The 56681-nt window shown below is 72.6% G+C and carries 51 protein-coding genes and 1 pseudogene (1 of these 52 only partly in view); 31 read left to right on the plus strand and 21 right to left on the minus strand.

All coding sequences use genetic code 11. The features are described 5' to 3' along the window. Positions 1-104 precede the first annotated feature (104 nt). From ACZ4XX_RS18790 to ACZ4XX_RS18810, 5 genes are all read right to left on the minus strand, one after another. The gene (locus ACZ4XX_RS18790; protein ID WP_468508968.1) at positions 105-1079 is read right to left on the minus strand and encodes a zinc metalloprotease; all 975 of its coding nucleotides are present in this window, start codon (positions 1077-1079) and stop codon (positions 105-107) included. 336 nt (positions 1080-1415) lie between these two features. Further along, positions 1416-3065 carry an alkaline phosphatase D family protein gene (locus tag ACZ4XX_RS18795; protein ID WP_468508969.1) on the minus strand — a complete coding sequence of 550 codons (1650 nt, stop codon included), beginning with the start codon at positions 3063-3065 and terminating at the stop codon, positions 1416-1418. A gap of 411 nt (positions 3066-3476) precedes the next feature. Further along, the gene (locus ACZ4XX_RS18800; protein ID WP_468508970.1) at positions 3477-4292 is read right to left on the minus strand and encodes a DsbA family protein; all 816 of its coding nucleotides are present in this window, start codon (positions 4290-4292) and stop codon (positions 3477-3479) included. A 65-nt stretch (positions 4293-4357) separates the two neighbouring features. Next, positions 4358-5044: a hypothetical protein gene (locus ACZ4XX_RS18805; RefSeq protein ID WP_468509035.1), complete on the minus strand. Its 687-nt coding sequence runs from the start codon at positions 5042-5044 to the stop codon at positions 4358-4360. Positions 5045-5180: 136 nt separating this feature from the next. Beyond that, positions 5181-6506, minus strand: coding sequence for a DUF2252 domain-containing protein (locus ACZ4XX_RS18810; protein ID WP_468508971.1), 1326 nt, complete (start codon positions 6504-6506; stop codon positions 5181-5183). Between the two features lie 236 nt (positions 6507-6742). On the opposite strand from ACZ4XX_RS18810, the gene dnaE reads away from it, so the two are divergent. Then, positions 6743-10282: a DNA polymerase III subunit alpha gene (gene dnaE, locus ACZ4XX_RS18815; protein WP_468508972.1), complete on the plus strand. Its 3540-nt coding sequence runs from the start codon at positions 6743-6745 to the stop codon at positions 10280-10282. Positions 10283-10384: 102 nt separating this feature from the next. Here the strand turns inward: dnaE and ACZ4XX_RS18820 are convergent, their stop codons facing one another. Beyond that, the gene (locus ACZ4XX_RS18820; RefSeq protein ID WP_173861668.1) at positions 10385-10558 is read right to left on the minus strand and encodes a hypothetical protein; all 174 of its coding nucleotides are present in this window, start codon (positions 10556-10558) and stop codon (positions 10385-10387) included. A 225-nt stretch (positions 10559-10783) separates the two neighbouring features. Between ACZ4XX_RS18820 and ACZ4XX_RS18825 the strand changes: the two genes are divergently transcribed. From ACZ4XX_RS18825 to ACZ4XX_RS18840, 4 genes are all read left to right on the plus strand, one after another. Beyond that, positions 10784-12136, plus strand: a complete 1353-nt coding sequence (locus tag ACZ4XX_RS18825) for an NYN domain-containing protein (protein WP_468508973.1) — start codon at positions 10784-10786, stop codon at positions 12134-12136. Between the two features lie 11 nt (positions 12137-12147). Next, positions 12148-13128, plus strand: coding sequence for an ABC transporter ATP-binding protein (locus ACZ4XX_RS18830; RefSeq protein ID WP_468508974.1), 981 nt, complete (start codon positions 12148-12150; stop codon positions 13126-13128). Between the two features lie 94 nt (positions 13129-13222). Further along, complete coding sequence (locus ACZ4XX_RS18835) at positions 13223-14056, plus strand: ABC transporter permease (protein ID WP_468508975.1); 834 nt, start codon at positions 13223-13225, stop codon at positions 14054-14056. 34 nt (positions 14057-14090) lie between these two features. Next, positions 14091-14732 (plus strand): DUF2567 domain-containing protein, encoded by a 642-nt coding sequence (locus ACZ4XX_RS18840; RefSeq protein WP_468508976.1) that lies wholly within the window; start codon positions 14091-14093, stop codon positions 14730-14732. A 120-nt stretch (positions 14733-14852) separates the two neighbouring features. Here ACZ4XX_RS18840 and ybaK read toward each other — a convergent pair whose 3' ends face one another. The 4 genes from ybaK to ACZ4XX_RS18860 all read right to left on the minus strand — a co-directional run bounded on the left by ybaK (position 14853) and on the right by ACZ4XX_RS18860 (position 19072). After that, positions 14853-15350, minus strand: a complete 498-nt coding sequence (gene ybaK, locus ACZ4XX_RS18845) for a Cys-tRNA(Pro) deacylase (protein ID WP_468508977.1) — start codon at positions 15348-15350, stop codon at positions 14853-14855. 14 nt (positions 15351-15364) lie between these two features. After that, positions 15365-16102 carry an LON peptidase substrate-binding domain-containing protein gene (locus ACZ4XX_RS18850; protein ID WP_468508978.1) on the minus strand — a complete coding sequence of 246 codons (738 nt, stop codon included), beginning with the start codon at positions 16100-16102 and terminating at the stop codon, positions 15365-15367. Between the two features lie 10 nt (positions 16103-16112). Continuing rightward, a complete protein-coding gene (locus ACZ4XX_RS18855) occupies positions 16113-17153 on the minus strand; it encodes a hypothetical protein (RefSeq protein WP_468508979.1) in 1041 nt (346 codons plus the stop codon). A gap of 305 nt (positions 17154-17458) precedes the next feature. Then, positions 17459-19072, minus strand: a complete 1614-nt coding sequence (locus ACZ4XX_RS18860; protein WP_468508980.1) for an oxidoreductase — start codon at positions 19070-19072, stop codon at positions 17459-17461. 215 nt (positions 19073-19287) lie between these two features. On the opposite strand from ACZ4XX_RS18860, the gene hisD reads away from it, so the two are divergent. From hisD to ACZ4XX_RS18910, 10 genes are all read left to right on the plus strand, one after another. After that, on the plus strand, positions 19288-20643 hold the full coding sequence (gene hisD, locus ACZ4XX_RS18865; RefSeq protein WP_468508981.1) for a histidinol dehydrogenase: 1356 nt from the start codon (positions 19288-19290) through the stop codon (positions 20641-20643). Positions 20644-20648: 5 nt separating this feature from the next. Continuing rightward, entirely contained in the window at positions 20649-21764 is a 1116-nt protein-coding gene (locus tag ACZ4XX_RS18870; protein ID WP_468509036.1) for a histidinol-phosphate transaminase, read from the plus strand. Further along, positions 21761-22354, plus strand: coding sequence for an imidazoleglycerol-phosphate dehydratase HisB (gene hisB / locus ACZ4XX_RS18875; RefSeq protein ID WP_015032911.1), 594 nt, complete (start codon positions 21761-21763; stop codon positions 22352-22354). The genes ACZ4XX_RS18870 and hisB overlap by 4 nt, the downstream gene beginning before the upstream one ends. A 2-nt stretch (positions 22355-22356) precedes the next feature. Continuing rightward, entirely contained in the window at positions 22357-22521 is a 165-nt protein-coding gene (locus tag ACZ4XX_RS18880) for a hypothetical protein (protein WP_187623890.1), read from the plus strand. Continuing rightward, a complete protein-coding gene (gene hisH / locus ACZ4XX_RS18885; RefSeq protein ID WP_468508982.1) occupies positions 22518-23165 on the plus strand; it encodes an imidazole glycerol phosphate synthase subunit HisH in 648 nt (215 codons plus the stop codon). Before ACZ4XX_RS18880 ends, hisH begins: the two co-directional genes overlap by 4 nt. A gap of 2 nt (positions 23166-23167) precedes the next feature. Next, the gene (gene priA / locus ACZ4XX_RS18890) at positions 23168-23899 is read left to right on the plus strand and encodes a bifunctional 1-(5-phosphoribosyl)-5-((5-phosphoribosylamino)methylideneamino)imidazole-4-carboxamide isomerase/phosphoribosylanthranilate isomerase PriA (protein WP_468508983.1); all 732 of its coding nucleotides are present in this window, start codon (positions 23168-23170) and stop codon (positions 23897-23899) included. Continuing rightward, on the plus strand, positions 23896-24309 hold the full coding sequence (locus ACZ4XX_RS18895; protein ID WP_468508984.1) for a RidA family protein: 414 nt from the start codon (positions 23896-23898) through the stop codon (positions 24307-24309). The genes priA and ACZ4XX_RS18895 overlap by 4 nt, the downstream gene beginning before the upstream one ends. Next, positions 24306-25061 carry an imidazole glycerol phosphate synthase subunit HisF gene (gene hisF, locus ACZ4XX_RS18900; RefSeq protein WP_468508985.1) on the plus strand — a complete coding sequence of 252 codons (756 nt, stop codon included), beginning with the start codon at positions 24306-24308 and terminating at the stop codon, positions 25059-25061. The genes ACZ4XX_RS18895 and hisF overlap by 4 nt, the downstream gene beginning before the upstream one ends. A 118-nt stretch (positions 25062-25179) precedes the next feature. Then, a complete protein-coding gene (locus tag ACZ4XX_RS18905; protein ID WP_468508986.1) occupies positions 25180-25767 on the plus strand; it encodes an ArsR/SmtB family transcription factor in 588 nt (195 codons plus the stop codon). Between the two features lie 4 nt (positions 25768-25771). Further along, positions 25772-26197, plus strand: a complete 426-nt coding sequence (locus ACZ4XX_RS18910) for a hypothetical protein (protein WP_468508987.1) — start codon at positions 25772-25774, stop codon at positions 26195-26197. Positions 26198-26201: 4 nt separating this feature from the next. Here ACZ4XX_RS18910 and ACZ4XX_RS18915 read toward each other — a convergent pair whose 3' ends face one another. Next, positions 26202-26837 carry a TIGR03085 family metal-binding protein gene (locus ACZ4XX_RS18915; RefSeq protein ID WP_468508988.1) on the minus strand — a complete coding sequence of 212 codons (636 nt, stop codon included), beginning with the start codon at positions 26835-26837 and terminating at the stop codon, positions 26202-26204. Positions 26838-26921: 84 nt separating this feature from the next. Between ACZ4XX_RS18915 and hisI the strand changes: the two genes are divergently transcribed. The 11 genes from hisI (at position 26922) to lgt (ending at position 36324) form a co-directional block, all read left to right on the plus strand. After that, entirely contained in the window at positions 26922-27314 is a 393-nt protein-coding gene (gene hisI / locus ACZ4XX_RS18920) for a phosphoribosyl-AMP cyclohydrolase (protein WP_468508989.1), read from the plus strand. 11 nt (positions 27315-27325) lie between these two features. Next, the gene (locus ACZ4XX_RS18925; protein ID WP_468508990.1) at positions 27326-28816 is read left to right on the plus strand and encodes an anthranilate synthase component I; all 1491 of its coding nucleotides are present in this window, start codon (positions 27326-27328) and stop codon (positions 28814-28816) included. Positions 28817-28830: 14 nt separating this feature from the next. Beyond that, complete coding sequence (locus tag ACZ4XX_RS18930) at positions 28831-29481, plus strand: TIGR02234 family membrane protein (RefSeq protein WP_468508991.1); 651 nt, start codon at positions 28831-28833, stop codon at positions 29479-29481. Positions 29482-29639: 158 nt separating this feature from the next. Next, positions 29640-29888 carry an HGxxPAAW family protein gene (locus tag ACZ4XX_RS18935; protein WP_468509037.1) on the plus strand — a complete coding sequence of 83 codons (249 nt, stop codon included), beginning with the start codon at positions 29640-29642 and terminating at the stop codon, positions 29886-29888. A 386-nt stretch (positions 29889-30274) separates the two neighbouring features. After that, a complete protein-coding gene (locus ACZ4XX_RS18940; RefSeq protein ID WP_468508992.1) occupies positions 30275-30694 on the plus strand; it encodes a DUF2752 domain-containing protein in 420 nt (139 codons plus the stop codon). A gap of 155 nt (positions 30695-30849) precedes the next feature. Further along, positions 30850-31659, plus strand: a complete 810-nt coding sequence (trpC, locus tag ACZ4XX_RS18945; protein ID WP_383584462.1) for an indole-3-glycerol phosphate synthase TrpC — start codon at positions 30850-30852, stop codon at positions 31657-31659. A gap of 7 nt (positions 31660-31666) precedes the next feature. Beyond that, positions 31667-31927 (plus strand): tryptophan biosynthesis modulator TrpM, encoded by a 261-nt coding sequence (gene trpM, locus ACZ4XX_RS18950; RefSeq protein WP_468508993.1) that lies wholly within the window; start codon positions 31667-31669, stop codon positions 31925-31927. Between the two features lie 314 nt (positions 31928-32241). Further along, a complete protein-coding gene (trpB, locus tag ACZ4XX_RS18955; RefSeq protein ID WP_468508994.1) occupies positions 32242-33480 on the plus strand; it encodes a tryptophan synthase subunit beta in 1239 nt (412 codons plus the stop codon). Continuing rightward, complete coding sequence (gene trpA, locus ACZ4XX_RS18960; RefSeq protein WP_468508995.1) at positions 33477-34310, plus strand: tryptophan synthase subunit alpha; 834 nt, start codon at positions 33477-33479, stop codon at positions 34308-34310. Before trpB ends, trpA begins: the two co-directional genes overlap by 4 nt. Positions 34311-34373: 63 nt before the next feature. Next, entirely contained in the window at positions 34374-35231 is an 858-nt protein-coding gene (locus ACZ4XX_RS18965; protein WP_468508996.1) for a DsbA family protein, read from the plus strand. Between the two features lie 88 nt (positions 35232-35319). Beyond that, on the plus strand, positions 35320-36324 hold the full coding sequence (lgt, locus tag ACZ4XX_RS18970; protein ID WP_468508997.1) for a prolipoprotein diacylglyceryl transferase: 1005 nt from the start codon (positions 35320-35322) through the stop codon (positions 36322-36324). A 147-nt stretch (positions 36325-36471) separates the two neighbouring features. Here lgt and ACZ4XX_RS18975 read toward each other — a convergent pair whose 3' ends face one another. The 7 genes from ACZ4XX_RS18975 to ACZ4XX_RS19005 form a co-directional block, all read right to left on the minus strand. Beyond that, positions 36472-37326 (minus strand): HpcH/HpaI aldolase/citrate lyase family protein, encoded by an 855-nt coding sequence (locus ACZ4XX_RS18975; RefSeq protein ID WP_468508998.1) that lies wholly within the window; start codon positions 37324-37326, stop codon positions 36472-36474. Next, a complete protein-coding gene (locus ACZ4XX_RS18980; protein WP_468508999.1) occupies positions 37323-38627 on the minus strand; it encodes a CaiB/BaiF CoA transferase family protein in 1305 nt (434 codons plus the stop codon). Before ACZ4XX_RS18980 ends, ACZ4XX_RS18975 begins: the two co-directional genes overlap by 4 nt. After that, positions 38624-39562: a ribokinase gene (gene rbsK / locus ACZ4XX_RS18985; protein ID WP_468509000.1), complete on the minus strand. Its 939-nt coding sequence runs from the start codon at positions 39560-39562 to the stop codon at positions 38624-38626. Before rbsK ends, ACZ4XX_RS18980 begins: the two co-directional genes overlap by 4 nt. Next, on the minus strand, positions 39559-41055 hold the full coding sequence (locus ACZ4XX_RS18990; protein WP_468509001.1) for an ADP-ribosylglycohydrolase family protein: 1497 nt from the start codon (positions 41053-41055) through the stop codon (positions 39559-39561). The genes rbsK and ACZ4XX_RS18990 overlap by 4 nt, the downstream gene beginning before the upstream one ends. Then, positions 41052-42230, minus strand: coding sequence for an ADP-ribosylglycohydrolase family protein (locus ACZ4XX_RS18995; protein WP_468509002.1), 1179 nt, complete (start codon positions 42228-42230; stop codon positions 41052-41054). Before ACZ4XX_RS18995 ends, ACZ4XX_RS18990 begins: the two co-directional genes overlap by 4 nt. Then, entirely contained in the window at positions 42187-43506 is a 1320-nt protein-coding gene (locus ACZ4XX_RS19000; protein WP_468509038.1) for an ADP-ribosylglycohydrolase family protein, read from the minus strand. The genes ACZ4XX_RS18995 and ACZ4XX_RS19000 overlap by 44 nt, the downstream gene beginning before the upstream one ends. A gap of 368 nt (positions 43507-43874) precedes the next feature. Further along, complete coding sequence (locus tag ACZ4XX_RS19005) at positions 43875-44870, minus strand: ADP-ribosylglycohydrolase family protein (RefSeq protein ID WP_383584480.1); 996 nt, start codon at positions 44868-44870, stop codon at positions 43875-43877. A 253-nt stretch (positions 44871-45123) separates the two neighbouring features. Between ACZ4XX_RS19005 and ACZ4XX_RS19010 the strand changes: the two genes are divergently transcribed. The 3 genes from ACZ4XX_RS19010 to ACZ4XX_RS19020 all read left to right on the plus strand — a co-directional run bounded on the left by ACZ4XX_RS19010 (position 45124) and on the right by ACZ4XX_RS19020 (position 52467). Beyond that, on the plus strand, positions 45124-45852 hold the full coding sequence (locus ACZ4XX_RS19010; RefSeq protein ID WP_468509003.1) for a VIT1/CCC1 transporter family protein: 729 nt from the start codon (positions 45124-45126) through the stop codon (positions 45850-45852). Between the two features lie 596 nt (positions 45853-46448). Next, complete coding sequence (gltB, locus tag ACZ4XX_RS19015) at positions 46449-51014, plus strand: glutamate synthase large subunit (protein WP_468509004.1); 4566 nt, start codon at positions 46449-46451, stop codon at positions 51012-51014. Further along, positions 51007-52467 (plus strand): glutamate synthase subunit beta, encoded by a 1461-nt coding sequence (locus ACZ4XX_RS19020; RefSeq protein WP_468509005.1) that lies wholly within the window; start codon positions 51007-51009, stop codon positions 52465-52467. Before gltB ends, ACZ4XX_RS19020 begins: the two co-directional genes overlap by 8 nt. 171 nt (positions 52468-52638) lie before the next feature. Here the strand turns inward: ACZ4XX_RS19020 and ACZ4XX_RS19025 are convergent, their stop codons facing one another. Genes ACZ4XX_RS19025 through ACZ4XX_RS19035 form a run of 3 tightly spaced genes read right to left on the minus strand, consistent with a single transcriptional unit; the run spans position 52639 to position 55381 of the window. Continuing rightward, positions 52639-53538 carry an alpha/beta hydrolase gene (locus ACZ4XX_RS19025; protein ID WP_468509006.1) on the minus strand — a complete coding sequence of 300 codons (900 nt, stop codon included), beginning with the start codon at positions 53536-53538 and terminating at the stop codon, positions 52639-52641. Continuing rightward, complete coding sequence (locus tag ACZ4XX_RS19030) at positions 53535-54257, minus strand: SDR family NAD(P)-dependent oxidoreductase (RefSeq protein WP_468509007.1); 723 nt, start codon at positions 54255-54257, stop codon at positions 53535-53537. The genes ACZ4XX_RS19025 and ACZ4XX_RS19030 overlap by 4 nt, the downstream gene beginning before the upstream one ends. Continuing rightward, the gene (locus ACZ4XX_RS19035; protein WP_468509008.1) at positions 54254-55381 is read right to left on the minus strand and encodes an LLM class flavin-dependent oxidoreductase; all 1128 of its coding nucleotides are present in this window, start codon (positions 55379-55381) and stop codon (positions 54254-54256) included. The genes ACZ4XX_RS19030 and ACZ4XX_RS19035 overlap by 4 nt, the downstream gene beginning before the upstream one ends. Before the next feature lie 96 nt (positions 55382-55477). On the opposite strand from ACZ4XX_RS19035, the pseudogene ACZ4XX_RS19040 reads away from it, so the two are divergent. Beyond that, positions 55478-56053: pseudogene (locus ACZ4XX_RS19040) on the plus strand (helix-turn-helix transcriptional regulator); the annotation flags it as partial. 122 nt (positions 56054-56175) lie between these two features. After that, positions 56176-56681, plus strand: partial view of a vWA domain-containing protein gene (locus ACZ4XX_RS19045; RefSeq protein ID WP_468509009.1) — the 5' portion only. The gene runs 214 nt beyond the window's last position; 506 of the gene's 720 nt are visible here — the first part of the coding sequence; the start codon lies at positions 56176-56178; the stop codon falls past the right edge of the window.

Below are 56681 nucleotides of genomic sequence, written 5' to 3' on the forward strand. Positions count from 1 at the left end.
TTTTTTGTTGGCCCCCCCCCCCTCCCTCCCGCCTCCGCTCCCCTCGCCACGTTTCCCCCCCCCCCCCCCCCCCCCCCCCCCCCCCACACCCGTGTTCGGCCGGATCAGGCGCGGTACGCCGTCCAGTAGTCGTTCATCCGGGTCACCTGGCCCGAGGTGAACTGGTACATGCAGGCGTCGTACGTGTAGTCCATGAAGTTGTGGATCGGGTCCACGCCGGCCTTGTTGGTGCAGGTGTCACGGCCGGTCGGGCACTCGTAGGCGGGGCTCTTCTCGGCCGGGGTGTCGGCGACGCCGTCGCCGCTGCCGCTGCAGCCGCCCTGGAACGTGTGGTAGAGGCCCATCCAGTGGCCGACCTCGTGGGTGGCGGTGTCGCCCTGGTTGTAGTTGGCCGCGGAGCCGCCCGGGAGCGAGGCGTCGAGGACGACGACACCGTCCATGGACGGCTGCGAGGCGTACGAGGACGGGAAGGTCGCCCAGCCGAGGAGGCCGCCGCCGAGCTTGGCGGTGTAGAAGTTCAGCGCGCCGGCGCCGCCCTTGCGGAGGGTCTGCTTCATCTGCTTCTCGGCGGTGGAGCCGGAGGACAGGTTGTACCAGGTGGCGTTGTCCGTGTAGTCGGTACCGGCCAGGGTGAACTGGAAGTTGGAGTTCACGTTGCCGGTGCCCTGGCCGGCGTAGGCCGCGTTCAGGACGTTCATCTGGTTGTTGATCGCGGTCGCGGAGAGCTTGCCCGTCGTTCCGGAGTGGATGACGTGGAAGTAGACGGGGATGTTCACCACCGCGGCGGCTCTGCCGGCGGAGCCGCTGAGGCGGGCCTCGGAGCGGGCGGCGGACAGCTTCTTCTTGAAATCGGCGTCCATGGACGCGGCCTTGGCGGCCGTGACCTCGTTCGGCTCGGCGGCGTGGCCGTCGGCGCCGCGCGCCTTGCGGGCGCCGGAGAGGGCGCCGGCGTCGTCGGCGCATTCCTCGGCGGACGCGCCGGCCAGGGTGGTGGGGGTGCTGCTCGCGACCGGGGCGGAGAGCGGGGCAAGGGCCAGGGTTCCGGCCATGACGGCCGTACCGAGCATCCGACGTGACATACGCGGGGATATACGGGCAAGAGCACGCATGGTGACTCCTCGTGGGGGGTGGGGGGAGGAACTTCCTCCGCCACGCCGGGGAGATTACGCGTCCATGTCAGCCATCGTTGAGGAGTGATCAAGCCCAATCATTCAGGGGGCAATTCGGGTCATCGGGAAGAAAATCTTGTGCCGTTTCCGGAGTTTGAGACCTCGACGTAACGACTGAGGTGACGGAGGCGGGTGGTGTGTCCGGATTCGATCTCCAAAACCAGCCACCCGCCGTAGCGATGTGATCTCCCGTTAACAGAAGGGATCATGGCCGAAAAGCATCGCTAATGAGCCGTCAGGCGCGCATCAGCGAACCGGCTGGTACACCCGCTCGACACGCTGCGTTCCGCTCAGCGTCCGGTAGGAGCGCGCCCAGGACGTCGTCGCGGCCGGGTCCGCCTTGTCGGAGACCGTGTAGTAGTCCATCTGCGAGCGCTCGGCGGTCACGTCCAGCACGCCGTAGCCGTGGTGGTCCATGTCCACCCACTTCACGTGCCGGTTGGACGCCTTGACGGCGCCCGCCGCCACCACCGAGAGCGTCCCCGGGGCCACGTGCAGCAGGTCGTCCAGGTTGTCCGAGGTCACCGAGGTGACCACGAACTCGGTCGCGGCGGACGCCGAGAACGGGTACGTCGCCGCCTTCACCGGCACGTCGTTGGCCCAGGCCATGTGGATGTCCCCGGTCAGGAAGACCGTGTTGCGGATCGCCCGCGAGGTGAGGTGCCCGATCAGCTCCTTGCGGTCGTCCGTGTAGCCGTCCCACTGGTCGACGTTGACCGCGAGCCCCTCCTTCGGCAGGCCCATCAGCTCCGCGATCGGCTCCAGGAGATGGGCGGGCAGGGAGCCGAAGGCGACCGGCGAGATCATCACCGAGGTGCCGACCAGCTGCCAGGCCGCGTCCGAGCCCGCGAGCCCGGACTTCAGCCAGTCCAGCTGCGCGCGGCCGGTGATGCTGCGCGCCGGGTCGTCGACCGAACCGCTGCCGGTCTTCGCCGGAGCGGAGCGGAACGAGCGCAGGTCGAGGAGGTGCAGATCGGCCAGCCTGCCGAAGCGCAGCCGCCGGAAGACCGTGCCCTCGGTGGACGCGCGGACCGGCATCCACTCGAAGTAGGCCTGCTTGGCCGCGGCCACCCGGGCCGCCCAGTCGCCCTCGGCGCCGGGCGTGTGGTTCTCCGCCCCGCCCTCCCAGGCGTCGTTGGCGAACTCGTGGTCGTCCCAGATGGCGATGACCGGGTGGGCCGCGTGCAGCGCCTGGAGGTCGGCGTCCGTCTTGTAGTGGCCGTGCCGGGTGCGGTAGTCGGCCAGCGAGACGATCTCGTGGCGCGGCTCGTGCTGCCGGACGGTGTACTTCGCCTCCGGGTACGCACCGCTGGCGTACTCGTACACGTAGTCGCCGAGGTGGAGGATCGCGTCCAGGTCGGCGCGGGCGGCGAGGTGGCGGTACGCGGAGAAGTGGCCGGCCTCCCAGTTGGCGCAGGAGACCACGCCGAACCGGACACCGGGCGCCGCGGCGTCGACGGCCGGTGCGGTGCGGGTGCGGGCGGCGGGGGAGACGGCGGATCCCGCGGTGAAGCGGAACCAGTAGGAGGTGGCCGGGCGCAGACCCCGGACGTCCGCCTTCACCGTGTGGTCGGAGCCGGCGCTCGCCGTGCTCGTGCCGGAGGCCACGACCCGCGCGAAGCCGCGGTCCTCGGCGAGCTCCCAGCCGACCTGGACGTCGGGGCCGAGACCGGAGCCGGGCACGGCTTCGGGGGTGGGGGTGACGCGCGTCCAGAGCAGGACGCCGTCGGGCAGGGGGTCGCCGGAGGCGACGCCATGGAGGAACGCGGGTGCCCCGGTGGCCGCGTGGGCCGTGGTGGCCGCGCCGATGAGGGCGGGCGCCGTGACGGCGGTGACGGCGGCGGCCTTGACGACCGCGCGCCGCGTGGGGGCTGAGGATATGAAACGACTGGTCACGGGCAGTCAGATTACTGGCGGGTACGGTGGGTGGGGAGGGGCTTGCGGGAAAGTTCGCCGGATCGTCGCCCCCGGGCCGCATCCGACCCCGCGGCGGCGACGCCCCCCGGGGCGCTCACCTGACGCACCATCAGAACGGTTGCCCGCGGGGCGGTTCCCGGCGAGGCCGCTCCGCTCACCCCGGGAAGGGCTGGACGGCCGTCGCCCTCGTGCCCGGCGGCAAGGTCCGCAGGGCCGTCGGCCCCGGGGCAGCGGATTCACCCCGCACGCGGCTTCGCCCCCTGACGGAGCGGATTCACCCCGCACCCCCGGCTTCGCCCCCTGACGGAGCGATTCACCCCGCACGCGGCTTCGCCCCCTGACCCGTCGGGCGGGTCAGGGGGCGAAGGAGGCCGTTCCGTACGGTCCGGGTCAGCCCTTGAGGGCCGTGGCGATCGCCGTCTCGAACTCCGGCGCGGTCATCGGCGGGTTGTCGGAGCCCGCCACCGTCACCGGCTTGCCGTCCATCTTCAGCGTGGGTGTGCCCGTCACCCCGCTGTCGTCGAAGGCCTTCGACATCTTCATCGCCCAGGCGTCGAACGTGCCGTTCTCGACGTTCTTCTTGAACGCGGCGTTGCCCTTCAGGGCCGGCACCGAGTCCGCCACCTCCAGGAGGTAGGAGTCCTCGGCGAACTTGTCGTCGTTCTCCTCCGGGTGGAACTTCGCCGAGTAGAGCGCCGACTTGTACGTCAGGAAGGCATCGGGGCTCACGTCGAGCGCCGCGCCGAGCGCCGAGAGGGCGTTCTTCGAGCCCTCGCCCGTGGCGGCGTCGTCGATGAACGTGGCACCGACGTACCTGATCTTGTACTTGCCGGCCTCGACGTCCTTCTCGACCGTGGGGCCCACGGACTGCTCGAAGGTCGCGCAGACCGGGCAGCGCGAGTCCTCGTACAGCTCCAGGGTCTTCTTCGCGGACGGCTTGCCGACGACGACGGTCGTGCCGTTCGTGCCCGAGGTGTTCTTCGGGGCGGTCACCTTGGTCGCCTTCGCGGCCGACTCCCACGCGGAGGGCTGGTTCGACTGGACGACCGCGTAGCCGATGCCGCCGGCGGCGGCGAGGACGGCCACGGCCGAGACGCCCACGACGAGCTGCCGGCGGGCCCGGTCCTTCTTCGCCTGGCGCTCGCGCTCGACGCGCAGACGCTCGCGGGCGGCTGCCTTGTTGGCCTGGTTGTTGCGTGCACTCATGATCGTGATCTCCGTGACGGTGAGGAAGGGAAATGAGGGGTACCGCGTGCCTGGGGGCGCGTCGCTCAGGCGAGAGCGAGGCGCGGGCACGGCGGTCCCCGCCGTCCGACGGAGTGGGTGAGGAGCCGGGTACGGGAGGGCCGGGGCCGCCCCGCGGGCCGCCCGGAGCGCCGCGGCGCCGGACCACCGGCACGGAAGAAGGCGGCCACCAGGAGCAGCGGCCGGAACGCGACGGCGGCCACCGCGCCGAGCAGCCGGGCGAGCGCCCGTTCCCCGCCGCGCAGCCAGGCGGCGGCGAAGAGCCCGACGCCCACGTGGGCCAGGAGCAGCAGCCAGGGCAGCGCAGGGTCCGGGGAGTCGAGGAGCGCGGCGGCCGTGCCGCTCTCGGGGGCGGCCACGCCGGGCAGCGGGGCGCCGACGGCGCCACCGCAGAAGACCTCCACGCCGACCGCGCGCAGCGATCCGGCGACCGGGCCGCCGGCGGCGCCGTAACAGACCGCCTGGCCGCTGGTGAAGAGCGTGTCGGCGGCCAGTTCCAGCGGGACGAGGAGCCCGGCGATCGGGCCGAGGCCCCGCTCGCGGCCCGCCAGGGCGTACGCCACGGCGAAGACGCCGACCGCGACGGGGACGACCGTCCCGAGCGGCAGCGGCACGCGTGAGAGCAGCACGTGGGACGCCACGGACAGCGTCACGACCAGTGCCGTGAAGAACGCCGCCCGCAGCACCCTCAGCTGCGTCCCTGCCATGTCCATCGTCGTGGAGTGTGCCATGCCGGTCCGTAAAACGCCCTTAAAGGCAGTCTGTGAACGGCCCCGGCGACCCCGGGAATCCGCTGCGGCCCCGGCGACCCCGGGAATCCGCTGCGGCCCCGGCGGCCCCGGGAATCCGCTACAGCCCCGGGATGCGGCCGTTGCGGAAGAGGTCCACGAAGATCTGGTGGTCCGCCCGCGCGCGTGCCCCGTACGTGTGGGCGAAGTCCACCAGGAGCTCCGCGAAGCCCTCCTCGTCGGCGGCGATCGCCGCGTCGATGGCCCGCTCCGTCGAGAACGGCACCAGCGAGTGCCCGCTGGAGTCGTCCGCCGCCGCGTGCATGGTCGCCGTCGCCCGGCCCAGGTCGGCGACCGTGGCCGCGATGTCCTGGGGGTCGTCGATGTCCGACCAGTCGAGGTCCACCGCGTACGGCGAGACCTCCGCGACCAGCTGCCCGGCGCCGTCCAGCTCCGTCCAGCCGAGCCACGGGTCGGCGTGCGCCTGGAGCGCCCGCTGCGAGATCACGGTGCGGTGGCCCTCGTGCCGGAAGTACTCCCGTACCGCCGCGTCCGTCACATGGCGGGAGACCGCCGGGGTCTGCGCCTGCTTGAGGTAGATCACGACGTCGTTCTCCAGGGCGTCGCTGATGCCCTCCAGGAGGATGTTGTACGAGGGGAGGCCGGCCGAGCCGATGCCGATCCCGCGCCGCCCGACCACGTCCTTGACCCGGTACGAGTCGGGGCGGGTCAGGCTGGACTCCGGCAGGGTCTCCAGGTAGCCGTCGAAGGCCGCCAGGACCTTGTACCGCGCGGCGGCGTCCAGCTCCATCGCGCCGCCGCCCGCGGCGAAGCGGCGCTCGTAGTCCCGGATCTCCGTCATCGAATCGAGGAGTCCGAAGCGGGTCATCGAGCGGGCGTCGCGCAGCGCGTCGAGCAGCGCGCCCTCGGCCGTGTCCAGCGTGAACGGGGGCAGCTCGTCGTTCTTCGCGCCGGTCGCGAGGGCGTGGATCCGCTCCCGGTAGGCCACGGCGCAGATCCGGACCAGGTGGCTGATCTGCTCGTCGCTCAGCGCCTTCGCGTAGCCGATGAGGGCGAGCGAGGCCGCGAGCCGCCTGAGGTCCCAGGTGAAGGGGCCGACGTACGCCTCGTCGAAGTCGTTGACGTTGAAGATCAGCCGTCCGTTGGCGTCCATGTACGTGCCGAAGTTCTCGGCGTGCAGATCGCCGTGGATCCAGACCCGGCCGGTGCGCTCGTCGAGGTAGGGGCCGCCGTGGGCCTCCTTCTCCAGGTCGGCGTAGAACAGACAGGCCGTGCCCCGGTAGAAGGCGAACGCCGAGCCGGCCATCTTCCGGAACTTGACGCGGAAGGCCGCGGGGTCGGCGGCGAGGAGCTCGCCGAAGGCGGTGTCGAAGACGGCGAGAATGTGCTCACCGCGCTGCGCGGCGGTGGGCTGGGGGACCGACATCGAGGTGCCTCCTGGTACCGGATGTGCTGCAAGACTGTTCATGACAATTGGGACAGGTGTTCCACGCTTCCCAACGCGCGACCCTAGCGCCGAGTGCCCGTCGTCTGTCAGTCGGCCGACGTAGACTTCCAGGCTGTCCCCCCAGACTGACCGCAGCCTGTCTCCCCCCCCGTCGTCCGACCGCCACCCCTGCACGAGGCGCTTCGCGCCGCAGACACATCCGGAGGCCTCCCGCCGTGACCAAGCCGCCCTTCACGCACCTCCACGTCCACACCCAGTACTCGCTGCTGGACGGTGCCGCGCGGCTGAAGGACATGTTCAACGCGTGCAACGAGATGGGCATGACCCACATCGCGATGTCCGACCACGGCAACCTGCACGGGGCGTACGACTTCTTCCACACGGCGAAGAAGGCCGGGGTGACGCCGATCATCGGCATCGAGGCGTACGTCGCCCCCGAGTCCCGGCGGAACAAGCGGAAGATCCAGTGGGGCCAGCCGCACCAGAAGCGGGACGACGTCTCCGGTTCCGGTGGCTACACGCACAAGACGATCTGGGCGGCGAACGCCACCGGACTCCACAACCTCTTCCGGCTCTCCTCCGACGCCTACGCCGAGGGCTGGCTGCAGAAGTGGCCCCGGATGGACAAGGAGACCATCGCGCAGTGGTCGGAGGGGCTCATCGCCTCCACCGGCTGCCCTTCCGGCGAGCTGCAGACCAGGCTCCGCCTCGGCCAGTTCGACGAGGCCCTCAAGTCGGCCTCCGAGTACCAGGACATCTTCGGCAAGGAGCGGTACTTCCTGGAGCTGATGGACCACGGCATCGAGATCGAGCGCCGGGTCCGCGACGGGCTCCTGGAGATCGGCAAGAAGCTCGGCATCCCGCCGCTGGTCACCAACGACTCGCACTACACGTACGCGCACGAGGCCGGCGCGCACGACGCCCTGCTCTGCATCCAGACCGGCAAGAACCTCTCCGACCCGGACCGCTTCCGGTTCGACGGCACCGGCTACTACCTGAAGTCCACGGACGAGATGTACGCCGTCGACTCCTCGGACGCCTGGCAGGAGGGCTGCCGCAACACCCTCCTGGTCGCCGAGCAGGTCACCACCGACGGCATGTTCGTCGAGAAGAACCTCATGCCGAAGTTCGACATCCCGGAGGGGTTCACCGAGGTCACCTGGTTCCGCGAGGAGACCATGCGGGGCATGGCCCGCCGCTTCCCCGGGGGCATCCCCGACGACCGCATGAAGCAGGTCGAGTACGAGATGGACACCATCATCTCGATGGGCTTCCCCGGCTACTTCCTCGTCGTCGCCGACTTCATCATGTGGGCGAAGAAGCAGGGCATCGCCGTGGGCCCCGGCCGAGGCTCCGCGGCCGGCTCGATCGTCGCGTACGCCATGGGCATCACCGACCTCGACCCGATCCCGCACGGCCTGATCTTCGAGCGCTTCCTCAACCCCGAGCGCATCTCGATGCCCGATGTCGACATCGACTTCGACGAGCGCCGGCGCGTCGAGGTGATCCGGTACGTGACGGAGAAGTACGGCTCCGACAAGGTCGCCATGATCGGCACCTACGGCAAGATCAAGGCGAAGAACGCCATCAAGGACTCCGCGCGCGTCCTCGGCTACCCGTACGCCATGGGCGACCGGCTCACCAAGGCCATGCCCGCCGACGTCCTCGGCAAGGGCATCGACCTCAACGGCATCACCGACCCCTCGCACCCGCGCTACAGCGAGGCCGGCGAGATCCGCGCGATGTACGAGAACGAGCCGGACGTCAAGAAGGTCATCGACACCGCCCGGGGCGTCGAGGGCCTGGTCCGCCAGATGGGCGTGCACGCGGCCGGCGTGATCATGTCCAGCGAGCCGATCGTCGACCACGCGCCGATCTGGGTGCGGCACACCGACGGCGTCACCATCACGCAGTGGGACTACCCGCAGTGCGAGTCGCTCGGCCTGCTCAAGATGGACTTCCTGGGCCTGCGCAACCTCACGATCATGGACGACGCCGTCAAGATGGTGAAGGCCAACAAGGGGATCGACCTCGACCTCCTGGCCCTGCCGCTCGACGACCCCAAGACCTTCGAACTGCTCCAGCGCGGTGACACCCTCGGCGTCTTCCAGTTCGACGGCGGCCCCATGCGTTCGCTGCTGCGCCTGATGAAGCCCGACAACTTCGAAGACATCTCCGCCGTGTCCGCCCTGTACCGGCCGGGCCCGATGGGCATGAACTCGCACACGAACTACGCCCTGCGCAAGAACGCGCAGCAGGAGATCACCCCGATCCACCCCGAGCTGGAGAAGCCGCTCGAAGAGGTGCTCGCGGTCACCTACGGCCTCATCGTGTACCAGGAGCAGGTGCAGAAGGCCGCCCAGATCATCGCCGGGTACTCGCTCGGCGAGGCCGACATCCTCCGCCGCGTGATGGGCAAGAAGAAGCCCGACGAGCTGGCGAAGAACTTCGTCATCTTCGAGGCCGGAGCCAAGGGCAAGGGCTTCAGCGACGAGGCCATCAAGGCCCTCTGGGACGTCCTGGTCCCCTTCGCCGGCTACGCCTTCAACAAGGCCCACTCGGCCGCGTACGGCCTGGTCTCCTACTGGACCGCCTACCTCAAGGCCAACTTCCCGGCCGAGTACATGGCGGGACTGCTCACCTCGGTCAAGGACGACAAGGACAAGTCCGCGATCTACCTCAACGAGTGCCGCCGCATGGGCATCAAGGTGCTCCCGCCGAACGTGAACGAGTCCGAGTCGAACTTCGCCGCCCAGGGCGACGACGTGATCCTCTTCGGCCTCTCCGCCGTCCGGAACGTCGGCACCAACGTCGTCGAGTCGATCATCAAGTCGCGCAAGGCGAAGGGGAAGTACTCCTCCTTCCCGGACTTCCTCGACAAGGTCGAGGCCGTCGTCTGCAACAAGCGGACCGTCGAGTCGCTGATCAAGGCCGGCGCGTTCGACGAGATGGGCCACACCCGCAAGGGCCTGGTCGCCCACCACGAACCGATGATCGACAACGTGGTGGCGGTCAAGCGCAAGGAGGCCGAGGGACAGTTCGACCTCTTCGGCGGCATGGGCGACGAGGCCACCGACGAGCCCGGCTTCGGCCTCGACGTCGAGTTCTCCGACGTCGAGTGGGAGAAGTCGTACCTGCTCGCCCAGGAGCGCGAGATGCTCGGCCTGTACGTCTCCGACCACCCGCTCTTCGGCATCGAGCACGTCCTCTCCGACAAGACGGACGCGGCGATCTCCCAGCTCACCGGAGGCGAGCACTCCGACGGCGCGGTCGTCACCATCGGCGGCATCATCTCCGGCCTCCAGCGGAAGATGACCAAGCAGGGCAACGCCTGGGCCATCGCCACCGTCGAGGACCTCGCCGGCTCCATCGAGTGCATGTTCTTCCCGGCCACCTACCAGCTGGTCTCCACCCAGCTCGTCGAGGACACGGTCGTCTTCGTCAAGGGCCGGCTCGACAAGCGCGAGGACGTGCCCCGGCTCGTCGCCATGGAGCTGATGGTCCCCGACCTGTCGAACGCCGGGACCAACGCACCGGTGATCCTCACCATCCCCACCGTCAAGGTGACCCCGCCGATGGTCACCCGCCTCGGCGAGATCCTGGGCCACCACAAGGGCAACACCGAGGTACGGATCAAGCTCCAGGGCCCCCGGACCACGACCGTGCTGCGCCTCGACCGGCACCGGGTGACGGCCGACCCGGCACTCTTCGGAGACCTGAAGGTGCTGCTCGGGCCGTCCTGTCTGGCCGGCTGACCCGTCGTCCCGCGCGGCCTGCCGGCCGGGCGGGCCTCCCGAACACGCGCAAGGGGCGCGCCCGTCGTCACGGGCGCGCCCCTTTGCCGTACGCGAAGGCCGTCAGTTGTGGCCGAAGCGCTTCTGGCGGCCCTTGCGGGCGACATCGCTCGGCAGCACCTGAGACGCGCGCTGCGAGGCCTCGGACTCCATCGCCGACTGCTGCGCCTGCTGGGCGCCGCGCTCGGCGGGGGACTGCTGCTTCTGACCACGGTTCTGGTTGCGGTTCTTGGCCATGGGGATGCCTCCTCAAAGGGACCTAGGGGCCAGGGCCGCTGTCAGACTCACATACCGTACGAACCGCCGCATGTTGGATCATTACGGAGCGTGAGGCCCTCGGGAACGTGATATCCGCCACGCCGATGATCCAGTTCCGACCGTCGAGCCCCCGCCCTTCGGGCAGACTCGAAGGAAATCCGAAGCAACTTCCGATCCCGAGGTTCCCGAAAGAGGGTGGAACACGTGGACCGCTGCGTCGTCCTGGTGGATGCCGGCTACCTGCTGGGAGCTGCCGCCAGTCTTCTCGCCGGGGAACCGGCCCGCTCCAGGATCACCGTCGATCACGCCGGGCTCATCCAGCAGCTGCGCCAGCGCGCCGAGGCCGAGACCGCGCTGCCCCTCCTGCGGATCTACTGGTTCGACGGAGCACCCGACCGGGTGCCCCAGCCCGAGCACCGGAGACTGCGCGTGATGCCCCGGGTCACCGTCCGGCTGGGCGCGTTGACGCGGAGCGACGGACGGTGGGCCCAGAAGGGCGTCGACGCGGCGATGCACACCGAGCTGACCGAGCTCGCCAGGAACCGGGCCTGCTCCGACATCGTGCTCGTCACCGGCGACGGCGACCTGCTGCCCGGACTGATGTCCGCCAAGGAGCACGGCGTCGCCGTCCACCTCTGGGCCGTCCAGGCCGCCGACGGCGACTACAACCAGTCCGAGGACCTGGTCGCAGAGGCCGACGAGCGGCGGGTCCTCGACCGGACCTGGATCACCCGGGCCGTCCGCGCCAAGGACCTCACCGGGATCTGCTCGCCCCCGCCCGCCCCGCGCCCCGAGATCGCCGCCATCCTCTCCGCGCCGCTGCCCGAGGCGGCCCTCGCCGCATCCGCCGAACGGGCCGCCGAGGCGGCCGCCGCCCGGGACTCCGGCGAGGTCCCCCACGCCAACGGCAACGGCGGCAACGGCCACGTCCACCACGGCAACGGACACGCGGGAGCCAACGGTCACCTCCGCGAGGACGACCACGACCGCGGCCACGAGACGGGCGTCCCCTCCCCGGCCTCCGGCAAGGGCGTCCCCACCCCCAAGGACCTGGCGGGACTGCGCGCCCCCGGCACCACCCCCGCATCCCCGGCCGCTGCCGTGCCCCAGGGCACCAGCGCGCTCCGCTGGTCCTCCGACCGGGGCTGGGTCGAGCGCCCCGCCGCCCCCCTCGGCGAACCGGCCGAGACCGCCTCCCTGCCCACCCTCGCCGCCCTCACCAGCGCCGAGCAGCGCTGGGCGGACCGCGAGGAGGACATCACCACCGTCGGCGGAGACCCCTTCGAGGTCGGACAGGTGTTCGCCCGACGGTGGATGGAACGACTTCCCGAACAGAGCCACGTCCAGAAACTGTCGACCCTCTACCCGCGCATCCCGCACCGCATCGACGGCGAACTCCTCCGGTACGCCGCCCGATTCGGCCTGCTCGCCCACAAGGACGACCAGATCGACGAGCACGACCGTTATGCGATCCGGGCGGGATTCTGGCGCGAGATCGACGTACGGGCCGCCGCCGAACACGCCCCCGCGCCCGGAGCGGGCCCGGCGACCCCGTAGGCTCTTCCCCCGTGAGTACGGTGTGCGTGGTGCGGGATCTGGTCAAGACGTACCCCGCCACGCGCGGCGGGCGCGGTGCGCCGGCGACACCCGAGGTGCGGGCCACCGACGGGATCAGCCTCGACGTGCGCGGCGGAGAGATCTTCGGGCTGCTCGGCCCCAACGGCGCGGGCAAGTCGACCCTCGTCCGCCAGCTCACCGGACTCATGCGCCCCGACTCCGGCAGCGTCCGGCTCCTCGGCCACGACCTGGTGCGCCACCCCGAGCGGGCGTCCCGCCTCCTCGCGTACCTCGGCCAGGAGTCCACCGCCCTGGACGAGCTGACCGTCGCCCTCGCCGCCGAGACCACCGGACGGCTGCGCGGCCTCACCGCCCGCGACGCGCGTGCCGAGCGCGACGCCGTCCTCGACGAGCTCGGCCTCGGCGGGCTCGCCTCCCGGCCCCTCAAGAAGCTCTCCGGCGGCCAGCGCAGACTCGCCTGCTTCGCCACCGCGCTCGTCGGCGAACGCCCCGTCCTCGTCCTCGACGAGCCCACCACGGGCATGGACCCCGTCGCCCGCCGCGCCGTCTGGGCGGCCGTCGACCGGCGGCGCGCCGAGCACGGCGTCACCGTGCTGCTCGTCACCCACAACGTCATCGAGGCCGAGACCGTCCTCGACCGGGTCGCCGTCCTCGAACACGGCCGGGTCATCGCCTGCGACACGCCCGCCGGACTCAAGGAACGCGTCGCGGGCGAGGTCCGGGTCGAGCTGGTCTGGCGCGAGTCCGCCCCGCTCCACCTGCCCGAGGTCGCCGCGCTGCGCGAACTGGCCCAGCAGACGGGCCGGCGCTGGATCCTCCGGCTCGCCCCCGACGCGGCCCGCACCGCCGTCGCCACCGTCACCGGCGGGGCCGCGTTCGCCGCGCTCGACGACTTCACCCTGGCCACGCCCAGCCTGGAGGACGTGTACCTGGCGCTGGGCGGCGCGACCGAGGGACTGGTGAAGGCATGACCCGCCCGGTACCGCACGCCCGCCCCGCGCGGCGCCGAAGCCGACTCCCGCACGTACTGCCCGTACCGCACGTCACCCCCAGGAGCTGTACGCAGTGAGCACCGTGCCCGCAGAGGTCCTGCCGACCGGCGCGCCTGCCGTCCGCACCGGCGCCACCGCCGACGACGAGGGCGCCGCACCCCTCGCCCCGCGCGCCCGGCTGCTGCCGGCCCTGGCCGCCGTCTACCGCGCGCAGCTCTCCCGCGCCCGGGTCGCCCGCATCCCGCTGCTCTTCGTCGCCACCTTCCAGTCCATCGGGATCATGGTCCTGATGCGCGGGGTCGTCGACGGGGGCTCCGAGGCACGCGCCGTCGTGGCCGGCTCCACCGTCCTCGTCGTCGCCTTCGTCGCGCTCAACCTGCTCGCCCAGTACTTCGGCCAGCTGCGGGCCACCGGCGGCCTCGACCACTACGCCACCCTGCCCGTGCCGCCCGCCGCCGTCGTGCTCGGCGCCGCTGGCGCGTACGCCTCCTTCACCGTGCCCGGGACCGCCGTCACCGCGGTCGCCGGCTCCGTGCTCTTCGGACTGCCCCTCGGCAACCTCTGGATCCTCGCCGCCGTCGTCCCGCTCGCCGGCGCCGCGCTCGCCGGCCTCGGCGCGGCGCTCGGGCTCCTCGCGCCCCGGCAGGAGCTGGCCACCCTCCTCGGCCAGCTCGGCATGTCCGCGGCACTGCTCCTCGGCGTGCTCCCGGCGGAGCGGCTGCCCGGGCCCATCGGCTGGGCCCGCGACCTGCTGCCGTCGACGTACGGAGTGGAGGCCCTGGCCCGCACCTTCGACAGCCGTCCCGACTGGGCGGCCGTCGGCTTCGACCTCGCCGTGTGCGGGGTGGTCGGCGTCGTCTCCCTGGCCCTCGCCACCTGGGCGTACCGGCGGGCCGCCGTCCGCTGAGGCGGGCCACGGACACACCTGGCACGATGGCGGGGTGACCGCACCTCTGACTCCGCCTCACCAGCCATCGCCGCACGACCCCGACTGGCCCCCGCCGCCCCCGCCGATGCTCGGCCCGGCCGGGGACCCGATCACGGCGCGCGAGGTCCTTCAGGGCGTTCTGGTGACCCTCGTCTCGGCGCTCGCCGGAGCGGTGCTCGGAGTGCTGTGGCTGAACCTGGCCCCGCGCATCCTGCTCATCTCGGACGGCAAGGGCGTGTACCTCCGCAACTCGGAGGGGGAGGCGGCCATCGGCTCGGACGGAACGTTTGTCCTGCTCGCGCTGGCCTTCGGCGCGGTCGCCGCGCTCGTCGTCTTCCTCGCGCGCCGCAAGGGCGGGGTTCCGCTGGTGCTCGGTCTCGCGCTCGGCGGCGGCCTGGGCTCGCTGCTCGCCTGGGGCCTCGGGACGTACTTCGGCCCGACGAGCGATGTCGTCGCCCACGCCAAGGCGGTCGGCCCCAACGTCGCCTTCGAGGCGCCGCTCGAACTGAACCTGGGGGCCGCCGCGATGCTGGCCTGGCCGCTCGCCGCGATGATCGTGCACCTGGCGCTCACGGCCCTCTTCGGCCCGCGCGACCCGGAACCCGAACCGTGGGACCAGCCGAAGGCGTACAGCCAGGGGCCGGGCCGCAGCTGAACGCCCCGCTCCCCTAGCGGTCCGGGGCAGCTCACGGCCCCGGTTCCCACGGCGGTCGCGCCGCCTCCACGACACGGCCGGATCGTCAGGCGACGCCGACGCTCAGACGCGTCCGGATCGTCAGGCGCGGCCGATCGGGGCCACGACCGCCGCCGTGAGGGCGGCCAGATCCGTGGGGGAGAGCTCCACCTCCAGGCCGCGCCGGCCCGCCGAGATGCAGATGGACGCGTGCTCCGAGGCCGAGGCGTCGAGCACCGTACGGAGCCTCTTGCGCTGGCCCAGCGGAGAGATGCCGCCCCGTACGTAGCCCGTGGTGCGCTCGGCCGCCGCCGGGTCCGCCATCGCCGCGCGCTTGCCGCCGACCGCCGAGGCCAGGGCCTTGAGGTCGAGCTGCCCCGCGACCGGGACCACCGCGACCGTCAGCTCGCCGTCGACGTCCGCCACCAGTGTCTTGAAGACCCGGTCCGGGGAGACCCCGAGGGCTTCGGCCGCCTCCTCGCCGTACGAGGGGGAGGCCGGGTCGTGCTCGTACGCGTGCAGGGTGAACGGGGTGCCGGCCGCCGTCAGGGCCACTGTCGCCGGGGTGCCGCCGCTGTTCTTCTTCTGCTTCTTCGCCACGCGTGCGCTCTTCCTCAGTTCGGATACGTCGGGGCCTGTGTCAGGTCCACCACCGGCAGCGACGGCAGATGCCGGAGGACCGCCGTCTCCGCACGCAGCAGCGTCAGCTCCTCGCGCAGCCGGGTCGCCGTGTCCGGGGCCTGGAGCAGCCGCTGCTTCGACGGCGTGTCGAGCACCGCCGCCGCCGCGACCAGGTACGACACCACCGAGGGGTCGTCCGGCAGCTCGCTCGTGGTCAGCGAACGCTCGCGCGCCCCGGCCAGCCGCTTCTGGTAGCTGCGGAAGGCCCGCAGCACCCCCTCGGCGAGGCTGCCTGCCTCCTCGCCCTGCTCCTCCGGGATCTCCTCGACCTCGGCGACCAGGAACGGCCCGCTCGCGTCGACGGACAGCAGCTTCACCCGGGTCGTGCCGGTGGCCGTCACCTCGAAGCTTCCGTCGGCGCGCTCCCGGATCTGCACCGCGTCGGCGACGCAGCCGACCCGGTGGAAGGACTGGATGGGGTCGGAGCCGAAGCCCGCGGCCGGGCCCTTCTCCGGCAGCGCCGTCTGGTCCGGCATGCCCGGGGCCGTCGGGGCGACCTCGCGGCCGTCGCGGATGGCGACGACGGCGAAGCGGCGCGGCTCCGAGTCGTCGATCGTGAGCAGCTCGCGCATCATGGCGCGATAACGCTCCTCGAAGACGTTCAGCGGCAGCACGAGGCCCGGGAACAGCACCGCGTTGAGCGGGAAGAGAGGCAGGCGAGCGGTGGTCACAGCGGTCAGCCTAATGGCCGCCGGGCCCGCCCCGTCCGGCCCGTCCCCCTCCGGCGTCCCAGAGAGGGGTACGGCGGGCCGGGTCGGTCCTGACCGTGTCCCGCGCGGCGAGGAACCGGCGCAGCGGATCCTCCGGTACGGCACCCCGCGCGGCTCCCCACGGGAACGAGGTCGCGTGGACCCCGATCCGGCCGAACTCCGCCCGCGCCTCCTCCCACCGCGCCCGCTCCACCAGCACGTACGCCAGCAGGTTGCGGACCTCGGCGGGCCACGGGTCGCCCGCCGGGAAGACCGCCGACAGGGTCAGGGCCCGGTCCGCCGCCCGGTCGATCCGCGCCTCCGGCACGGACGGGTCCCGGTCCTGCGCCACCCGGAGCCGGTCGTAGGCGGCGCGGACCGGCAGCGCCCGTACGAGCGAGTCCGGGGCTGCGTCGTCGGCCGCCTGCTCGGCGAAGTCGAAGGCGGCCCGGTGCGAGCCGTACCACTGCGCCGACAGGTACTTGAGCGCCGCGACATGGCAGCCGTAGTGGTGCGGGGAGCGGCGCACCGCCTGCTCCCAGAGCGACTCGAAGACGGCGGGCCCGGCGTGCGCCCCGCGCGCGTGGTCCAGGGCGAGCCGCCACGGCACCGGGTCGTGCGGCGCCTCCTCGGCCATCGCCTTGATCAGCGGTGTGAGCTCGCGCAGCCGCTCGGCCCGCGCGGGCGACTCCCAGGCCCGGCGGACGGCGAGCTGCGCGGTGACGAGCAGGGCGTCGGGATCGCGGGGCGCGGTGGAGAGCCAGTGGGTCAGCCAGTCGTCCCTGCGGTACGCGAACGTGGCGAGCCGGGTGACGTAGCGGTCGCGGTCCTCCCACTCGCCGGCGTCCCTGGTGGTGGCGAGCAGCTTCGCCGCGGGCTCGGGGTCGGCCAGGGCGGCGGCGACCAGGGCCGGGGCGAGCCGCTCGTCCGGGGCGTCGAGCAGCACGTCGTCGTCCGGCACGAACCCGGCGGCGAGCCGCGGGGTGTGCCGAGCCGAACGGACGGCGCCCATCAGGGCACGAAGCAAGGACATGGTGGGACGTATTCTCTCCCGACCCCCGCCTCCGGGGCAGCCGGTCTCACGGCCCGCTCACCAAACCTTCGCCACCGCGCGCCGCGTACACCGATCCTCCGCCACCGCTCCGCCTCACGGGCGCACGGAGGTCACGCCGTCTCCGCATGTCCGGCGCGGCGGAGAGGCCGCCGCGCCGCCTCACCCCCTGCCGAGCAGCCGACCCACCCCCCTGCCGAGCAGCCGACCCACCCTCCTGCCGAGCAGCCGCCTCACCTGCTGCTCTGTCCGGCCGGCCAGGCGCTGCTCCACCGTGCCGAGCGCCCTCACCCCCTGCTGAGCAGCCGGGTCGCCCCGGCCGCCACCGTCGTCGCCAGGATCCAGCCCAGCAGGATCAGCACCGCCGCCGCCCACTGCCATATCCCCTCGAGGCGCCAGTAGCCGTCCTGGCCGAGATTGATCACCGGGATCAGCAGGTCGAGGGCGTACAGAGGGCCGTTCCACTCGGGGGCCTCCTCCGCCTTCAGCGGTATCGGACGGTAGTGGGAGAAGGCCACCGTGCCCGCCGCCCACAGGACCGCCATCCACAGCGCCGCCCGGCCGGGCCGGTAGCCGTAGGCCACGGTCCAGTCCTGGAGATGGCCCCAGAGCTTCCCCGCCACCGGCAGCGTCTCGCGTCTGCGCCGCTGCTTGGCCAGCAGCACCTCGCGGGCGTCGGCGTCCTCCCCGCTGCTGCGCAGGACCGTCGCCAGGCGTTCGTACGGCTCGGGGGCGTACTCCGGGGTCGCCGCAGCCACCCACTCCAGCCGGCGGGCCAGCGGGAAGTGTCCGTACGGCACGAGGTTCTCGTAGGCGAAGCCGCCCATCGCGAGCCCGCCGGGCCCCGGCCAGCTGGTCGACAGGTCGATCAGGGTGACGACCTTCGCGCCGTTGAGGACGACGCGGCCCTCCTCCGGTCGCTCGCCGTTGAACCGGAGCTCCGGGGTGACGATCCGGCGCAGCGAGACCTCCTCCCGGCGCGCCCCGCTCAGCAGGAACCGGGCGTGGTGCAGGTCCACCGCGTCACCGAAGCGGCCGTCGTCGAGCCGCACCCCGCCGTGGAACTCGACCGGCTTGCGGCGGGCGCCCTGGGCGGGCGTCACCCCGTACGGCGGGGTGGCCGTGCTCTGCCCCGCCCGTCCCGCGGTGCCCGACTCCTCGTACACCCAGGCCGCGTTCAGATAGAGCGAGCGCTCCACCGTCAGCTGAGGTGCGTTGAGCGCGCGGCGGCCCTGCGCGCCGCGCAGCACGCTGCCCCGCAGACTGAGCGACACGCCGATCTTCGCCCCGCGCAGGCTCAGCTCCCCGTGCGTCTCGATCAGCTCGGCCTGGAGGTCCTGGGCGACCACCATCCCGTCCGCGGTGATGGCCCGGCCGCGCCGGTCGGGCCACACCTGGATCTGGTTGACGAGCAGGTCCGTGCCGATCTGCGCGTCGGTGAGCCGGATGCCCCACCGCACCCGGCAGCGCGGCAGATGCAGGTCCCCCTCGGTGTGCAGCCGGGCCGCCTCCAGGCGCGGCAGCGCGCACTCGACCATCCGCAGCGTGCCGAACCGGGCCTCCGGCAGCACCACCTCACCGTCGAACCGGCAACCGTGCAGTTCCACGTACGGTCCTATCGTCCCGCCCGCCAGGTTCAGCACGCCGGTGATCCGCACGCCCCGCAGCTTCAGCGCGGCCACCCGCCCGGACCGGGCCGGCGGCCCGGCGAGCAGCAGCAGCGCCACCACATCGGCGCGGACGCTCCGCTCCTCCCCCCAGTCCCGTCCCCCGAAGGGGTCGTCCCGCTCCGCGATCCCCTCCGTCAGATCGCACGTCCTGCCGATGACGAACGCCCGCCACACGGCCCGCTCCGGGCCTGTGAGACCGTCCGGCATCCCGTCCTCGTGCGGCTCGGTCACCGCCGCCCCCCTCGCTTTCCACGATCCGCTCGCACGATTCCGCGATCCCGGGTTTCGATCGGTCTCCGGGGCCCCGTGGATTCGTACAGCCGTTCTTCCCGCTGAGTGACGGGCTGAACGCTAACGGTCAGGAGTGGCGACTAGACGCCAGTGTGGCCCGTATCAGCCATTGATACGGGCGACCGGCGCTGTGGGCCGTCTGCGAGAATTGACCCGTGATCTCTCGAATCGATCTGCGCGGCGAGGCCCTCCCCGAGGGTTCCGCCCTGCGCGACCTGCTGCCCCGTGCCGAGTTCGACGTGGAAGCCGCCCTGGAGACGGTGCGGCCGATCTGCGAGGACGTCAGGCATCATGGCGCGGCCGCGGTGATCGACTACGGGGAGAAATTCGACGGCGTCCGCGTCCCGAGCCTGCGCGTCCCCGCCGAGGCGATCGACCGCGCCCTCGACGAGCTTGATCCGGCCGTCCGCGCCGCCCTCGAGGAGTCCATCCGGCGCGCCCGCATGGTCCACCGCGAGCAGCGGCGCACCACCCACACCACCCAGGTCGTCCCCGGCGGCACGGTCACCGAGAAGTGGATCCCGGTCGAGCGCGTCGGTCTGTACGTGCCGGGCGGCCGCGCCGTCTACCCGTCCTCCGTCGTGATGAACGTCGTCCCGGCCCAGGAGGCCGGCGTCGAGGGCCTGGCCGTCGCCTCGCCCCCGCAGAAGGACTTCGGCGGGCTTCCGCACCCGACGATCCTCGCCGCCTGCGCCCTGCTCGGCGTCGACGAGGTGTACGCCGCCGGCGGCGCCCAGGCCATCGCCATGTTCGCGTACGGAACCCTCCGCGGCGCCGACAGCGCCGAGGGCGAGTCCGGCTGCGCCCCCGTCAACCTGGTCACCGGCCCCGGCAACATCTACGTGGCGGCCGCCAAGCGCCTCCTCAAGGGCCGGATCGGCATCGACGCCGAGGCCGGGCCCACGGAGATCGCGATCCTCGCGGACTCCACCGCCGACCCCGTACACGTCGCCGCCGACCTCGTCAGCCAGGCCGAGCACGACCCGATGGCCGCCTCCGTCCTCGTCACCGACTCGGAAGAGCTGGCCGCCGCCACCGAGGCCGAGCTGAAGACCCAGGTCGCCGCCTCCAAGCACGTCGACGACCGGATCGTCCCGGCCCTGGCGGGTCGCCAGTCCGCGATCGTCCTCGTCCGGGACCTGGCCGACGGCCTCAAGGTCGTCGACGCGTACGGCGCCGAGCACCTGGAGATCCAGACCCGCGACGCCGCGGCGGTCGCCGACCGCGTCCGCAACGCCGGCGCGATCTTCGTCGGCCCCTGGGCGCCGGTCTCCCTCGGCGACTACTGCGCGGGCTCCAACCACGTCCTGCCCACCGGCGGCTGCGCCTGCCACTCCTCGGGCCTCTCCGTGCAGTCCTTCCTGCGCGGGGTGCACATCGTGGACTACACGCGCGACGCGCTCGCCGACGTCGCCCACCACGTGGTGACCCTCGCCGAGGCGGAGGACCTCCCCGCCCACGGCGCGGCGATCAAGGCACGGTTCGGATGGAAGGTGCCGGAGACCAAGTGACCGGAATCAGCGACCGATCCCCCTGGGACGAGCTCCCCGTCCGCGACGAGCTGAAGGGCAAGTCCCCCTACGGCGCGCCGCAGCTCGACGTCCCCGTCCAGCTGAACACCAACGAGAACCCGTACCCGCTGCCCGAACCGCTCGTCGCCCGCATCGCGGAGCGCGTCGCCGAGGCCGCCCGTCACCTCAACCGCTACCCCGACCGGGACGCGGTCGAGCTCCGCACCGAGCTCGCCCGCTACCTCACCCGGACCGGCGGGCACCCCGTCGCCGCAGAGAACGTCTGGGCGGCCAACGGGTCCAACGAGGTCCTCCAGCAGCTGCTGCAGACCTTCGGCGGTCCGGGCCGCACCGCGATCGGCTTCGAGCCCTCGTACTCGATGCACGCCCTGATCGCCCGCGGCACCGGCACCGGCTGGATCTCCGGCCCGCGCAACGAGGACTTCACCATCGACGTGGCGGCGGCCGTCGCGGCGATCTCGGAGAACCGGCCCGACGTCGTGTTCATCACCTCGCCCAACAACCCCACCGGCACCGCCGTCGCGGCCGACACCGTCGTCGCGCTGTACGAGGCGGCCCAGGCGGCCAAGCCCTCGATGGTCGTCGTGGACGAGGCGTACGTGGAGTTCAGCCACCGCGAGTCGCTGCTGCCCCTCATCGAGGGCCGCCCGAACCTGGTGGTCTCCCGGACCATGTCGAAGGCCTTCGGCGCCGCCGGACTACGGCTCGGCTACCTCGCCGCCCACCCGGCCGTGGTCGACGCCGTCCAGCTGGTCCGGCTGCCGTACCACCTCTCCGCCGTCACCCAGGCGACCGCGCTGGCCGCCCTGGAGCACACCGACACCCTCCTCGGGTACGTCGAGCAGCTCAAGGCCGAGCGCGACCGGCTCGTCACCGAGCTGCGCGGGATCGGCTACGAGGTCACCGAGTCGGACGCCAACTTCGTGCAGTTCGGGAAGTTCCCCGACACGCACGCGGCCTGGCAGCGGATCCTCGACCGGGGCGTCCTGGTCCGGGACAACGGCGTACCGGGTTGGCTGCGGGTCACCGCCGGCACCCCCGAAGAGAACGACGCGTTCCTCGACGCGGTTCGTGAATTGATGAAGGAGCAGGAGCGATGAGCCGCGTAGGCCGCGTAGAGCGCACCACCAAGGAGACCTCCGTCGTCGTCGAGATCGACCTCGACGGCACCGGAAAGGTCGACGTGTCGACCGGGGTCGGGTTCTACGACCACATGCTCGACCAGCTCGGCCGGCACGGTCTGTTCGACCTCACCGTCAAGACCGACGGCGACCTGCACATCGACTCGCACCACACCATCGAGGACACCGCCCTCGCCCTCGGCGCGGCCTTCAAGCAGGCCCTTGGCGACAAGGTCGGCATCTACCGCTTCGGCAACTGCACCGTCCCGCTGGACGAGTCGCTCGCCCAGGTGACCGTCGACCTCTCCGGCCGCCCGTACCTCGTGCACACCGAGCCCGAGAACATGGCGCCGATGATCGGCTCGTACGACACGACGATGACCCGGCACATCTTCGAGTCCTTCGTCGCCCAGGCCCAGATCGCGCTGCACATCCACGTGCCGTACGGGCGCAACGCCCACCACATCGTGGAGTGCCAGTTCAAGGCGTTCGCCCGCGCCCTCCGCTACGCCTCCGAGCGCGACCCGCGCGCCGCCGGAATCCTCCCCTCCACGAAGGGCGCGCTCTGACCGTGAACGGCCTCTCCACCATCCTCATCGTCGTCGGGCTCTTCCTGCTCGGCGGCATCTACTCCTTCGTCAAGCAGCAGATGCCCAAGGGCCTCATCGCGCTCGTCGCCTTCGGCGCCGCGATGTGTCTCGTCGCCGGTGTGCTGCGGCTGGACGTGTGGGCATGACCGCGAGCACCCCCAGGAAGGTCGTCGTCTTCGACTACGGCTTCGGCAACGTGCGCTCCGCCGAGCGCGCCCTCGCCCGGGTCGGCGCCGACGTCGAGATCACCCGCGACTACGACACCGCGATGAACGCCGACGGACTCCTCGTCCCCGGCGTCGGCGCCTTCTCCGCCTGCATGCAGGGGCTGAAGGACGCGCGCGGCGACTGGATCATCGGCCGCCGGCTCTCCGGCGGCCGCCCGGTCATGGGCATCTGCGTCGGCATGCAGATCCTCTTCGCCCACGGCTCCGAGCACGGCGTGGAGAGCGAGGGCCTCGACGAGTGGCCCGGTACGGTCGAGGCGTTGAACGCCCCCGTCGTCCCCCACATGGGCTGGAACACGGTCGATGCGCCGCAGGACACCGAGATGTTCGCGGGCCTCGACGCCGACGCCCGGTTCTACTTCGTGCACTCCTACGCGGTGCGCGAGTGGACCCTCGAGGTCGGCAACAAGAACATCCGCGCCCCCAAGGTCACCTGGGCCACCCACGGCGAGCCCTTCGTCGCGGCCGTCGAGAACGGCGCCCTGTGGGCCACCCAGTTCCACCCCGAGAAGTCCGGCGACGCCGGAGCCCAGCTCCTCACCAACTGGATCGAGACCCTCTGATCATGGCTCAGAAGCTTGAACTCCTCCCCGCCGTCGACGTCCGCGACGGCCAGGCCGTCCGCCTCGTGCACGGCGAGTCCGGCACCGAGACCGGCTACGGCTCCCCGCTCGAAGCGGCCCTCGCCTGGCAGAGCTCCGGTGCCGAGTGGCTGCACCTCGTCGACCTCGACGCCGCCTTCGGCACCGGTGACAACCGGCAGCTGATCGCCGAGGTCGCCCAGGCCATGGACATCAAGGTCGAGCTCTCCGGCGGCATCCGCGACGACGCCTCGCTCGCCGCCGCCCTCGCCACCGGCTGCACCCGCGTCAACCTCGGCACCGCCGCCCTGGAGACCCCCGAGTGGGTCGCCAAGGTCATCGCCGAGCACGGCGACAAGATCGCCGTCGGCCTCGACGTCCGCGGCACGACCCTGCGCGGCCGCGGCTGGACCCGCGACGGCGGCGACCTCTACGAGACGCTCGCCCGCCTCGACTCCGAGGGCTGCTCCCGCTACGTCGTCACCGACATCGCCAAGGACGGCACCCTCCAGGGCCCCAACCTGGAGCTCCTGAAGAACGTCTGCGCGGCCACCGACAAGCCCGTCGTCGCCTCCGGCGGCGTGTCGTCCCTGGACGACCTGCGGGCCCTGTCCGGCCTGGTGCCGCTCGGCGTCGAGGGCGCGATCGTCGGCAAGGCGCTGTACGCCAAGGCGTTCACCCTCGAAGAGGCGCTGGAGGCGGTGGCTTCCGTATGACCGACGGCGTGAAGAAGGTCGTCACCGGAGCCCCCTGGGAGGAGCAGTTCGGCTACTCCCGCGCGGTGGAGCTGCCGAACGGCCTGGTCCTCGTCGCCGGCTGTACGTCGGTGGTCGGCGGCCAGATCGCCGGCGGAGGCCCGTACGACCAGACGGTGAACTCCTTCAACGTGGCCTTCGCCGCTCTGGAGAAGCTCGGTCTGGGCCCGGAGGACGTCGTCCGCACCCGGATGTACATCACCCACGCCCGGGACGTGGACGAGGTCGGCCGCGCCCACAAGAAGCTGTTCGACGCCGTCCGCCCGGCGGCTTCGATGATCATCGTCTCCGGCTTCGTCGACCCCAGCCTGGTCGTCGAGGTCGAGGTCGAGGCGTTCCGTCCGGAGACGCAGCGGGGCGGTGCGGCATGAGCCTCGCCGTACGCGTGATCCCCTGCCTGGACGTGGACAACGGCCGGGTCGTCAAGGGCGTGAACTTCCAGAACCTGCGGGACGCGGGCGACCCCGTCGAGATGGCCAAGCTGTACGACGCCGAGGGCGCCGACGAGCTGACCTTCCTCGACATCACCGCCTCCTCGGGCAACCGGGAGACCACCTACGACGTGGTGCGCCGCACCGCCGAGCAGGTCTTCATCCCGCTCACGGTCGGCGGCGGGGTCCGCGCGGCCGACGACGTCGACAAGCTGCTGCGGGCCGGCGCCGACAAGGTGGGCGTCAACACCGCCGCCATCGCACGCCCCGAGCTGATCCAGGAGATCGCGGAGCGCTTCGGCCGCCAGGTGCTCGTCCTGTCGGTCGACGCCCGGCGGACGGCCTCGGGCTCCTTCGAGGTCACGACGCACGGCGGCCGCAAGGGCACCGGCATCGACGCCGTCGAGTGGGCGCACCGGGCCGCAGAGCTGGGCGCGGGCGAGATCCTGCTCAACTCGATGGACGCGGACGGCACCAAGGACGGCTACGACACGGAGATGATCGCGGCCGTCCGCAAGCATGTGACCGTGCCGGTGATCGCGAGCGGGGGAGCGGGCAAGCTCGCCGACTTCCCGCCGGCGGTGGCGGCGGGAGCGGACGCGGTGCTCGCGGCCTCTGTCTTCCACTTCGGTGATCTGCGGATCTCGCAGGTCAAGGACGAGCTGCGGGCTTCGGGCCACCCGGTCCGCTGACCCGTCGTTCCGCTTGGTGAAGGGCCCCCGCGGGGGCCCTTCCTCTTTGGCCGGATGCGCAGGATCAGTTGCGCAATTCCTGTTGTGCAAGTTTCCTTTCGTATCTAGAGTCATGGACATGACCTCGCCGGAGAACCGCCGGATCACCGATCTCGGCACCCTGAAAGCCATCTCGCACCCGCTGCGGATGCGCCTCTACCGCGCCCTCTTCGTGGCCCGTACCGCCACCGCGTCCCACCTCGCCGACCAGGTCGACGAAGCGGTCTCACTGGTCAGCTACCACCTGCGCAAACTCGCCGAGCACGGTCTCATCGAGGAAGCCGAGACCCAGTCGACGGACGGCCGGGAGAGGTGGTGGCGGCCGAGCTCGTACGGCGTCAGCATCCACGACGAAGACGTCCGCAACAGTCCCGAACTCGTCGCCGCGAGCGACGCCCTCGGCCGCACGATCAACGGACAGCGCGTCGACCTCCACCGCCGCTTCCTCGACGAGCGCCTCAGCTGGTCGGACGAATGGCGCTCCGCCTCCGTCAGCTCCGAGTGGCTTCCGCACCTGACCGCCGCCGAACTCGCCGCCCTCGGCAGGGAACTGGACGCGGTCGTGGAGAAGTACGACCGGCGGGCCCGGGCAGCCGTCGAGGCCGGCGACACCGACGGACGCGAGCACGTCGCCATCCACCTCCACGGCTTCCCGTTCAGGGCGTGACCCGATGGCCACGACCACCGCCACGCCCGCAGCCGCCCGCCCCGCCCACCGCGACCCCCAGGTCCTGCGCTGGCTCGGCGCCTACACCGCCTCCACCCTCGGCGACAGCGTCTACCACCTCGCCTTCACGACGCACCTCCCCGTCGCGGTCGCCGTCGCCCTCGCCGTCGGCCTGCTCGCCGGACTCTCCGGCGCGCTGTGCAACGCCCTCATCCAGACCGAGTGCGACCCCGCCTACCTCGGCCGCGTCACCGCGGTCGCCGGCCTCATGAGCCTCGGCCTCGCGCCGCTCAGCTTCCCGCTCACGGGCGCGGCGATCCAGCTGTGGGGCCTCGAAACGGTCTACGTCGCGAGCGCGGCGGTCTGCGCCCTCGCGGGCCTCTGCACCCTCGCGGTCGCCGCCGTCCGGCGGGTCGAACTGCCCCGCTGACCGCTCAGAGGCCCAGCTGCTTCGTCTCCCGCAGCCGCTCGATCGCCTCCGGCTCCCCGTCCAGCGCCACCTTGGCCGAGTCCTGGCGGCCGAACAGGTACATCGTCAGCTCGCCCGGCTCCCCGGAGACCGTCACCACCGGAGTGCCCCGGTGCGCCACCGCCGTCTGGCCGTTCGGGCGGCGCAGCACCAGGCCCACCGGGACCTTCCGGCCCAGCAGACGGGCGCCGCGCTCCAGGCGGGACCAGAGGGCGTCGGCGAAGACCGGGTCGAGCTCCCGCGCCGACCAGTCGGGCTGGGCGCGGCGCACGTCCTCGGCGTGGACGTAGAACTCGACGACGTTCGCCCCCTCGTCCACCTGCTTGATGGTGAACGGAGAGAACCGCGGCGGCCCCGATCGGATGAGCTGGATCAGCTCCTCGTACGGCTTGTCGGCGAACTCCGCCTGCACCCGCTCCTGCCGGTCCTTCAGCGCCGGTACGAGCGAACCGGCCGCCGCGTCCGGGCGCCGCTCCCGCACCACCACATGGGCGGCGAGATCCCGGGTCCGCCAGCCCTCGCAGAGCGTCGGCGCTTCGGGGCCCGCCGCCTCCAACAGGTCGGCGAGCAGAAGCCGTTCACGTTTGGCATGGGTCGACATGACCGCCAGCGTACGGCGGGTCGCACCGGTCCGCCCAGTGGACGCCCCGCCGGACACCACCCCGCGGCGCGGCACAATGGCGCCATGAGCAGCACGCCCCGGACCCCCAGCGACCTCGACCCGGCCATCGCCGCGCGCCTCAAGCGCGGCGCCGACGGGCTCGTCCCCGCCATCGCCCAGCAGTACGACACCGGCGAGGTGCTGATGCTCGGCTGGATGGACGACGAGGCCCTCCACCGCACCCTCACCACCGGCCGCTGCACCTACTGGTCCCGCAGCCGCCAGGAGTACTGGGTCAAGGGCGACACCTCCGGCCACGTCCAGCACGTCAGGTCCGTCGCCCTCGACTGCGACGCCGACACCGTCCTCGTCACCGTCGACCAGGTCGGCGCCGCCTGCCACACCGGCGCCCGGACCTGCTTCGACGTCGATGTGCTCCCCGTATCCGGGTCCGACGCGGACCCCGTATCCGAGTAGGGTCTGGCGCCATGGATCTCGACACCTTCCGCAAGCTGGCGGCCGACCGCCGCGTCATCCCCGTCAGCCGCCGGCTGCTCGCGGACGGCGACACCCCGGTCGGGCTCTACCGCAAGCTCGCCGCCGAACGGCCCGGCACCTTCCTCCTCGAATCCGCGGAGAACGGCCGCTCCTGGTCCCGGTACTCCTTCATCGGCGTCCGCAGCGACGCGACCCTGACGGTGCGGGACGGCGAGGCCCACTGGCTGGGCACCCCGCCCGTCGGCGTCCCCACCGACGGCGACCCGCTGCAGGCCCTGCGCGCCACCGTCGAGACCCTCCACACCCCCCGCGACCTGGCCTCGGGCATGCCGCCCTTCACCGGCGGCATGGTCGGCTACCTCGGCTACGACATCGTCCGCCGCCTGGAGAAGATCGGCGACTCCACCCGCGACGACCTCCGGCTCCCCGAGCTGACCATGCTCCTCACCAGCGACCTCGCGGTCCTCGACCACTGGGACGGCTCGGTCCTGCTGATCGCCAACGCGATCAACCACAACGACCTGGAGACCGGTGTAGAGGAGGCGTACGCGCACGCCGTCGCCCGTCTCGACGCCATGGAGGCCGACCTGGCCCGCCCGGTCGCCACCGCCCCCACCGCCCTGCCCGCCTCCGCGCTCCCGGAGTTCTCCGCCCTCTGGGGCGGCCGGGCCTACCAGGACGCCGTCGAGGACATCAAGGAGCGCATCCGGGCCGGCGAGGCCTTCCAGGTCGTGCCCTCGCAGCGCTTCGAGACCCCGTGCACCGCCTCCGCGCTCGACGTCTACCGGGTCCTGCGGGCCACCAACCCGTCCCCGTACATGTACCTCTTCCGCTTCGAGAACGGCTTCGACGTCGTCGGATCCAGCCCCGAGGCCCTCGTCAAGGTCGAGGACGGCCACGCGCTGCTCCACCCCATCGCCGGCACCCGGCACCGCGGCGCCACCCCGCAGGAGGACCACGACCTCGCCGAGGAACTGCTCGCCGACCCCAAGGAGCGCGCCGAGCACCTCATGCTGGTCGACCTCGGCCGCAACGACCTCGGCCGCGTCTGCGCGCCCGGCTCGGTCGAGGTCGTCGACTTCATGTCCGTCGAGCGCTACTCGCACGTCATGCACATCGTCTCCACCGTGACCGGCGAGGTCGCCGAGGGCAGGACCGCCTTCGACGTCCTCACCGCCTGCTTCCCGGCCGGCACGCTCTCCGGCGCGCCCAAGCCCCGCGCGATGCAGATCATCGAGGAGCTCGAACCCTCCCGGCGCGGCCTGTACGGCGGATGTGTCGGTTATCTCGATTTCGCCGGCGACGCGGACACGGCCATCGCCATCCGCACCGCCCTGCTCCGTGACGGAACCGCGTATGTGCAGGCCGGAGCGGGTGTCGTCGCCGACTCCGATCCCGTCGCCGAGGACAACGAGTGCCGGAACAAGGCCGCGGCCGTCCTTCGCGCCGTCCACACGGCCAACCGGATGAACGGCGCCTGACCACGTAGGGGATAGTGGGGTACGTGAGTGCCGTACCCGTACCCCAGCCCCGGGCCGCCCGCGCGGCCGTCCCCACCGGCGGCCGCCGCAGCCTGGCCGCGGCCCTCCTCCTCGGTGCCCTCGGCGCCACCGTCGTCCTGCTCTCCGCGGGTCAGATCTGGGCGGAGGGCACCGCGTCCGTCGGCGGCGGCAGCGTCCCCGTCGAGGCCGACGGCGGCACCGTCACCGGTGTGCCGACCGCCCTCGCGATCGTCGGCCTCGCCGCGCTCTTCGCCGTCTTCGCCGTCCGCCGCACCGGCCGCACCCTCGTCTCGGCGCTCCTCGCGCTCAGCGGCGCGGGCGCCGCGCTCGCCGCGGTCCTCGGTGCCTCCGACCGTGCCGCCCTGGACGCCGAGGCCGCCCGCATCAGCGGAGACACCGCCGCCGCCGTGGCCGGCCTGAGCCACACCGTCTGGCCGTACGTGACCGCCGCGGGCGCCGTGCTCATCCTGATCGCCGGCCTCTTCGCGCTGCGCTTCGGCAAGAGCTGGCCCGCGATGGGCGGCCGCTACGAGCGCTCCGGCACCCCCCGGGCCGCACGCAAGAGCCCCACGGCCGACCCGGACCGGCCCGAGGACCTGTGGAAGGCCCTGGACCGCGGCGAGGACCCCACGCACGGGGCCTGACGGGGCGGACCGGCGGACCCCACGAAGCCGCCGACCGCGACGCGTGATCGTCCCGGTACCCCCGATTCACCCTCGCGCGCCCACGTGCGGGACAATGAGCGCCGAGAGTCCGCGCACGCGTGACCTCACCATCGAGCAACTGCAACGAGGAGCAACTCATGGCGGGCAGCGCCCACGGACACACCCCGGCCGCCTGGACCGGTGTCATCATCGCCTTCATCGGCTTCTGCATCGCCGGAGTCTTCATGGTGGCCGCCAACGTGCCCGGTTTCTGGGCCGGCATGGGTGTCATCGTGCTCGGCGGCATCGTCGGCGGTGCGATGAAGGCCGCGGGCCTCGGCATGCCGAAGGAGTCGGCGGCCGTCGCCGCCGCCCGCGAGGTCGCGACCGCGCAGGCCCGTTCCTGACGCGACACGAAGCATCCGAGAGCGCAGTCCGGCCGTGCCGGGCTGCGCTCTCGCGCGTCCGGGGCGAGAATCACCGGGTGGACCCGCAGCCGACGGCCGGAGCCGTGACCGACGCATCCAGCACCCGACCGGGTGAACCTGTGCCACCGGCCGAGCCGGCCCGCGAGGATGCCTCCGCGGCATGTGGGCAGGCCTCCGCGGCGCCGGGGGAGGTCCCTGTCACGCCGGGGGACGCCCCCGCGACGCCGGGGGACGTCCCCGTCACGCTGCCGCAGGGCCACGCGCACGCGTGGCCGGGGGCCGGGGCCGTGACACCTCCGCAGGCGCACACCTGGCCGGGTGAGGGGCACGTGACGCCGCCGGGCCCCTGGGGCCCCGGCGGTCCCATGACGCCACCGCCACCGGCCCGGCCGCTCGCGCGGCGGCTGCTCGCGCCCGTCGCCACACTCGCCGGGGTGGCGGCCGCCTTCGCGTACGTCGGGACCGTCGACCCCAACGAACCCGGGCACTACCCCGTCTGCCCCCTGCTCCGCTTCACCGGCATCTACTGCCCCGGCTGCGGCGGGCTCCGCAGCGCCCACGCCTTCGTCCACGGCGACCTCCCGGCCGCCCTCGGTGCCAACGCCCTCGCCGTCATCGGCTACGGACTCTTCGGCGTCCTCATCGCCGTCTGGCTGATTCGTGCCGTCCGCGGGGCGCCCATGCGCCTCGCGGTCTCCCCGGTCCTCTGGTGGGGGATCGGGGCCGTCCTCGCCCTCTTCACCCTGGTCCGGAACCTTCCCCTCGGCTCCGCGCTGGCCCCCTGAGGGCCCCGCACGGCACCGCGGGGACCCCTCCGGGAGTCCCAGCAGGTGGGACGCGACTCCGGCCGATGCGAGTCCGGGGCCGTCCTGCGGATAGGATCGATGTGGCTGAACCTGGTTCATCATCACCATCACCGTCCCGGAAGGGGGCCCCTCGCGTGAGTGTGCTCGACGAGATCATCGAAGGCGTACGCGCCGACCTCGCAGAGCGGCAGGCGCGGGTCACCCTCGACGAGCTCAAGGAGCGCGCCGCCAAGGCGCCGCAGGCCAAGGACGGCGTCGCCGCACTGCGCGGCGACGGCGTCAAGGTGATCTGCGAGGTCAAGCGCTCCAGCCCGTCCAAGGGCGCGCTCGCCGCGATCGCCGACCCGGCCGGACTCGCCGCGGACTACGAGGCGGGCGGCGCGGCCGTCATCTCCGTCCTCACCGAGCAGCGCCGCTTCGGCGGCTCGCTCGCGGACCTGGAGGCCGTGCGGGCCAAGGTCGACATCCCGGTCCTGCGCAAGGACTTCATCGTCACCGCGTACCAGCTCTGGGAAGCACGGGCGTACGGAGCGGATCTCGCGCTCCTCATCGTCGCCGCCCTGGAGCAGGAGGCCCTCGTCTCCCTCATCGAGCGCGCCGAGTCCATCGGACTCACCCCGCTCGTCGAGGTCCACGACGAGGACGAGGTCGAGCGTGCCGTCGAGGCGGGCGCCCGCATCATCGGCGTCAACGCGCGCAACCTGAAGACCCTCAAGGTCGACCGCTCCACCTTCGAGCGCGTCGCCCCCGAGATCCCCGCGCACATCGTCAAGATCGCCGAGTCCGGCGTCCGCGGCCCGCACGACCTCATCGCCTACGCCAACGCCGGCGCCGACGCGGTCCTGGTCGGCGAGTCCCTCGTCACCGGCCGCGACCCGAAGGCCGCCGTCGCCGACCTGGTCGCCGCCGGCGCCCACCCGGCACTGCGGCACGGCCGGAGCTGACCGCGTCATGACCCGCCGCCGCGCCATGCCGACCCGTCCGGGCACCGCCCGGGGGGCCGTCGGCGTGCCCGGCGGCCGGCTGCGCATCGCAGCCGCGCCCGTACCCGCGCCGCACGCCCCGCTGGCCAGGGGCTGCCGTCCGCGTGGCTGCCGAGCGCCCGCCCGCCGTGTCCACGGTCGCCGGGTGCGGTACGTCATCGGGGACGAGCCCGGCCAGGTCAACGGCATGCGATGGCGCCCGCGCCTCGCGCGCACCTCCACGAACTGACGCAGCCGCCCAGCGACCGAGCCCTGGCCTTCGGCGCCCCTCACGGGCGCCGAGCCGTCGCTCCGTCGTTGCCGGGTACCGCAGCCCACCGCCGCGTGGGCGCCGCACCGCTGCCCTCCCTGCCCACCCCCGTGTGGGCAGTCGTCCCGCTCGGGGGTCTCCCCCGGACGAGTTCTCGGGGGAGGAACAGACGCCCACAACGAGGGGCGGCGCAGCCCGCCATGGCGTCGGCGGATGTGAGGGGTCGTGCGCATACCGTGACCATCGACCGCACGTAAAGACACGGGGCGCCACGCCCCGCGAGGAGCATCCGCATGTCCAGCGAGTTCTTCATTCCAGACCCGGAGGGTCAGGTCCCCACCCCCGAGGGCTACTTCGGCGCCTACGGCGGCAAGTTCATCCCCGAGGCCCTCGTCGCCGCCGTCGACGAGGTCGCCGTCGAGTACGACAAGGCCAAGGCCGACCCGGAGTTCGCCCGCGAGCTCAACGCCCTGATGGTCGACTACACGGGCCGTCCGAGCGCCCTCACCGAGGTGCCCCGGTTCGCCGAGCACGCCGGCGGCGCCCGGATCTTCCTCAAGCGCGAGGACCTGAACCACACCGGTTCGCACAAGATCAACAACGTGCTCGGTCAGGCCCTGCTCACCAAGCGCATGGGCAAGACCCGTGTCATCGCCGAGACCGGCGCCGGTCAGCACGGCGTGGCCACCGCCACCGCCTGCGCCCTCTTCGGCCTCGACTGCACCATCTACATGGGCGAGGTCGACACCCAGCGCCAGGCCCTCAACGTGGCCCGGATGCGGATGCTCGGCGCCGAGGTCGTGGCCGTGAAGTCCGGCAGCCGTACCCTGAAGGACGCCATCAACGAGGCGTTCCGCGACTGGGTCGCCAACGTGGACCGGACGCACTACCTGTTCGGCACCGTGGCCGGTCCGCACCCCTTCCCCGCCATGGTCCGCGACTTCCACCGCGTCATCGGCGTCGAGGCCCGCCGCCAGATCCTGGAGCGCGCCGGCCGCCTCCCCGACGCGGCGATCGCCTGCGTCGGCGGCGGCTCCAACGCCATCGGCCTCTTCCACGCCTTCGTCCCCGACGCGGACGTCCGCCTGATCGGCTGCGAGCCGGCCGGCCACGGCGTCGAGACCGGCGAGCACGCGGCCACCCTCACCGCCGGCGAGCCCGGCATCCTGCACGGTTCGCGGTCGTACGTCCTCCAGGACGAGGAGGGCCAGATCACCGAGCCCTACTCGATCTCGGCGGGCCTCGACTACCCGGGCATCGGCCCGGAGCACGCGTACCTGAAGGACAGCGGGCGCGGCGAGTACCGGGCCGTCACCGACGACGCCGCCATGCAGGCGCTGCGGCTGCTCTCCCGTACCGAGGGGATCATCCCGGCCATCGAGTCGGCGCACGCTCTCGCAGGGGCCCTGGAGGTCGGCAAGGAGCTCGGCAAGGACGCCCTGCTCCTCGTGAACCTCTCCGGGCGCGGCGACAAGGACATGGACACGGCCGCCCGCTACTTCGGCCTGTACGACGGGGAGGATTCCAAGTGACGACCGGCAACATCCAGCTGCTCAGCGACACCCTCGCCAAGGCGAAGGCGGACAACCGGGCCGCGCTCATCGCGTACCTCCCGGCGGGCTTCCCGACCGTCGACGGCGGCATCGCGGCGATCAAGGCCGTCTTCGACGGCGGCGCGGACGTGGTCGAGGTCGGCCTTCCGCACAGTGACCCGGTGCTCGACGGGCCGGTCATCCAGACCGCCGACGACATCGCCCTGCGCGGCGGCGTCAAGATCGCCGACGTCATGCGGACGGTCCGCGAGGCCCACGAGGCCACCGGGAAGCCGGTCCTCGTCATGACGTACTGGAACCCGATCGACCGCTACGGCATCGAGCGCTTCACCGAGGAGCTCGCCGCGGCCGGCGGCGCGGGCTGCATCCTGCCCGACCTGCCGGTCCAGGAGTCCTCGGTCTGGCGCGAGCACGCCGACAAGCACGGTCTCGCCACCGTCTTCGTCGTCGCGCCCAGCAGCAAGGACGAGCGCCTCGCCACCATCACGTCGGCCGGCTCCGGCTTCGTCTACGCGGCCTCCCTCATGGGGGTCACCGGCACCCGCGAGTCGGTCGGCCAGGAGGCCGCCGACCTGGTCCGCCGTACCCGGGCGACCTCTCCTGCCCACCGCGGGCTCCCCGTCTGCGTCGGTCTGGGCGTCTCCAACGCCACCCAGGCCAAGGAGGTCGCGGTCTTCGCCGACGGCGTCATCGTCGGCTCCGCGTTCGTGAAGCGGATCCTCGACGCCGACGGCGACGAGGCCGCGGGACTCGCCGCCGTAAGGGAACTGGCGGCCGAACTCGCCGAGGGCGTCCGGCGCGTTTCGTAACCCATCCGGGTGGATCTGCGACCGGGGAGGCATGCACGTGCCTCCCCGGTTCGTTTCCGAGGCGTGAGCCAGAAGAACAGTGGTGACGGTAATCGGAGTGCGCGGGAGCGTCTCCAGCAGCAGCGCGAGCGCGAGAAGGCCCGCGAGAAGCAGCGGCGGATCCTGATCGTGTCGGCGGCGGTGGTCGGCGTCCTCGGACTGGCCGCGGTCGTCGGCGTGATCGCCGCGGGCGGCGACAAGGACAGCGGATCCGACAAGGCGGGCCCGGTCGTCGCGCCCACGGGAGCGACCGAGGAGGACGGCAAGCCCGCGATTCCCGCCGGGGCGTCGGACGCGCCGTCGACGCTGGCGATCTGGGAGGACTTCCGGTGCCCGGCGTGCGCCCAGTTCGAGAACGCGTTCCGGGACACCATCCACGAGCTGGAGGCCGCGGGCGCGCTCAGGACCGAGTACCACCTCGCCACCCTCATCGACGGGAACATGGGCGGCAGCGGCTCCCTGCGCGCGGCGAACGCCGCCGCGTGCGCCCAGGACGCGGGGAAGTTCACCGCGTACCACGACACGCTCTACATCAACCAGCCGCCGGAGACGGACGACACCTTCGGCGACAACGCCAAGCTGATCGAGCTGGCGGCGAAGGTGCCGGGGCTCGACACGCCCGCCTTCCGCAGCTGTGTGAACGACGGCACGCACGACAGCTGGGTGGTCAAGTCGAACGAGGCCTTCCAGAACGGCGGCTTCCGCGGCACGCCGTCCGTCCTGCTCAACGGCGAATCGATCTTCCCGCAGAAGGGGAACGAGCAGATCTCCCCGGACAACCTGAAGAAGTGGGTCGCCGAGGCCAACAAGGGCAAGAAGCCCGGCACGGCGGCTCCGACGACCGCCCCGGCGGCCTCCCCGGGCTCTCCCTCGGCGGGCTGAGCCGCCGCCTCCGGCCCGGGTTAGTTACCCATACGTTGCCGGGCGGGCTGCCGTCCCGCCCGCCCGGCAGGGTAGCGTCGGTCCTGCCATGGACCTTGCCTACATTCCCAGCCCGTCGACCGGCGTGATCAACCTCGGACCGATCCCGCTGCGCGGCTATGCCTTCTGCATCATCATCGGTGTCTTCGTCGCCGTCTGGTACGGCAACAAGCGCTGGATCGCCCGGGGCGGCACCGCCGGCACCGTGGCCGACATCGCCGTCTGGGCGGTGCCCTTCGGCCTCGTCGGCGGACGCCTCTACCACGTGATCACCGACTACCAGCTGTACTTCAGCGAGGGTGAGAACTGGGTCGACGCCTTCAAGATCTGGGAGGGCGGCCTCGGTATCTGGGGCGCCATCGCGCTCGGCGCGGTGGGTGCCTGGATCGGCTGCCGCCGGCGGGGCGTCCCGCTCCCGGCGTACGCCGACGCCATCGCCCCCGGAATCGCGTTCGCCCAGGCCATCGGCCGCTGGGGCAACTGGTTCAACCAGGAGCTGTACGGCAAGCCGACCGATCTGCCCTGGGCCCTGAAGATCACCGAGAGCGCGAACCGCGAGGCCGGGCTGTACCACCCGACCTTCCTGTACGAGTCGCTCTGGTGCATCGGTGTCGCGGTCCTGGTCATCTGGGCCGACCGCCGCTTCAAGCTCGGCCACGGACGCGCCTTCGCGCTGTACGTCGCCGCGTACTGCGCGGGCCGGGCCTGGATCGAGTACATGCGCGTCGACGAGGCACACCACGTGCTCGGCCTGCGGCTGAACGTGTGGACGGCGATCGTCGTCTTCGTGCTCGCGGTGGTCTACATGGTGATCTCGGCGCGGATCCGCCCGGGCCGCGAGGAGATCGTCGAGCCGAAGGCCGCGAAGGCGGCCGCCGGCAAGGCGGACGCGAAGGCTGCCGACGGCGACGACGCGGAGCCCGCCGACGCCGCGGATGCCGCCGAGGACGCCGTAACGGACGGCCTCCCGGACACCGGGAAGGACGCCGGGACCTCCGACGGGGACGTGGAGCACGGGGCCGACAACGGCGCCGGGTCCGCCGCCAAGGGCTGATCCCCCCCCGCAAGCCGGTCGAAGGGCCGTCGGGACCGCGAGGTCCCGGCGGCCCTTCCGCATGCCCGGGTACGGGAGTCGGGCGTCCGGACACGGGACCCGGCGCGTGCCCGGGTACGGACCCGGACGCATGACCGGATGCCGGAGTCAGGCCGTCCGGGTCGCGAGGGCGAGGGTCCGGTGGGCGCCCGCGACCACCGCCGCGTCCACGAAGCGCCCGTCGGGGAGGGCGAGGGCGCCCCGCTCCGGGCCGGCCGCCGCGACGACCTCCCGCGCCGCGTCGACCTCCTCGGGGGTGGGGAGATAGGCGCGCTCGATGACCGGGAGCTGGCGGGGGTGGATGGCCGCCCGGCCGAAGAAGCCCATGGCCCGGCCCCGTGCGCAGCCCGCGGCCAGCGCCTCCAGGTCGCCGATGTCGGGATGGACCGACTGGGCGGGGGGCGGGAGGGCGGCCGCGCGGGCCGCGATCACCACCCGGCCGCGCGACCAGTCCAGGCCGCAGTCCTCCGGCACCCCCAGGTCCGCGCGGAGATCGGCCTCGCCGAGCGCGATGCCGCGGACGGCGGGGTGGGCGGTGGCGATGGCGTACGCGTGCTCGACGGCCAGGGCGTTCTCCAGGAGCGGGTAGAGCGGGAGGCCCGGGGCGAGCTCGACGAGCCGGTGGATGTCAGTGGCGTGTGTCACCTTGGGGACACGAAGACCGTGGAGGCCGGGGAGGAGGGCCAGGGTGGGGATGTCGCGCGGGGTGTGGACGCGGACGTGGACCGGGACGGGGTGCGGGTCCGCGAGCAGGTCGGCCGTGGCGTCGAGGGCGTACGCCTTGCGGTGCGGGGCGACCGCGTCCTCCAGATCGACGATGACGACGTCGGCGCCGGAGGTCAGGGCCTTGCGGACCACGTCGGGGCGGTCGCCGGGGGCGTACAGCCAGGTGAGAGCGGGTGGCCAGGGCGAGCGGCGCGTCGTGCCGTTCGTGCGGGCCGGGGTCTCGCTGATGTGGCTCATACCGCTCCCTGCTCGCGGAGGCTGCCGATCTCGGCAGGCGTGAGGCCGATCTCGGAGAGGACGGCGGTCGTGTCGGCGCCGTGGGGCCGGCCGGGCCAGCGGATGGCGCCGGGCGTCTCGGAGAGGCGGAAGAGGACGTTCTGCATCTTGATCGGGCCGAGTTCGGGGTCCTGCACCTCGGTGACGGTGCCGAGCGCCTGGTACTGGGGGTCGGCGACGACGTCCCGGATGTCGTAGACCGGGGCGATCGCCGCCTCGGCCTTCTCGAACGCGGCCATCGCCTCGTCCCGGGTGTGGCGGGCGATCCACGAGCCGACCACCTCGTCCAGGACGTCCGCGTGCTCGGCCCGTCCCGTGCCGTCGGCGAACCACGGCTCGTCGATCAGATCGGGGCGGCCCACCAGGACCATGACGCGCTCGGCGATGGACTGGGCGGAGGTGGAGACGGCGACCCAGGAGTCGTCCGAGGTGCGGTACGTGTTGCGGGGGGCGTTGTTGCGGGAGCGGTTGCCCGTTCGGGGCTGGACATAGCCGAGCTGGTCGTACCAGAGGGAGTGGGGCCCGATGACCGAGAGCATCGGTTCGATGATCGCCATGTCGACGACCTGGCCGCGTCCGGTCGTGGTCCTCGCGGTGAGCGCGGTCATCACCGCGTACGCCGTGGCCAGGGCGGCGATCGAGTCGGCCAGGCCGAAGGGGGGCAGGGTGGGCGGGCCCTCGGGCTCGCCGGTGATGGCGGCGAAACCGCTCATCGCCTCGGCGAGGGTGCCGAAGCCGGGGCGGTGGGCGTACGGGCCGAACTGGCCGAAGCCGGTGACCCGGGCGAGGACCAGGCGCGGGTTGACGGTGGAGAGCTCCTCCCAGCCGAGACCCCAGCGTTCCAGGGTGCCGGGGCGGAAGTTCTCCACGATCACGTCGGCGTCGGCGGCGAGCGCGAGAAGGGTGTCACGGCCGCCGGGGGCCGACAGATCGAGGGTGATCGTCCGCTTGTTGCGGCCGAGGACCTTCCACCAGAGACCGATGCCGTCCTTGGCGGGGCCGTGTCCGCGGGACGGGTCGGGCTTGCGGGGGTGCTCGACCTTGACGACGTCGGCGCCGAAGTCGCCGAGCATCGTCGCGGCGAGGGGGCCGGCGAAGAGGGTCGCGAGATCCAGGACGCGCAGACCGTGCAGGGGCGCCTGCGGAGCGGGGGCGGCGGTGGGCCCGGCCGGGGCGGTCGGAGCGGGCGAGGTGGGCGAGGTGGGGGTGTGCGGCGGCGTGGAGCTGTGCGGTGGCATGGAGCTGTGCTGCGTGGGGGTCATGCGGGGTCGGTCTCCTTCTCGTCCGTGTCCTCGGTCCCGCCGAGGGAGCCGAAGGCGGCCTCGATCTCCGTGCGGTAGGGCATCGACGTCGACGCGCCCTCGCGCTGGACGGAGAGCGCGGCGGCGGCTCCCGCCCAGGCGAGGGCCTCGGGGGCGGGGCGTCCCTCGCCGAGGGCGACCACCAGCGCTCCGACGAAGGTGTCGCCGGCCGCGGTGGTGTCCACGGCCCGGACCCGGGGCGCGGGCACCAGCACCGGATCGGCGCCCCGCACCGCGTACAGGCTGCCGGCCGCCCCCAGGGTGACGACGACCTCGGGGACGTCCCGGAGCAGGGCGAGGGCGGACTCGCGGGGGTCGGTCAGGCCGGTGAGCGCGGCGGCCTCGTGTTCGTTGGGCACCAAAAGGTCGATGGTGGCGAGCAGTTCGGGAGGGAGTGGCTGGACGGGCGCGGGCGTGAGGACGGTACGGACGCCGAGGCGGCGGGCGGTCGCGGCGCCCTCCACGACGACGGAGAGGGGGAGTTCGAGCTGGAGGAGCAGGGTGTCGGCGGTGCCGATGAGGGCCTCGTCGCCGTGGTCGAGGGAGGTGACGGTGCCGTTCGCGCCGGGGACGACGACGATCGCGTTGCCGCCCTCGTCGTCGACGACGATGTGCGCGGTGCCGGAGGCGCCCTCGGCGGTGCGCAGGAGGTCGGTGTCCACCGAGCAGTGTTCGAGGGTGGCCCGGAGCCGGGTGCCGAAGTCGTCGGCGCCGACCGCGCCGATCATCGACACCTCGCCGCCGGCGCGCGCGGCGGCGACGGCCTGGTTGGCGCCCTTGCCGCCGGGGATCGTACGGAAGGCGCGGCCGGTGACGGTTTCGCCGAGGGCCGGGGCTCTCTGGACGTAGGCGACGAGGTCCATGTTGGTGCTGCCGAGTACGACGATGCTGGTCATGGGCGTACTGCCTCCAGGTGGGTCAGTTCGGCCAGGGTGTCGAAGCCGATGCCGTCGAAGGACGGGACGGAGGTCGCGAGACGGTTCTTGAGGGGGGAGGTCCAGCGTTCCGGCAGCCGGTCGGGGTGCCCGGCGAGCAGCCCGGCGACCGAACCGGCGGTGGCGCCGTTGGAGTCGGTGTCCCAGCCGCCGGAGACCGCCGCGCAGATGGAGCGGGTGAAGTCGCCGTCGGCGTGGGTGAGGGCGGCGGCGAGCAGGGCGGCGTTGGGGACGGCATGCACCCAGTGGTACCCGCCGAGTTCGGTGTGCAGGCGGTCGACCACGGTGTCGAAGTCGGGGGTGTCGTGGGCGAGTCCGATGCCTCGGCGGACGGCCTGCGCGAGGCGGGAACGCGGGGGGATCACGGCGAGGCCCTCGGCGAGCGACCGGTGGACGTCGGCGGCGCCGGTCGCGGCGGTGGCGAGGGTGGCGGCGACGAACATGGCGCCGTAGACGCCGTTCGCCGTGTGGGTGAGGGTCGCGTCCCGGTACGCCTGCCCGGCGGCGGCGACCGGGTCGCCCGGGTGGGTCCAGCCGTGGACGTCGGCCCGGATCTGGGCGCCGATCCACTCGCGGAACGGGTTGCGGTGGACGGCGGTCAGCGGGGGTTCGATCCCGTCGAGGAGATTGCGGTAGGCCACGCGCTCGGCCGTGAACGTGCGGCCGGCGGGAAGCTCGTCGAGCCAGAGGCGGGCGACGTCGGCGGTGGTGAAGCCGCGGCCGTGGCGCTGGAGGAGCAGCAGGTTGAGGAGGGGGTAGTTGAGGTCGTCGTCCTCGGGCATCCCGTCGATGTTCTCGGCGAGGGAGGTGAGGGCGGAGCGGCGGTTCCAGGGGTGGGCGGCGAGCAGCTCGGGCGGGACGCCGCGGGCGGTGAACCAGGTGGAGAGGGGCCAGTTGCCGGTGGCGCGGGCGAGGTCGCGGATGGCGGTGAGGGGGAGCTTCTCGACGGGCTTGCCGAGGAGACAGCCGGCGGCTCGGCCGAGCCAGGCGGCGTGCAGACGGTCGCGCAGGGTGGTGTCCTCGCCCCCGGCAGCGGGGGCGGGGTGGTCCCGTCGGGCGGGGGCGGGGGCGGGGGCGGGGGCGGGGGCGGGGGAGCCGGGACCCGGCACCGTGTGCTGTGCCCGCCCCTCCCCGGGCTCCTCCCGGGGCCGCCCCCGCCGCACTGCGGGCCGATGGCCCACGGCGGTGAGGGCACGGATCCCGGCGAGGTCGGTCGGCTCCCGCGCCGACAGGGGGGTGGGGAGGGCCGACAGGGCGGTGAGGAGGGAGTCCGCCAGGGGGCGGAGCTCCGGGAGGGGTGCCTCGGAAGCGCCGGCCGTACGCGGGGCGGGCGGGCCGCCCGCCGCGGCCCAGCGGGCCGCGACGGCGCGGGCGTCCCGGCCGTCCTCCGCCGCCTGGCGGAGTTCATGGCCCAGGAGGTCCTCCGGCTGGACCCAGGTCAGGCGGAGGTTCATCGGGCGGCCGTGCCCGTCAGGGTCGCGAACGCCTGCTCGTGGGCCCGGCGGTGTCTCCTGTCCTGGGCGAAGATCTCGTGGGTCACCTCCGTCAGGGCCCGCGCCGGGGCGTGCAGGTCCAGCCGGCTCGCCTCCGCCACCCGCTTCGCCCACTCCGCCGGCACCGCCTGCTCCCCGTGCAGCGCGCCCACGATCGCGCCCGCCATCGTGGCGATCGAGTCGCAGTCACGGCCGTAGTTGACGGAGCCCAGGACCGTACGCCGGTAGTCGCCCTCTCCGACGAGCAGCATGCCGAGGGCGATCGGGAGTTCCTCGATCGCGTGGAGGCGGGAGGGGCGACGGGCGCCGAGGGAGGGGGAGCGGTAGTCGGGGCCGACCGAGTCGAAGGGGGCGACCGCCTTGCGGAGCGGCGTCAGCGCCGACTCGAAGTCCCGGTGCCGGGAAGCCACTTCCGCGACCTCCTCGATCGCCGCCCGTGTTCCGTCCTTCGCCAGCGACAGGGCCGTGTCGACCACGGATTCCGGCGTGGCACCGGGGACGCACGCCGCCGCCACCGCCGCCGCGAACACTCCCGCAGCCTCGCGGCCGTACGAGGACTGGTGCGCGCCCGCGATGTCGAGGGCCTCGGCGTACGCGGCCTCGGGGTGGGCGGCGTTGACGAGCCCGACCGGTGCCATGTACATCGCGGCACCGCAGTTGACGATGTTGCCGCTGCCGGCCTCGCGCGGGTCCACATGGCCGTAGTGGATGCGTGCCACCAGCCACTTCTCCGCCAGGAAGATCCGCTGGAGCGGGAGGGCCTCCGCCTCCAGCTCCGGGATCCAGACGGGGTTGCCCATGAGGTCCGGGACGAGGTGGTCCGCGACCGCGTACGCGTCGAGGTGGCCGCGGACCTTCTCGTACACCCGGATCAGCGCATGGGTCATCAAGGTGTCGTCGGTGACGTGCCCGTCGCCCTTGTGGTACGGGGCGATGGGGCGGGCGGTACGCCACTCGTCGCCGTTCCACGGGCCGACGATCCCGGTGACGCGGCCGCCGTGGCGTTCCAGGATCTGCTGGGGGGTGTAGCCCTCGACGGGGCCGCCGAGCGCGTCGCCGACGGCGGCCCCGAGGAGACTGCCGGTGATCCGGTCATCCAGTGGGGGCGTCACTGCTTGGGGTGTTGTGGGTGTCATGTCGGGATTGTCCACCCGGGGTGGGTGGTTCCGTGGCTGCGAGCAGCCCGGCGAGTTCGACCAGATCCGTTCCCGCGAGTCGGGGCAGCGCGCAGCCCGCGAGGGTCCGGCACGCCTCGCGCCAGCTCGCCGGCACCGAACGGCCCCCGCCCAGCGCCCCGGTGAGCGCTCCGGCCAGCGCGGGCGCGGAGTCGGCGACCCGGGAGAGACAGGCGGCGGCCGGGACCGCGGCCGTCATCTCGCCCCGGGCGGCGGTCGCCAGGGCGAGCGCCACCGGGACGGTCTCGGCGGCGGCGATGCCGTAGCTGTAGACGTGGTCCACGATCTGGTGCTCCAGGAGCGGGACCAGCTCGAAGGCCGAGGCCGCGGTCCGGGCCAGCTTCACCGCGTACCGGGCGTTGCGGCCGATCTCGGTGACGGGCGGGAGTTCGGCGAGCGCCGCCTCGACGGCCTCGTCGACCGCCGCCCCGCCGAGGGCCGCGGCGACGGCCGCCGCCATCGCGCGGGCACCGTGGACGCCGTCGCCGTCCTGGGTGTACCGGGCGTCGAACTCGGCGAGTTCGGCTGCGGCACGGGGGGCGCCGGGGTGGACCACGGCCAGCACGACGGCCCGGACGCAGGCCGCGTCGTCGAAGAAGTGCGGGTTGTCGTGGCCGGTCGCGGGGGGACGCAGACCGGTCGCGAGATTGCCGAGGCCCGCGCGGACGGAGATCCGGGCGCGGAGCGGGAGAACGGCGGACTCGACCTCGGGAGCCCGTTCCGCCGCGGCGGCGACCTGTCCGGCGAGGGCGTTCCAGGCGAGGTCGACGGCGGCGCGGAGACGGCGCTCCGCGGGGAGGCCGGTGAGGACCGGGCCCGAGGCGGTGAGGATCGCCTCCGCGGTGAAGACCGCCCATTCGGCGTCGTCGGAGGGGCCGAGACGGAGGGGCTCGGGGGGCTGGTTGAGGGCGATGGGGACGGGGAGGGTGGTCGTGGCGTTCTGCTCGGCGAAGGTGTCGAGCTCGCGGGTGAGCCGGCGGGTCCATTCGGGCATGCGGGCGGCGCGGTGCCTGGCGGCCGGCCACCCCGCGGCGTCGCCTGCGGCGAGGCCGAGGAGGAGGCCCTCGACCGCGTCGCGCGTGGCTCTGCGGAGGTCCTCGGGGTGCGGGGCCTCCTGGGTGCCGCCCCAGGAACCCGTGCCGCGGACCGGCGCCGGGGGCTTCGGGGCGAGCCCCAGCGGGTCGGCCGCCGGCACCGTGTCCCGTGGGTCGCCGGGCAAGGGACCGGGACCCGGCACCGGGTGCAGTGCCCGCTCTGCTCCGGACTCCGTCCGGGAGTGCCCCCACCGTCCTGCCGGACGATCGCCCACGGTGGTGGCGGCGTCGGCCGCGCCCGCGGCGGACCGGAAGGCGTCCGGGGCGGGCGGGACGGTGTCCGCTGGCGCAGGGAAGGCGTCCGCAGCGGGCGGGAAGGCGTCCGGGGCGGGCGGGACGGTGTCCGCTGGCGAAGGGAAGACGTCCGCTGCGGGCGGGGCGGTGTCCGCGCGGGGCGGGGCGGTGTCCGCGGCCGGCAGGATGGCGCCTGCGGTGGACGGGAAGGTGTCGGCTGCGGGCGGGAAGGCATCCGCGCGGGGCGGGAACGTGTCCGTCGTCGTGTCTCCGCTCATCAGGATTCCCCCTCCGGGGTCAGAAGGTCCGCCACGTCCAGGACGTGGTAGCCGCGCATCGACGGGAGGCAGCTGCCCGTGACCGGGGTGATGGCCGAGGCCCACTCCTCGGGGATCGACCGCACTCCGCCGGCCGCGCCCGCCAGCGCGCCCGCCACCGCCGCCGTGGTGTCGGCGTCGCGGCCCATGTTGACGGCCGTCAGGACCGCCGTACGGAAGTCGCCCCGCGCTGCCGCGAAGGCGCCGAACGCCAGGCCCACCGCCTCCGGAGCCAGGTCCGTCCACGGGTAGCCGCCGATGACGACCGCCGAGCGGACCTGGCGCTCGCGGGTCAGCGGGTCCGGCTGGACGCGCTGGGCGGCGACCACCGCGCGGCGCAGCGACCGGGCCGTCCACGAGTCCATCGGGACGGCCGAGAGGGCCGCCGCGATCACCGAGGTCACCCCCGCTCCCGCCATCGCCGCCGCGACCCCCGCCGCGACCGCCTGGCCGCCGTAGATGCCCTCGCCGTCGTGGCTGACGCTGCCGTCGATCGCGACCAGCCGGGCCGCCTCCGCCGGGCGGCCCGCCGCGAACACGCCGAACGGCGCCGCCCGCATGGCGAGACCGTCGCTCCAGGCGTGCCGGTGCTGGGCGGAGATCGGCGCGGCGAGGCCCCGGCGGAGGTTCTCCAGGGTGCCGCGCTCCGAGAAGCCCGCACCGCGGAACGGGCCTTCGTCGAGATCGGCGATCCAGTGGTGCCAGGCCCGTTCGACGTGGTGGACGGTGAGGGCCGAGCCGTGCCGGGCGAGGAGCAGCGCCGAGAAGATGGCGTACTCGGTGTCGTCCGTGCCCGCCGGGCTGTCCGTCACGAAGCCCTCGATCCGGCCCCAGCGGCGGCGGATCTCGGAAGGGCGCATGTTCTCGGCGGGCGCGCCGAGCGCGTCGCCGACGGCGAGGCCGAGGAGCGCCCCTCTCGCCCGTTCGCGCGTATCGCATGCCGTGGTGGTCACCATGTCCGTGGCCCCTTCCTCGGTGGGGGCGCATCGACGGCGCCCCGATGCCTGGATCTGTGCCACGACGGACCGGGAACTCGCCGAAGAAACGTCTCTGTCACCCGCCTGACACCTCGCCAGAACCCGGTTCACGCAGCAAGGCACGCCTTAGTAAGTACGGCCTGCCTTGCTGGCGCGCCCCTTACATCGCGCGTATTTTCGAGGGAGTTGGGGCGGCGGGAGCAACCCGGCCCGCCGGAACGAGGGGAGAGCCATGTCCATCATCGAAGCTCAGGCGTCACTGCACGAGGCCCACCGCGACAACCACACGCACCGTGACGTGAACGGCGGTTGGCTGCGTCCGGCGGTGTTCGGCGCGATGGACGGACTGGTCTCCAACCTCGCCCTGATGACCGGCGTCGCCGGCGGCGCGGTCTCCACGCAGACCGTCGTCATCACCGGACTCGCGGGGCTCGCGGCCGGCGCCTTCTCCATGGCGGCCGGCGAGTACACCTCCGTCGCCTCGCAGCGTGAACTCGTCCAGGCGGAACTGGACGTCGAGCGGCGTCAGTTGCGCAAGCACCCCATCGACGAGATGGAGGAGCTCGCCGCGCTCTACGTCTCCCGGGGCGTCGAGCCCGCGCTGGCCCGCGAGGTCGCGATGCAGTTGTCGAAGGACCCCGAGCAGGCCCTGGAGATCCACGCCCGTGAGGAGCTCGGCATCGACCCGGACGACCTGCCGTCGCCGATGGTCGCCGCGGTCTCGTCCTTCGGCTCCTTCGCGCTCGGCGCGCTCCTCCCCGTGCTGCCGTTCCTGCTCGGGGCGACCGCCCTCTGGCCGGCCGTGCTGCTCGCGCTCGTCGGGCTCTTCGCCTGCGGGGCGCTCGTGGCCCGGGTGACCGCGCGCGGCTGGCTCTTCAGCGGTCTGCGTCAGCTGGTCCTCGGCGGCGCGGCCGCGGCCGTCACGTACGGGCTCGGCATGCTCCTCGGGGCCGCGCTGTAGCCCGCCCGCGCTGCGGTCCGCCCGTACGGACCACCCGGCCCCGCACGCATGCGAGGCCGGGTACGGAATCCGTACGAGGCCGGGTACGGAATCCGTACCCCCACAAAAGACCGAGAGGCTCCCCAAAGGGGCCTCTCGGTCTTTTCGGGGCGCTTTTTCATGACAGAAGGGGCGTATCGGCTGTGACGTATATCCCTGGTCCGATCCGCCGAAGCGATGAGACACTATGCACGACGCCACATATGTAGCCGGTTACTCGGCGGTTTCGAATCCGTGACCAACGGGAATGAGGCATGAGCGTCGCTGGGCAACGAAGCCCATGCAGCGACGGGTCGCCGACGACCCGGAGATCCTCCGGATCGCCTCGATCCGCCCCCGCGGGGCAGACCTCTGACCTCGCAGACCACAGGTGAACCCACACCACCGCTCCGTATCGGTGGTGTCCGCATGTTGGAATGCGCTATCCACTTAGCGAGAAACCAGCCATCATGTAACCTGCACGAAATTTCGCGGAGGGCCAACGTCGTCCCTCGGCAGCAGCTCCCCCAGACGTGGTCTGGGAGGTGCCCCCAGCCACGACGACGACGGGAGAGCCGATGCGTTCCGACGCCTGGTCGCCCATGGACGGTCGCCCTGCTCCGCAGGGGATGTACGACCCCCGTAACGAACACGACGCCTGTGGTGTCGGGTTCGTGGCCACCCTCACCGGTGTAGCCAGCCACGCGCTGGTCGAGCAGGCGCTGACCGTACTGCGCAACCTCGAGCACCGCGGCGCCACCGGCTCCGAGCCCGACTCCGGTGACGGCGCCGGCATCCTGCTCCAGGTCCCGGACGCCTTCCTCCGCGAGGTCGCCGGATTCGAGCTCCCCGAGGCCGGCGCGTACGCCGTCGGCATCGCCTTCCTCCCCGAGGACGGCACCGACGAGACCGTCGCGAAGATCGAGGCGATCGCCGCCGACGAGGGCCTGAACGTCCTCGGCTGGCGTGAGGTCCCCGTCGCCCCCGAGCTGCTCGGCGCCTCCGCCCGCGCCACCATGCCGGTCTTCCGCCAGCTCTTCGTCGCCGCCACGGCCGGCGACGCCACCGGCATCGCGCTCGACCGCAAGGCCTTCGTCCTGCGCAAGCGCGCCGAGCGCGAGGCCGCGACGTACTTCCCGTCGCTCTCCGCCCGCACCATCGTCTACAAGGGCATGCTGACCACCGGCCAGCTGGAGCCCTTCTTCCCGGACCTGTCGGACCGCCGCTGCGCCACCGCCGTGGCCCTGGTCCACTCCCGGTTCTCCACCAACACCTTCCCGAGCTGGCCGCTGGCCCACCCGTACCGCTTCGTCGCCCACAACGGTGAGATCAACACCGTCAAGGGCAACCGGAACTGGATGACCGCCCGCGAGGCCCAGCTCGACTCCGCCGTCTTCGGCGAGGGCTCGCTGGACCGGATCTTCCCGATCTGCACCCCGGACGCCTCCGACTCGGCCTCCTTCGACGAGGTCCTCGAGCTGCTCCACCTCGGCGGCCGCTCCCTGCCCCACGCGGTCCTGATGATGGTCCCGGAGGCGTGGGAGAACCACGAGACGATGGACCCGGCCCGCCGCGCCTTCTACCAGTACCACTCCACGATGATGGAGCCCTGGGACGGCCCGGCCTGCGTCACCTTCACCGACGGCGTCCAGGTCGGCGCGGTCCTCGACCGCAACGGACTGCGCCCCGGTCGCTACTGGGTCACCGACGAGGGCCTCGTCGTCCTCTCCTCCGAGGTCGGCGTCCTCGACATCGACCCCGCCAAGGTCGTCCGCAAGGGCCGCCTCCAGCCCGGCAAGATGTTCCTCGTCGACACCGCCGAGCACCGCATCGTCGAGGACGACGAGATCAAGGCGGCCCTCGCCGCCGAGAACCCGTACGAGGAGTGGCTGGAGACCGGGGAGATCGAGCTCTCCGACCTCCCCGAGCGCGAGCACATCGTGCACACCCACGCCTCGGTCACCCGCCGCCAGCAGACCTTCGGCTACACCGAGGAAGAGCTCCGCGTCATCCTCGCGCCGATGGCCCGCACCGCCGGCGAGCCCCTCGGCTCCATGGGCACGGACTCGCCGATCGCGGCCCTGTCCGCCCGCCCGCGGCTGCTCTTCGACTACTTCACCCAGCTGTTCGCGCAGGTCACCAACCCGCCGCTGGACGCCATCCGTGAAGAGCTCGTGACCTCGCTGCGCTCCTCGCTCGGCCCCGGCAGCAACCTCCTCGAGCCCACCTCCTCCTCGTGTCGCAGCGTCACCCTGCCGTTCCCGGTGATCGACAACGACGAGCTGGCCAAGCTCATCCACATCAACGCCGACGGCGACATGCCCGGCATGAAGGCCGCGACCCTCTCCGGCCTCTACCGGGTCTCCGGCGGCGGCGACGCCCTCGCCGCCCGCCTCGACGCCATCTGCGCCGAGGCCGACACCGCCATCGAGGGCGGCGCCCGCCTCATCGTGCTCTCCGACCGGCACTCCGACGCCGAGCACGCGCCGATCCCCTCGCTGCTGCTCACCGCGGCCGTCCACCACCACCTCATCCGCACCAAGCAGCGCACCAAGGTGGGTCTGCTCGTCGAGGCCGGTGACGTCCGCGAGGTCCACCACGTCGCCCTGCTCATCGGCTACGGCGCCGCGGCGGTCAACCCGTACCTCGCCATGGAGTCCGTCGAGGACCTGGTCCGCGCCGGCACCTTCATCGAGGGCCTGGAGCCCGAGCAGGCCATCCGGAACCTGATCTACGCGCTCGGCAAGGGCGTCCTCAAGGTCATGTCCAAGATGGGCATCTCCACCGTCGCCTCCTACCGCGGCGCCCAGGTCTTCGAGGCCGTCGGCCTCGACGAGACCTTCGTCGCCACGTACTTCAACGGCACGGCCACCAAGATCGGCGGCGCCGGTCTCGAGGTCGTCGCCAAGGAGGTCGCCGCCCGCCACGCCAAGGCGTACCCCGTCTCCGGCGTCCCCTCGGCGCACCGCCTCCTGGACATCGGCGGCGAGTACCAGTGGCGCCGCGAGGGCGAGCCGCACCTGTTCGACCCGGAGACCGTCTTCCGCCTGCAGCACGCCACGCGCAACAAGCGGTACGACATCTTCAAGCAGTACACGGACCGGGTGAACGAGCAGTCCGAGCGCCTCATGACGCTCCGCGGCCTCTTCGGCTTCACCTCCGACCGCCCCGCGATCTCCGTCGACGAGGTCGAGTCGGTCGCCGAGATCGTCAAGCGCTTCTCCACCGGCGCCATGTCGTACGGCTCCATCTCCCGCGAGGCGCACGAGACCCTCGCCGTCGCCATGAACCAGCTGGGCGCCAAGTCCAACACCGGTGAGGGCGGCGAGGACCCGGACCGCCTCTACGACCCGGCCCGCCGCTCCGCGATCAAGCAGGTCGCCTCCGGCCGCTTCGGCGTCACCAGCGAGTACCTGGTCAACGCCGACGACATCCAGATCAAGATGGCCCAGGGCGCCAAGCCCGGCGAGGGCGGCCAGCTGCCCGGCCACAAGGTCTACCCGTGGGTCGCCAAGACGCGTCACTCGACGCCCGGCGTCGGCCTCATCTCGCCGCCGCCGCACCACGACATCTACTCCATCGAGGACCTGGCTCAGCTGATCCACGACCTCAAGAACGCCAACCCGGTCGCCCGCATCCACGTGAAGCTGGTCTCCGAGGTCGGCGTCGGCACGGTCGCCGCCGGTGTCTCCAAGGCCCACGCGGACGTCGTCCTCATCTCCGGCCACGACGGCGGCACGGGCGCCTCGCCGCTCACCTCGCTCAAGCACGCGGGCGGCCCCTGGGAGCTCGGCCTCGCCGAGACCCAGCAGACGCTGCTGCTCAACGGCCTGCGCGACCGGATCGTCGTCCAGACCGACGGCCAGCTCAAGACCGGCCGCGACGTCGTCATCGCCGCGCTGCTCGGCGCCGAGGAGTTCGGTTTCGCGACCGCGCCGCTCGTCGTCTCCGGCTGCGTCATGATGCGCGTCTGCCACCTGGACACCTGCCCGGTCGGCATCGCCACCCAGAACCCGGTCCTGCGCGACCGCTTCTCCGGCAAGCCCGAGTTCGTCGTCAACTTCTTCGAGTTCATCGCCGAGGAGGTCCGCGAGATCCTCGCCGAGCTGGGCTTCCGCACCCTCGAAGAGGCCGTCGGCCACGCCGAGCTGCTCGACACCAGCCGCGCCGTCACCCACTGGAAGGCGCAGGGTCTCGACCTGGAGCCGCTCTTCTACGTGCCGGAGCTGCCCGAGGGCGCGGTCCGCCACGCCCTGATCGAGCAGGACCACGGTCTGGAGAAGGCCCTCGACAACGAGCTGATCCAGCTCGCCGCCGAGGCCCTCAACGCGGCCTCCGCCGAGGAGGCCCAGCCGGTCCGCGCCCAGGTCGCCATCCGCAACATCAACCGCACGGTCGGCACCATGCTCGGCCACCAGGTGACGAAGCGCTTCGGCGGCGCCGGCCTCCCGGCCGACACCATCGACATCACCTTCACCGGCTCGGCGGGCCAGTCGTTCGGCGCCTTCCTGCCGAGCGGTGTCACCCTCCGCCTGGAGGGCGACGCCAACGACTACGTCGGCAAGGGCCTCTCCGGCGGCCGTGTGATCGTCCGCCCCGACCGGGGCGCCGACCACCTCGCCGAGTACTCGACGATCGCGGGCAACACGATCGGATACGGCGCGACCGGCGGCGAACTCTTCCTCCGCGGCCGCACCGGCGAGCGCTTCTGCGTCCGCAACTCCGGTGCCCTGGTCGTCTCGGAGGGCGTGGGCGACCACGGCTGCGAGTACATGACCGGCGGTACGGCGGTCGTCCTCGGCGAGACCGGACGCAACTTCGCGGCCGGCATGTCAGGCGGTGTCGCCTACGTCATCGACCTCGACCGGGACAACGTCAACTCCGGCAACCTGGGCGCGATCGAGGCCCTGTCGGACACCGACAAGGCATGGCTGCACGATGTCGTGCGCCGCCACTTCGAGGAGACCGCGTCGACGGTCGCCGAGAAGCTCCTCGCCGACTGGGACGCCGCGGCGGCCCGGTTCAGCAAGATCATCCCCACCACGTACAAGGCAGTGCTCGCCGCCAAGGACGCCGCTGAGCTCGCCGGTCTCTCCGAGGCCGAGACGACCGAGAAGATGATGGAGGCGGCGACCAATGGCTGACCCCAAGGGCTTCCTGACCACCGGGCGCGAAGTCGCCGAGACCCGCCCCGTGGGCGAGCGCGTCAGGGACTGGAACGAGGTCTACGTCCCCGGCTCCCTGCTGCCGATCATCAGCAAGCAGGCCGGCCGATGCATGGACTGCGGCATCCCGTTCTGCCACAACGGCTGCCCCCTCGGGAACCTGATCCCCGAGTGGAACGACTACGCCTACCGCGAGGACTGGTCGGCGGCGCAGGAGCGCCTGCACGCCACCAACAACTTCCCGGAGTTCACCGGCCGCCTCTGCCCGGCGCCGTGCGAGTCCGCGTGCGTGCTCGGCATCAACCAGCCGGCCGTCACCATCAAGAACGTCGAAGTCTCCATCATCGACAAGGCGTGGGACGCGAACGACGTCAAGCCGCAGGTGCCCGAGCGCCTCTCCGGCAAGACCGCCGCCGTCATCGGCTCCGGCCCGGCGGGTCTCGCCGCCGCCCAGCAGCTGACCCGGGCCGGCCACACCGTGGTCGTGTACGAGCGCGCCGACCGCATCGGCGGCCTGCTGCGCTACGGCATTCCCGAGTTCAAGATGGAGAAGCGGCACATCAACCGCCGCATCGAGCAGATGCGCGCGGAGGGCACCAAGTTCCGCACCGGCATCGAGATCGGCCGTGACCTGACGTCGACGGACCTGCGCAAGCGGTTCGACGCCGTCGTCATCGCCGCCGGCGCCACCACCGCCCGCGACCTGCCCGTCCCGGGCCGCGAGCTGAACGGCATCCACCAGGCGATGGAGTACCTGCCGCTGGCGAACAAGGTCGTCGAGGGTGACTTCGTCGCCCCGCCGATCACCGCCGAGGGCAAGCACGTCGTCGTCATCGGCGGCGGCGACACCGGCGCCGACTGCGTCGGTACGGCCCACCGTCAGGGCGCGGCCTCGGTCACGCAGCTGGAGATCATGCCCCGCCCGGGCGAGGAGCGGAACCCGGGTCAGCCCTGGCCGACCTTCCCCATGCTGTACAAGGTCACCTCCGCGCACGAGGAGGGCGGCGAGCGGGTCTACTCCGTCTCCACCACCCACTTCGAGGGCGACGAGGACGGCAACGTCCAGTTCCTCCACCTCATCGAGGTCGAGTTCGTCGAGGGCAAGCTGACCCAGAAGCCGGGCACGGAGCGCAGGATCCCCGCCCAGCTGGTCACGCTCGCGATGGGCTTCACCGGCACGGACGTCGAGAACGGCCTGGTCGCCCAGTTTGGTCTGGACCTCGACGAGCGGGGTAACATCGCCCGAGACGCGGACTTCGCCACCAACGTCGATGGCGTGTACGTCGCCGGCGACGCCGGCCGCGGTCAGTCGCTCATCGTCTGGGCCATCGCCGAGGGCCGCTCGGCCGCCCGGGGCGTGGACCGCTTCCTGACCGGAGCCAGCTCCCTGCCGGCTCCGATCCGCCCGACGGACCGTTCGCTGATGGTCTGATCCGGCCGGATCACCCCGAGAACGTCCCGTACAACGACGTACGGAACTGAGCGCGGCGCCCCCCGAATGTCCCCGACCGGACGACTGGGTGGGCGCCGATGCGCGTCCGGACGCGGGCCGCCGGTCAGCCGACCGGGCCGGGGAGGATCCCTCGGCCCTCGGCCAGGGCTCTCACCGCGAGACGGTCCTCAGCCACGCCGCCGCCCCGTCCAGTGCCGCGTCCGCCTCCGGCAGCACGCCCCTGCCTGCCAGGAAGCCGTGGAACACGCCCGTGTGCAGGTGGACCTCGGTCCGGGTGCCCGCGGCGGAGAGGCGGCGGGCGTAGGCGAGGCCCTCGTCGCGCAGGGGGTCGCAGTCGGCGAGGACGAGGAGCGTCGGCGGGAGGCCGGAGACGTCGGGGGTCAGGCCGGGGGAGGCCGCCGCCGGGTCGTCGCCGGGGGCCACGTACTGCTGCCAGTACCAGCGCATGTGTGCCGTCGTGTGGAAGCAGCCCTCCGCGAAGTCGTGGGCCGACCGGCTCTCCAGGCGGTGGTCCAGGGCCGGGTGGACGAGGAGCTGGGCCGACAGCGGCGGGCCGCCTCCGTCGCGGGCGCGCACGGCCGCCGCCGCTGCCAGGTTCCCGCCGCTGCTGTCGCCGGCCACGACCAGCGGGCGACCCGGATACCGGCCGGCCGCCCATCCCAGGGCCGTGCACACGTCGTCCTCGGCCGCCGGGAAGCGGTGCTCCGGTGCCCGCCGGTAGTCGACGGAGACGACGGTGGCGCCGGTACGGGCGGCGAGCGCGCGGCACGTGCGGTCGTGGGTGTCCAGGTCGCACAGGACCCAGCCGCCGCCGTGGGCGAAGACGACCACGAGGTCCTCCTGTCCCTCGTAGAGCCGTACGGGAACGCCGTTCGCCGAGGCGGACGTCGCCGGCGGCATCTCGCCGAGGTGGGCCCGTGCCGCCGCCCTCAGCGCCTCCGCGCCCGCCTCCGGGCGCGGGAAGCCCGCCGACATCGCGTCGCAGAGCGCGCGGGCGGCCGGGGTGAGGGGGTCCGGGCATCGTGTGTCGGTCGTCCCGGTCGTCGTCATGCGGTGAGGCCTCCGTCGATCGTGAACTCGGCGCCCGTCACGTACGACGACGCCTCCGAGAGCAGGAAGGCGACCAGCTCCGCGACCTCCTCCGGGCGGCCCATCCGGCCGAGGGGGACGTGCGACCAGTCGTGCGTCGCGACCGCCGCCGTCATGGGGGTGTCGACGGCGCCCGGGTGGACCGAGTTGACCCGGACGCCGTACGGGGCGAGGTCGCGGGCCGCCGAGCGGCTCAGGCCCCGCAGGCCGAACTTGCCCGCCCCGTACGCCGCGTGGCCGGGGAGGCCGACCCGGCCCGCCGTGGACGACACGTTCACGATCGAGCCGCCGCCCGCCACGCGGAGCGCGGGCAGCACGGCCTGGATGCCGAGGAACGGCCCCAACAGGTTGACCCGGAGGAGGAGTTCGATGTTCTCGTACGTCTCCGACTCCACCGGGGCGGTGCGCCAGAGGGCCGCGTTGTTGACGAGGCCGTCGATCCCGCCGTACGCGGTGACCGCCGTGTCCGTGACCGCCCGCCAGTCCTCCGCCGACGTCACGTCGTGACGGACGAAGACCGCCGCCCCGCCGAGGTCCGCCGCCACCGTCCGGCCCTCCTCCTCCCGCACGTCGGTGAGGACCACACGTGCCCCGGCCGCCACCAGGAGCCGGGCCTCGGCGGCGCCCTGGCCGCGCGCCGCGCCCGTCACGATCACGGCCTTGCCGTCCAGGGCGCTCACGCGGCGGCGTCCAGGGCCCGGAAGTGCGGGAGGACCTTCGTGCCCCACTGGCGGATGGTCTCCAGACAGGCCTCCTGCGGCACGGTTCCCATCTGGATCAGGCACATCACCTCGTCGACGCCGATCTCCCGGAGCCGTTCGACGTACGCGATCGCCGTGGCGGCGTCCCCGTACGCGTGGTCGGTGTTGTAGGTGCCGGTGTCGACCGGCCGGGCGGGGACGTTCGCCTCGTGCAGTCGGGCGATCAACCGGTCCCGTTCGCGGGCGAGGGCGCCGGCGTGGTCCTCGTCCTCCGCGTAGCCGGTGGGCGCGGGCGCCCCGCCGTACCAGTGGGCGATCGACTCGGCGAAGAAGCGCTGGCCCCGGGTGCCGAGCCGGAGCGCACGGTCGGCGTCGTCCAGGACGACGGTCGGGCAGAGGGCGGAGAAGTGGTCGTTGGCCTCGGTGGAGACGAACCGCGACCCGTCCCGCGCGGCGAGGGCCCCGTCGTACACCGTGCGCATCGCGCGGACGTCCTCGGCGCCCGCGAAGCCCATCACCAGGGCTCCGATGCCGAGTTCGGCCGCCTGTCGGAGCGACGCGTGCTGCGAGCAGGCCATGAAGAGCGGCGGGTGCGGGTGCTGGACCGGGCGGGGCAGGATCGCGCCGGGGCCGATGTCGAGCGAGCCGTGCCACTCGAACTCCGGCTCGCGCCATGCGGCGGCGAGGATCCGCAGGGCCTCCTCCGTCTGCGGCCCGGTGTCCTCGGGGCGCACCCCGAACATCCGCATCTCCTGGCGGGTCGCGCCCCGTCCGGCGCCGATGTCGACCCGGCCGCCGGAGAGCACGTCGAGCATGGCGGCGCGTTCGGCGACCCGGACGGGGTGCTGGTAGCCGAAGGGCATGGTGACCACGCCGTGGCCGATGCGGATGGTGCGAGTACGGGCGGCGACCCAGGTCAGGAAGATCTCGGACGCGCTCATGTGGGCGTACTGGGTGAGGGAGTGGTGTTCGACCGCCCAGACCCGGTCGAAGCCCATCTCCTCGGCGAGGAGGGCCTGTTCGACGCAGTCGTGGATGACTCGGTGTTCGCGGGCGGGTGTCGGGTCGACGAGCTGTGCTTCGAAGATCATGGAGAACTTCACGGGGAGCTCCTCCCGGAGAGGACACAGTGACTATGCCTAATCGAAATACTTCTAGCAGGCATAGGTGGGGGAGGGAAGGGCCGTAGACTGCCGACCGTGGCGGACGAAGAGACCGCGCCGGTGCTTCCGGCGACCAGCTGGGCCGTGCTCGGACTGCTCTCCTTCGGGCGGGAGTTGTCCGGCTACGACCTCAAGAAGTGGTCCGACCGGTCCCTGGGGCTCTTCTACTGGAGCCCGTCGTTCAGCCAGATCTACAGCGAGCTCAAGCGCCTGGAGAAGGCCGGATACGCCGGCTCTCGGCTGGTCGCACCGGAGGCCGGCTCGCGCGACAAGCGCGTCTACCGGATCACCGACGAGGGCCTCGCCGCCGTCCGGCTCTGGGCCCGCACCGCCCCGCTCGACCCGCCTGTCCTCAAGCACGGGCCGATGCTCCGGCTCTGGCTCGGCCATCTCCTCGAACCCGAGCGGATGCGGGAGGTCCTCGCCGCGCACCGGGAGTACGCCGAGACCATGCGGCTGCGCGCCGAGGCCGACGCGGCGGACGCGTCGGCGGACGAGGCCTGGGCGTACCCCCGGCTCACCCTCACCTGGGCCCAGCGGTACTACGCCGCCGAGCGGGACCTGGCCGACGCCATGCTCGTGGACATCGAGCGGCTGGAGGGGCGGTCGGGGGCCGAGCCGATGGACCCCGACCAGGTGGACCGGGCCGGCCGGGTGGACCGGACGGACCCGGCGGACCCGGCGGACCGGGCAGACCTGGTGGATCGGACGGAGCTTCCGGAGGGGGAGAGTCCATGGCGCTGAGCCTGCGGAAGGTCGAGGAGACCGCACCCGCGCTCGTCAGTCTCTACAAGCAGGCGGGCGAGTCGCTGCGACGCCACGGGATCGACGGGCAGCGCGTCGCCGTCTACCTCGTCGTCGACTACTCGGGGTCGATGAAGCCGTACTACTCCAGCGGCGCCGTCCAGGCCTTGGCCGACCGGGTGCTGGGGCTCTCCGCGCAGCTCGACGACGACGGGCGGGTGCCCGTGGTCTTCTTCTCCACCGACATCGACGCCGAGACCGAGATCCGGCTGGACGACCACGCCGGCCGGATCGACCGGATCGTCGCCGGGCTCGGGCACATGGGCAGGACCAGCTACCACCTGGCCATGGACGCCGTCATCGACCACTACCTCGACAGCGGCTCCACCGCGCCCGCGCTCGTCGTCTTCCAGACCGACGGCGGGCCGGTCAACAAGCTCGCGGCCGAGCGGTACGTGTGCAAGGCGGCCCGGCTGCCGATCTTCTGGCAGTTCAT

The sequence above is a fragment of the Streptomyces sp. NPDC029956 genome (assembly GCF_055574655.1).

Excerpts from the sequence above, each read along its gene's own strand:
- ACZ4XX_RS18790 (WP_468508968.1), bottom strand. The coding sequence starts at position 1,079 with ATGTCACGTCGGATGCTCGGTACGGCCGTCATGGCCGGAACCCTGGCC.
- ACZ4XX_RS18800 (WP_468508970.1), bottom strand. The coding sequence starts at position 4,292 with ATGAGTGCACGCAACAACCAGGCCAACAAGGCAGCCGCCCGCGAGCGT.
- ACZ4XX_RS18805 (WP_468509035.1), bottom strand. The coding sequence starts at position 5,044 with ATGGACATGGCAGGGACGCAGCTGAGGGTGCTGCGGGCGGCGTTCTTC.
- ACZ4XX_RS18810 (WP_468508971.1), bottom strand. The coding sequence starts at position 6,506 with ATGTCGGTCCCCCAGCCCACCGCCGCGCAGCGCGGTGAGCACATTCTC.
- ACZ4XX_RS18820 (WP_173861668.1), bottom strand. The coding sequence starts at position 10,558 with ATGGCCAAGAACCGCAACCAGAACCGTGGTCAGAAGCAGCAGTCCCCC.
- ACZ4XX_RS18855 (WP_468508979.1), bottom strand. The coding sequence starts at position 17,153 with ATGTCCTTGCTTCGTGCCCTGATGGGCGCCGTCCGTTCGGCTCGGCAC.
- hisB (WP_015032911.1), top strand. The coding sequence starts at position 21,761 with ATGAGCCGCGTAGGCCGCGTAGAGCGCACCACCAAGGAGACCTCCGTC.
- hisH (WP_468508982.1), top strand. The coding sequence starts at position 22,518 with ATGACCGCGAGCACCCCCAGGAAGGTCGTCGTCTTCGACTACGGCTTC.
- priA (WP_468508983.1), top strand. The coding sequence starts at position 23,168 with ATGGCTCAGAAGCTTGAACTCCTCCCCGCCGTCGACGTCCGCGACGGC.
- ACZ4XX_RS18895 (WP_468508984.1), top strand. The coding sequence starts at position 23,896 with ATGACCGACGGCGTGAAGAAGGTCGTCACCGGAGCCCCCTGGGAGGAG.
- hisF (WP_468508985.1), top strand. The coding sequence starts at position 24,306 with ATGAGCCTCGCCGTACGCGTGATCCCCTGCCTGGACGTGGACAACGGC.
- ACZ4XX_RS18905 (WP_468508986.1), top strand. The coding sequence starts at position 25,180 with ATGACCTCGCCGGAGAACCGCCGGATCACCGATCTCGGCACCCTGAAA.
- ACZ4XX_RS18910 (WP_468508987.1), top strand. The coding sequence starts at position 25,772 with ATGGCCACGACCACCGCCACGCCCGCAGCCGCCCGCCCCGCCCACCGC.
- ACZ4XX_RS18915 (WP_468508988.1), bottom strand. The coding sequence starts at position 26,837 with ATGTCGACCCATGCCAAACGTGAACGGCTTCTGCTCGCCGACCTGTTG.
- hisI (WP_468508989.1), top strand. The coding sequence starts at position 26,922 with ATGAGCAGCACGCCCCGGACCCCCAGCGACCTCGACCCGGCCATCGCC.
- ACZ4XX_RS18925 (WP_468508990.1), top strand. The coding sequence starts at position 27,326 with ATGGATCTCGACACCTTCCGCAAGCTGGCGGCCGACCGCCGCGTCATC.
- ACZ4XX_RS18935 (WP_468509037.1), top strand. The coding sequence starts at position 29,640 with ATGGCGGGCAGCGCCCACGGACACACCCCGGCCGCCTGGACCGGTGTC.
- ACZ4XX_RS18940 (WP_468508992.1), top strand. The coding sequence starts at position 30,275 with ATGACGCCACCGCCACCGGCCCGGCCGCTCGCGCGGCGGCTGCTCGCG.
- trpM (WP_468508993.1), top strand. The coding sequence starts at position 31,667 with ATGACCCGCCGCCGCGCCATGCCGACCCGTCCGGGCACCGCCCGGGGG.
- trpB (WP_468508994.1), top strand. The coding sequence starts at position 32,242 with ATGTCCAGCGAGTTCTTCATTCCAGACCCGGAGGGTCAGGTCCCCACC.
- lgt (WP_468508997.1), top strand. The coding sequence starts at position 35,320 with ATGGACCTTGCCTACATTCCCAGCCCGTCGACCGGCGTGATCAACCTC.
- ACZ4XX_RS18975 (WP_468508998.1), bottom strand. The coding sequence starts at position 37,326 with ATGAGCCACATCAGCGAGACCCCGGCCCGCACGAACGGCACGACGCGC.
- ACZ4XX_RS18980 (WP_468508999.1), bottom strand. The coding sequence starts at position 38,627 with ATGACCCCCACGCAGCACAGCTCCATGCCACCGCACAGCTCCACGCCG.
- rbsK (WP_468509000.1), bottom strand. The coding sequence starts at position 39,562 with ATGACCAGCATCGTCGTACTCGGCAGCACCAACATGGACCTCGTCGCC.
- ACZ4XX_RS18990 (WP_468509001.1), bottom strand. The coding sequence starts at position 41,055 with ATGAACCTCCGCCTGACCTGGGTCCAGCCGGAGGACCTCCTGGGCCAT.
- ACZ4XX_RS18995 (WP_468509002.1), bottom strand. The coding sequence starts at position 42,230 with ATGACACCCACAACACCCCAAGCAGTGACGCCCCCACTGGATGACCGG.
- ACZ4XX_RS19005 (WP_383584480.1), bottom strand. The coding sequence starts at position 44,870 with ATGGTGACCACCACGGCATGCGATACGCGCGAACGGGCGAGAGGGGCG.
- ACZ4XX_RS19010 (WP_468509003.1), top strand. The coding sequence starts at position 45,124 with ATGTCCATCATCGAAGCTCAGGCGTCACTGCACGAGGCCCACCGCGAC.
- gltB (WP_468509004.1), top strand. The coding sequence starts at position 46,449 with ATGCGTTCCGACGCCTGGTCGCCCATGGACGGTCGCCCTGCTCCGCAG.
- ACZ4XX_RS19020 (WP_468509005.1), top strand. The coding sequence starts at position 51,007 with ATGGCTGACCCCAAGGGCTTCCTGACCACCGGGCGCGAAGTCGCCGAG.
- ACZ4XX_RS19025 (WP_468509006.1), bottom strand. The coding sequence starts at position 53,538 with ATGACGACGACCGGGACGACCGACACACGATGCCCGGACCCCCTCACC.